This is a genomic window from Stenotrophomonas sp. GW821-FHT01H02A (assembly GCF_059422145.1).
This window is the reverse complement of the sequence record NZ_JBWKWI010000014.1, coordinates 1-56,173: the sequence shown is the minus strand read 5'-3', so window position 1 is coordinate 56,173 and position 56,173 is coordinate 1. Positions and strand designations below refer to the sequence as shown.

The 56,173-nt window shown below is 67.9% G+C and carries 52 protein-coding genes and 2 pseudogenes (1 of these 54 cut by a window edge); 24 read left to right on the top strand and 30 right to left on the bottom strand.

The window, feature by feature from the left end; translation table 11 throughout:
* From flgJ to AC07WC_RS17035, 10 genes are all read right to left on the bottom strand, one after another.
* Positions 1-1,003, bottom strand: partial view of a flagellar assembly peptidoglycan hydrolase FlgJ gene (flgJ, locus tag AC07WC_RS17080; protein WP_495211061.1) — the 5' portion only. It extends 212 nt beyond the left edge of the window; 1,003 of the gene's 1,215 nt are visible here — the first part of the coding sequence; its start codon is at positions 1,001-1,003; its stop codon lies beyond the left edge, outside the window.
* Between the two features lies 1 nt (position 1,004).
* Positions 1,005-2,156: a flagellar basal body P-ring protein FlgI gene (locus AC07WC_RS17075; protein WP_495211060.1), complete on the bottom strand. Its 1,152-nt coding sequence runs from the start codon at positions 2,154-2,156 to the stop codon at positions 1,005-1,007.
* A gap of 7 nt (positions 2,157-2,163) precedes the next feature.
* On the bottom strand, positions 2,164-2,856 hold the full coding sequence (gene flgH, locus AC07WC_RS17070; RefSeq protein WP_495211059.1) for a flagellar basal body L-ring protein FlgH: 693 nt from the start codon (positions 2,854-2,856) through the stop codon (positions 2,164-2,166).
* Between the two features lie 22 nt (positions 2,857-2,878).
* Entirely contained in the window at positions 2,879-3,664 is a 786-nt protein-coding gene (gene flgG / locus AC07WC_RS17065) for a flagellar basal-body rod protein FlgG (RefSeq protein WP_102788470.1), read from the bottom strand.
* A 105-nt stretch (positions 3,665-3,769) separates the two neighbouring features.
* Positions 3,770-4,525, bottom strand: a complete 756-nt coding sequence (locus AC07WC_RS17060; protein WP_495211058.1) for a flagellar basal body rod protein FlgF — start codon at positions 4,523-4,525, stop codon at positions 3,770-3,772.
* 32 nt (positions 4,526-4,557) lie between these two features.
* Positions 4,558-5,781 (bottom strand): flagellar hook protein FlgE, encoded by a 1,224-nt coding sequence (flgE, locus tag AC07WC_RS17055; RefSeq protein ID WP_495211057.1) that lies wholly within the window; start codon positions 5,779-5,781, stop codon positions 4,558-4,560.
* 31 nt (positions 5,782-5,812) lie between these two features.
* Positions 5,813-6,499 (bottom strand): flagellar hook assembly protein FlgD, encoded by a 687-nt coding sequence (locus AC07WC_RS17050; RefSeq protein ID WP_088435080.1) that lies wholly within the window; start codon positions 6,497-6,499, stop codon positions 5,813-5,815.
* A gap of 26 nt (positions 6,500-6,525) precedes the next feature.
* Positions 6,526-6,933, bottom strand: coding sequence for a flagellar basal body rod protein FlgC (gene flgC, locus AC07WC_RS17045; protein ID WP_088435081.1), 408 nt, complete (start codon positions 6,931-6,933; stop codon positions 6,526-6,528).
* 3 nt (positions 6,934-6,936) lie between these two features.
* The gene (flgB, locus tag AC07WC_RS17040; protein ID WP_495211056.1) at positions 6,937-7,332 is read right to left on the bottom strand and encodes a flagellar basal body rod protein FlgB; all 396 of its coding nucleotides are present in this window, start codon (positions 7,330-7,332) and stop codon (positions 6,937-6,939) included.
* 157 nt (positions 7,333-7,489) lie between these two features.
* Positions 7,490-8,434 carry a chemotaxis protein gene (locus AC07WC_RS17035; RefSeq protein ID WP_176989010.1) on the bottom strand — a complete coding sequence of 315 codons (945 nt, stop codon included), beginning with the start codon at positions 8,432-8,434 and terminating at the stop codon, positions 7,490-7,492.
* 105 nt (positions 8,435-8,539) lie between these two features.
* On the opposite strand from AC07WC_RS17035, the gene flgA reads away from it, so the two are divergent.
* From flgA to AC07WC_RS17015, 4 genes are all read left to right on the top strand, one after another.
* Complete coding sequence (gene flgA, locus AC07WC_RS17030; RefSeq protein ID WP_495211055.1) at positions 8,540-9,187, top strand: flagellar basal body P-ring formation chaperone FlgA; 648 nt, start codon at positions 8,540-8,542, stop codon at positions 9,185-9,187.
* Positions 9,188-9,296: 109 nt separating this feature from the next.
* The gene (flgM, locus tag AC07WC_RS17025) at positions 9,297-9,599 is read left to right on the top strand and encodes a flagellar biosynthesis anti-sigma factor FlgM (RefSeq protein WP_495211054.1); all 303 of its coding nucleotides are present in this window, start codon (positions 9,297-9,299) and stop codon (positions 9,597-9,599) included.
* Positions 9,600-9,601: 2 nt separating this feature from the next.
* Positions 9,602-9,934: a flagellar protein FlgN gene (locus AC07WC_RS17020; protein WP_495211065.1), complete on the top strand. Its 333-nt coding sequence runs from the start codon at positions 9,602-9,604 to the stop codon at positions 9,932-9,934.
* A 79-nt stretch (positions 9,935-10,013) separates the two neighbouring features.
* The gene (locus AC07WC_RS17015; protein WP_495211053.1) at positions 10,014-11,243 is read left to right on the top strand and encodes an ATP-binding protein; all 1,230 of its coding nucleotides are present in this window, start codon (positions 10,014-10,016) and stop codon (positions 11,241-11,243) included.
* Positions 11,244-11,282: 39 nt separating this feature from the next.
* Here the strand turns inward: AC07WC_RS17015 and AC07WC_RS17010 are convergent, their stop codons facing one another.
* Both AC07WC_RS17010 and AC07WC_RS17005 read right to left on the bottom strand, forming a co-directional pair.
* Positions 11,283-13,040: an EAL domain-containing protein gene (locus AC07WC_RS17010; RefSeq protein WP_495211052.1), complete on the bottom strand. Its 1,758-nt coding sequence runs from the start codon at positions 13,038-13,040 to the stop codon at positions 11,283-11,285.
* Between the two features lie 4 nt (positions 13,041-13,044).
* Entirely contained in the window at positions 13,045-15,150 is a 2,106-nt protein-coding gene (locus AC07WC_RS17005; protein WP_495211051.1) for a sensor histidine kinase, read from the bottom strand.
* A 150-nt stretch (positions 15,151-15,300) separates the two neighbouring features.
* Here AC07WC_RS17005 and AC07WC_RS17000 point away from each other — a divergent pair, with 150 nt between their 5' ends.
* A complete protein-coding gene (locus AC07WC_RS17000; protein WP_495211050.1) occupies positions 15,301-18,090 on the top strand; it encodes an EAL domain-containing protein in 2,790 nt (929 codons plus the stop codon).
* A gap of 17 nt (positions 18,091-18,107) precedes the next feature.
* On the opposite strand, the gene AC07WC_RS16995 is transcribed toward AC07WC_RS17000, so the two are convergent.
* The 7 genes from AC07WC_RS16995 to AC07WC_RS16965 all read right to left on the bottom strand — a co-directional run bounded on the left by AC07WC_RS16995 (position 18,108) and on the right by AC07WC_RS16965 (position 22,765).
* Entirely contained in the window at positions 18,108-18,320 is a 213-nt protein-coding gene (locus AC07WC_RS16995) for a hypothetical protein (RefSeq protein WP_495211049.1), read from the bottom strand.
* Entirely contained in the window at positions 18,320-18,646 is a 327-nt protein-coding gene (locus AC07WC_RS16990; protein WP_495211048.1) for a hypothetical protein, read from the bottom strand. The genes AC07WC_RS16995 and AC07WC_RS16990 overlap by 1 nt, the downstream gene beginning before the upstream one ends.
* A 98-nt stretch (positions 18,647-18,744) precedes the next feature.
* The gene (locus AC07WC_RS16985; protein ID WP_495211047.1) at positions 18,745-19,935 is read right to left on the bottom strand and encodes a methyl-accepting chemotaxis protein; all 1,191 of its coding nucleotides are present in this window, start codon (positions 19,933-19,935) and stop codon (positions 18,745-18,747) included.
* Positions 19,936-20,090: 155 nt separating this feature from the next.
* Entirely contained in the window at positions 20,091-20,705 is a 615-nt protein-coding gene (hflD, locus tag AC07WC_RS16980) for a high frequency lysogenization protein HflD (RefSeq protein WP_495211046.1), read from the bottom strand.
* Complete coding sequence (gene mnmA / locus AC07WC_RS16975) at positions 20,702-21,841, bottom strand: tRNA 2-thiouridine(34) synthase MnmA (RefSeq protein ID WP_495211045.1); 1,140 nt, start codon at positions 21,839-21,841, stop codon at positions 20,702-20,704. Before mnmA ends, hflD begins: the two co-directional genes overlap by 4 nt.
* The gene (locus AC07WC_RS16970; protein ID WP_495211044.1) at positions 21,838-22,299 is read right to left on the bottom strand and encodes an NUDIX hydrolase; all 462 of its coding nucleotides are present in this window, start codon (positions 22,297-22,299) and stop codon (positions 21,838-21,840) included. The genes mnmA and AC07WC_RS16970 overlap by 4 nt, the downstream gene beginning before the upstream one ends.
* A gap of 1 nt (position 22,300) precedes the next feature.
* On the bottom strand, positions 22,301-22,765 hold the full coding sequence (locus AC07WC_RS16965) for a hypothetical protein (protein WP_495211043.1): 465 nt from the start codon (positions 22,763-22,765) through the stop codon (positions 22,301-22,303).
* A 94-nt stretch (positions 22,766-22,859) separates the two neighbouring features.
* Here AC07WC_RS16965 and clpS point away from each other — a divergent pair, with 94 nt between their 5' ends.
* Positions 22,860-23,192, top strand: coding sequence for an ATP-dependent Clp protease adapter ClpS (clpS, locus tag AC07WC_RS16960; RefSeq protein ID WP_019184760.1), 333 nt, complete (start codon positions 22,860-22,862; stop codon positions 23,190-23,192).
* 372 nt (positions 23,193-23,564) lie between these two features.
* Positions 23,565-25,844, top strand: a complete 2,280-nt coding sequence (gene clpA / locus AC07WC_RS16955; RefSeq protein ID WP_070471583.1) for an ATP-dependent Clp protease ATP-binding subunit ClpA — start codon at positions 23,565-23,567, stop codon at positions 25,842-25,844.
* Positions 25,845-25,924: 80 nt separating this feature from the next.
* Here clpA and AC07WC_RS16950 read toward each other — a convergent pair whose 3' ends face one another.
* From AC07WC_RS16950 to trxB, 5 genes and pseudogenes are all read right to left on the bottom strand, one after another.
* Positions 25,925-26,293 carry a hypothetical protein gene (locus AC07WC_RS16950; protein WP_495211042.1) on the bottom strand — a complete coding sequence of 123 codons (369 nt, stop codon included), beginning with the start codon at positions 26,291-26,293 and terminating at the stop codon, positions 25,925-25,927.
* Between the two features lie 214 nt (positions 26,294-26,507).
* Positions 26,508-26,726 (bottom strand): translation initiation factor IF-1, encoded by a 219-nt coding sequence (infA, locus tag AC07WC_RS16945; RefSeq protein ID WP_005409596.1) that lies wholly within the window; start codon positions 26,724-26,726, stop codon positions 26,508-26,510.
* A gap of 86 nt (positions 26,727-26,812) precedes the next feature.
* Positions 26,813-27,562 (bottom strand): annotated as a pseudogene (aat, locus tag AC07WC_RS16940) (leucyl/phenylalanyl-tRNA--protein transferase).
* Positions 27,559-28,686 (bottom strand): GNAT family N-acetyltransferase, encoded by a 1,128-nt coding sequence (locus AC07WC_RS16935; RefSeq protein WP_495211041.1) that lies wholly within the window; start codon positions 28,684-28,686, stop codon positions 27,559-27,561. The pseudogene aat and the gene AC07WC_RS16935 overlap by 4 nt, the downstream one beginning before the upstream one ends.
* Before the next feature lie 114 nt (positions 28,687-28,800).
* Positions 28,801-29,763 carry a thioredoxin-disulfide reductase gene (gene trxB, locus AC07WC_RS16930; RefSeq protein WP_495211040.1) on the bottom strand — a complete coding sequence of 321 codons (963 nt, stop codon included), beginning with the start codon at positions 29,761-29,763 and terminating at the stop codon, positions 28,801-28,803.
* Positions 29,764-30,019: 256 nt separating this feature from the next.
* Here trxB and AC07WC_RS16925 point away from each other — a divergent pair, with 256 nt between their 5' ends.
* From AC07WC_RS16925 to AC07WC_RS16905, 5 genes are all read left to right on the top strand, one after another.
* Positions 30,020-32,377, top strand: a complete 2,358-nt coding sequence (locus AC07WC_RS16925) for a DNA translocase FtsK (RefSeq protein WP_495211039.1) — start codon at positions 30,020-30,022, stop codon at positions 32,375-32,377.
* Positions 32,378-32,464: 87 nt separating this feature from the next.
* Complete coding sequence (lolA, locus tag AC07WC_RS16920; protein ID WP_495211038.1) at positions 32,465-33,103, top strand: outer membrane lipoprotein periplasmic chaperone LolA; 639 nt, start codon at positions 32,465-32,467, stop codon at positions 33,101-33,103.
* 121 nt (positions 33,104-33,224) lie between these two features.
* Complete coding sequence (locus AC07WC_RS16915) at positions 33,225-34,526, top strand: replication-associated recombination protein A (RefSeq protein ID WP_495211037.1); 1,302 nt, start codon at positions 33,225-33,227, stop codon at positions 34,524-34,526.
* Positions 34,526-34,924 carry a fluoride efflux transporter CrcB gene (gene crcB / locus AC07WC_RS16910; protein WP_495211036.1) on the top strand — a complete coding sequence of 133 codons (399 nt, stop codon included), beginning with the start codon at positions 34,526-34,528 and terminating at the stop codon, positions 34,922-34,924. Before AC07WC_RS16915 ends, crcB begins: the two co-directional genes overlap by 1 nt.
* A gap of 95 nt (positions 34,925-35,019) precedes the next feature.
* The gene (locus tag AC07WC_RS16905) at positions 35,020-35,292 is read left to right on the top strand and encodes a hypothetical protein (RefSeq protein ID WP_019184750.1); all 273 of its coding nucleotides are present in this window, start codon (positions 35,020-35,022) and stop codon (positions 35,290-35,292) included.
* On the opposite strand, the gene AC07WC_RS16900 is transcribed toward AC07WC_RS16905, so the two are convergent.
* The 3 genes from AC07WC_RS16900 to AC07WC_RS16890 form a co-directional block, all read right to left on the bottom strand.
* On the bottom strand, positions 35,285-35,740 hold the full coding sequence (locus tag AC07WC_RS16900) for a nucleoside deaminase (RefSeq protein ID WP_495211035.1): 456 nt from the start codon (positions 35,738-35,740) through the stop codon (positions 35,285-35,287). The two genes, AC07WC_RS16905 and AC07WC_RS16900, sit on opposite strands and share 8 nt — an antisense overlap.
* Positions 35,741-35,839: 99 nt before the next feature.
* Positions 35,840-36,742: a LysR substrate-binding domain-containing protein gene (locus AC07WC_RS16895; protein WP_495211034.1), complete on the bottom strand. Its 903-nt coding sequence runs from the start codon at positions 36,740-36,742 to the stop codon at positions 35,840-35,842.
* 51 nt (positions 36,743-36,793) lie between these two features.
* A complete protein-coding gene (locus tag AC07WC_RS16890) occupies positions 36,794-37,801 on the bottom strand; it encodes a helix-turn-helix transcriptional regulator (protein ID WP_495211033.1) in 1,008 nt (335 codons plus the stop codon).
* Between the two features lie 112 nt (positions 37,802-37,913).
* On the opposite strand from AC07WC_RS16890, the gene AC07WC_RS16885 reads away from it, so the two are divergent.
* Both AC07WC_RS16885 and AC07WC_RS16880 read left to right on the top strand, forming a co-directional pair.
* A complete protein-coding gene (locus AC07WC_RS16885; protein ID WP_495211032.1) occupies positions 37,914-38,519 on the top strand; it encodes a glutathione S-transferase family protein in 606 nt (201 codons plus the stop codon).
* Between the two features lie 113 nt (positions 38,520-38,632).
* On the top strand, positions 38,633-40,078 hold the full coding sequence (locus tag AC07WC_RS16880) for an amidohydrolase family protein (RefSeq protein WP_495211031.1): 1,446 nt from the start codon (positions 38,633-38,635) through the stop codon (positions 40,076-40,078).
* Positions 40,079-40,152: 74 nt separating this feature from the next.
* Here the strand turns inward: AC07WC_RS16880 and AC07WC_RS16875 are convergent, their stop codons facing one another.
* Positions 40,153-42,051: a glycoside hydrolase gene (locus AC07WC_RS16875; protein ID WP_495211030.1), complete on the bottom strand. Its 1,899-nt coding sequence runs from the start codon at positions 42,049-42,051 to the stop codon at positions 40,153-40,155.
* 147 nt (positions 42,052-42,198) lie between these two features.
* The gene (locus AC07WC_RS16870; protein WP_495211029.1) at positions 42,199-42,789 is read right to left on the bottom strand and encodes an NAD(P)H-dependent oxidoreductase; all 591 of its coding nucleotides are present in this window, start codon (positions 42,787-42,789) and stop codon (positions 42,199-42,201) included.
* 75 nt (positions 42,790-42,864) lie between these two features.
* Here AC07WC_RS16870 and AC07WC_RS16865 point away from each other — a divergent pair, with 75 nt between their 5' ends.
* The 7 genes from AC07WC_RS16865 (at position 42,865) to AC07WC_RS16835 (ending at position 49,822) form a co-directional block, all read left to right on the top strand.
* Positions 42,865-43,473, top strand: coding sequence for a TetR/AcrR family transcriptional regulator (locus tag AC07WC_RS16865; protein WP_495211028.1), 609 nt, complete (start codon positions 42,865-42,867; stop codon positions 43,471-43,473).
* Between the two features lie 80 nt (positions 43,474-43,553).
* Positions 43,554-44,306, top strand: a complete 753-nt coding sequence (locus tag AC07WC_RS16860; RefSeq protein ID WP_495211027.1) for a hypothetical protein — start codon at positions 43,554-43,556, stop codon at positions 44,304-44,306.
* 82 nt (positions 44,307-44,388) lie between these two features.
* Positions 44,389-45,396 carry an alpha/beta hydrolase gene (locus AC07WC_RS16855; RefSeq protein ID WP_495211026.1) on the top strand — a complete coding sequence of 336 codons (1,008 nt, stop codon included), beginning with the start codon at positions 44,389-44,391 and terminating at the stop codon, positions 45,394-45,396.
* Between the two features lie 120 nt (positions 45,397-45,516).
* A complete protein-coding gene (locus AC07WC_RS16850) occupies positions 45,517-46,899 on the top strand; it encodes a YncE family protein (protein WP_495211025.1) in 1,383 nt (460 codons plus the stop codon).
* Positions 46,900-46,968: 69 nt separating this feature from the next.
* Positions 46,969-48,003 (top strand): heme/hemin ABC transporter substrate-binding protein, encoded by a 1,035-nt coding sequence (locus AC07WC_RS16845; protein ID WP_495211024.1) that lies wholly within the window; start codon positions 46,969-46,971, stop codon positions 48,001-48,003.
* Positions 48,004-48,014: 11 nt separating this feature from the next.
* Positions 48,015-49,058 (top strand): FecCD family ABC transporter permease, encoded by a 1,044-nt coding sequence (locus tag AC07WC_RS16840; RefSeq protein WP_495211023.1) that lies wholly within the window; start codon positions 48,015-48,017, stop codon positions 49,056-49,058.
* Positions 49,055-49,822 carry a heme ABC transporter ATP-binding protein gene (locus tag AC07WC_RS16835; protein ID WP_495211022.1) on the top strand — a complete coding sequence of 256 codons (768 nt, stop codon included), beginning with the start codon at positions 49,055-49,057 and terminating at the stop codon, positions 49,820-49,822. The genes AC07WC_RS16840 and AC07WC_RS16835 overlap by 4 nt, the downstream gene beginning before the upstream one ends.
* 9 nt (positions 49,823-49,831) lie before the next feature.
* On the opposite strand, the gene AC07WC_RS16830 is transcribed toward AC07WC_RS16835, so the two are convergent.
* Positions 49,832-52,030 carry a TonB-dependent siderophore receptor gene (locus tag AC07WC_RS16830; RefSeq protein WP_495211021.1) on the bottom strand — a complete coding sequence of 733 codons (2,199 nt, stop codon included), beginning with the start codon at positions 52,028-52,030 and terminating at the stop codon, positions 49,832-49,834.
* Positions 52,031-52,602: 572 nt separating this feature from the next.
* Here AC07WC_RS16830 and fusA point away from each other — a divergent pair.
* The 3 genes and pseudogenes from fusA to AC07WC_RS16815 all read left to right on the top strand — a co-directional run.
* Positions 52,603-54,651: an elongation factor G gene (gene fusA / locus AC07WC_RS16825; protein WP_495211020.1), complete on the top strand. Its 2,049-nt coding sequence runs from the start codon at positions 52,603-52,605 to the stop codon at positions 54,649-54,651.
* Between the two features lie 165 nt (positions 54,652-54,816).
* Positions 54,817-55,761 (top strand): M14 family metallopeptidase, encoded by a 945-nt coding sequence (locus tag AC07WC_RS16820; RefSeq protein ID WP_495211019.1) that lies wholly within the window; start codon positions 54,817-54,819, stop codon positions 55,759-55,761.
* 121 nt (positions 55,762-55,882) lie between these two features.
* A pseudogene (locus tag AC07WC_RS16815) lies at positions 55,883-56,173 on the top strand (IS5/IS1182 family transposase); the annotation flags it as partial.

Genomic DNA, 56,173 nt, shown 5'->3' with positions numbered 1-56,173 from the left:
GGGCGTTCTGGTAGCGCGGGCTGGTTTTCAGCAGGCGCACGTAGTCGGCGAAGCTCTCGCCGACCGAGTTGTAGGCGCGGAAGCTCGCTGTTTCGTTACGGCGCACGCCATTGACGTATTCATGGGTGCCGCTGGTGGCGCGTTCGCCTTGCCAGCCGTTGGCCTTGATCCCGAACAGGTTGTGCGAGCTGTCACCGCCACTGCGGCGGACCAGCTTGCGGCCCCAGCCGGTTTCCAGCGCGGCCTGGGCGACCAGCGCCTTGGCATCCACGCCCAGCTCGCGGGCCGCCTGTTGGGCATGGTCCCAGATGCTGGCGACGAAGCCGGCCGGCGTATGCGGGCCGAGTTCGGCCGCGGCGGTGGATGCCGCCAGGTTATCGACCGCGCTGGGGCTGGTGGATGCGGTGCGGTTGACGCCGCTCCAGCGGTCATCGGCCATGGCCCAGTTGGCGCTGGCCGGATCGGCCTCGGCCACGGCCGCATACGGATCGCTGCGGCCGATCGCCTCATGCATCTGGCTGCTTTCACGGCCGGCGATCAGGTCCAGGGCGCGCTCCATCGGCTGCAGCACGGCCGACGGCTCACCGCCGTTCAACTGCTGCAGCAGGTCGACCTCGCGCGGCGCGGACGGCGCGGCGCTGGCCGACAGCGGCATGGCGGCCGCCGGTGCATTGAGCCGGTAGGCGCGCAGCGCGGCGGCCGGATTCAGCGTGGTATCGACCGGCTTGGCCGCCTCGCCTTCGGCGCCACCCAACTGGCGCGCGATCATGCTCGACAGTCCCAGGCCGCGGCCGCGGGTCATCGCGTCGGCGATCTTCTGGTCGTACATCTCGCGGAACATGGTGTTTTCGCCGGGGAACAGCGAATCGCCAAAGCTCGCCTCGCGCATGCTCTTGATCAGCATCTGCGCGAACTGGCCTTCCAGCTGGCGGGCGACCTTGTCGACCTTGGCCGGGCTGTTGGGCTGGGCGGGATTGAGTTCCAGGGCCGGTTGGATGCGCATGTCAGATCACCTCGAGTTCGGCACTGAGCGCGCCGGCCTGCTTGAGGGCTTCCAGGATGGCGATCAGGTCGCCCGGGGCGGCGCCGACGGCGTTCACTGCGTGCACGATTTCATCCAGGGTGGTGCCGCCGTTGAACTTGAACATGCGGCTGCCATCGTTGGTCGCGGTGATGGTCGACTGCGGGGTCACCACGGTCTGGCCGCCACTGAACGCGCCCGGCTGGCTGACGTTGGCGTTCTCGTTGATGGTCACCGTCAGCGAGCCATGCGAGATCGCCGCCGCGCCGACGCGCACCTGCGCGCCGATCACCACGGTGCCGGTCCGCGAATTGACCACCACGTTGGCCGGCGCGCTGCCTGGGGTGAGTTCCAGGTTTTCGATACGCGCCAGCAGGCCGATGCGCGCGCCCGGATCGGACGGTGCATTGACCGCGACGGTGACGCCATCGATCGCGCGGGCGGCGCCGTCACCGAACGCATTGTTCAATGCCGAGACCATCCGCGAGACGGTGGTGAAGTCGTTCTTGTGCAGGTTCAAGGTGATGTCGCCACCGCCGCTGAACACATCCGGCAGCGCCCGCTCGACGGTCGCGCCATTGGGAATGCGGCCGACGCTGGGCACGTTGACCGACACCCGCGAACCATCCTTGCCCTGGGCACCGAAGCCACCGACGATCAGGTTGCCCTGGGCGATCGCATAGACCTGCCCATCGGCACCACGCAGCGGCGCCATCAACAGCGAACCGCCGCGCAGCGAGACGGCGTTGCCCACCGAGGAAACGGTGATGTCGATCGGCTGGCCCGGCTTGGCGAACGGCGGCAGCTCGGCGTGGATGGCCACGGCGGCCACGTTCTTCAACTGCGGATTGACGTTGGCCGGCACGTTGACGCCGAGTTCGCCGAGCAGGTTCTTCAGGCTCTGCACGGTGAAGGGGGCCTGGCTGGTACGGTCGCCGCTGCCATCCAGGCCGACGACCAGGCCGTAGCCGACCAGCGCGTTGCCACGCACGCCGCCGACCTGGGCCAGGTCCTTGATGCGCTCGGCGGAGGCGGGCGCGACCAGCGCGAACACGGCCAGCAGCGCCAGCACGGCACGCGTGGTGTGGATCGACGCCGCGCGTCGCTGCCGGAACGGGGAGGGGAAGAAGGTCATGTCAGGCTCAGTACGGCGCCAGCGCCGAGTTGAAGAAGCGGCTCAGCCAGCCCATCGCGTTGGACTGGGCGATCGCGCCGCGGCCGCCGTAGACGATGCGGGCATCGGCGACGCGGCTGGAGGGAATGGTGTTGTCCGGGAAGATGTCCGCGGCGCGCACGATGCCCTGTACCTGCACCAGCTCATCGCCACGGTTCAGGCGCAGGTTCTTCGCGCCCTGCACGACCAGGTTGCCGTTGGGCAGGCGCTGGATCACCGTGACGGTCACGCTGCCCTGCAGGCGGTTGCTCTGCGCGCTGGTGCCCTTGCCGGTGAAGTCGCGCGAGCCCGCTGCACTGGCACTGAGGATGTCCTTGCCACCCAGCGTGACCGGCGCGCCGAAGATCGTCGGCGTGCCGATGCTCAGCTCCGACTCTTTCGAGGTGGAGGTGTTGGCGGTGGTCTGCGCGGTGGTGTTCTCGGTCAGGGTGATCGTGAGCAGGTCACCGACATCGCGCGCGCGACGGTCCGAGTACAGCTGCAGGCCGGGACCGGCGGCGTAGATCGCACCGGCCGTGGCCTGGGCCGACGGCGGCATGATCGGTTCGACCGGGGCCATGGCCGGGTAGGGGCGGACATCGCCGGCGATCACGCAGCCGCCCAGGGGGACGACGAGGGCGGCGGCGGCGAGCAGGCGGAGGGTAGGGGCAAGACGCGACATGGCAGATTCCCGGGGCGAGCGATCAGACGTTCTGGTTGAGATAGCCGAGCATCGCGTCGGTGGTGGAGATGGCCTTGGCGTTCATTTCGTAGGCGCGCTGGGTTTCGATCATCGAGACCAGCTCTTCCACCACGTTGACGTTGCTGCCTTCCAGCGCACCCTGCACCACGGTGCCCAGGCCGTTGAGGCCGGGATTGCCGTTCTGCGCGGGGCCGGAGGCGGTGGTCTCCAGGAACAGGTTCTCGCCGCGGGCCTGCAGGCCGGCCGGATTGACGAAGTCGGTCAGGGTCAGCGCGCCGATCTCCACCGAGGCGGCGTCGTCGGCCATCTTCACGCTGATGGTGCCGTCGGTACCGATGGTCAGCGACTGCGCGCCTTCCGGAATCTGGATGCCCGGCTGCACCGGGTAGCCGCTGTTGGTGACCAGTTCGCCGTCCTGGTTGCGCTGGAACGAGCCATCGCGGGTGTAGGCCGAGGAACCGTCCGGCATCTGCACTTCAAAGAAGCCGCGGCCGTTGACCATCACGTCCAGTGCGCGGCCGGTCTGCTGCTGGCTGCCCTGTTCGAAGTTCTTGGAGGTGGCGACCACGCGCACACCGGTGCCCAGCTGCAGGCCCGAGGGCAGCTGCGTCTGTGCCGACGAAGCGCCACCCGGCTGACGGACCTGCTGGTACAGCAGGTCTTCGAAGCTGGCACGGTCCTGCTTGAAACCGGTGGTGTTGGTGTTGGCGAGGTTGTTGGAAACCACCGACATGCGCGTCTGCTGCGCATCCAGTCCGGTCTTGGCGATCCACAATGCCTGGTTCATGGCGTCATTCCTGTGTTGTAGCGGATGGCCGCGTGCTGCGGCCCTTGCGAAGGGCAATGCATGGCGCGTGCCAGAACAGCGCCGGGATTACGTCACCGGCAGCGGTCAGCTGCCCAGGCGCAGCAGGCTGTTGGCGCTGCGGGCGTTGTCGTCGCCGTGCTTGATCACCTTCACCTGCATTTCGTACTGGCGCTGCAGCTGGATCATCTGCACCAGCGCGCCGGCGGCGTCGACGTTGCTGCCTTCCAGCTGGCCGCTTTCCAGCGATTTGCCCTGGGCCTGCACGAACGGCTGCTGCGGGTCGTTGTTGCGCATCAGCCCGTCCAAGCCGCGCTCCAGCCTGGCGTCGTCGGCCTGCACCACGCGGATGCGGCCGATGTTGGCCATCGTCTGCGGGCCTTCGCCCAGCGGGATGATCGAGATCGTGCCGTCGTTGCCGATGTCCATCGCCTGGTGCGGTGGAATCGCGATCGGGTTGCTGTTCTCATCCAGCACCGGATGGCCGCCGGCGGTCACCAGCTGGCCATTGGGCGTGATCGACAGCGCCGCGCCGCGGGTATACGCCTCGCCGCCATTCGCGCCTGGCGCCTGCACGGCCAGCCAGTTGCCGGCCTGCAGGGACAGATCCAGCGGGTTGCCGGTGATCTGCTGGGCGCCCATGCGCCGGTTGAAGCCGGCGTCCACGTGCAGGGCATCCACGCGCGAGGCGTAGCCGGTCCCCTTGATCGGGAAGGCCTCGGTATTGGCGAGCGCCTCCTTGAAGCCGGGGGTGTCGGTGTTGGCCAGGTTGTGCGACAGCGTGCCCTGCGCCTGCAGGGACGCGCGTGCACCGGTCATCGCGACGTAGAGTGCCTTGTCCATCGGTGTGTTCCCGTGTTGCGGTCAGTGGCTCATCAACGCAGGTTGATGATGGTCTGGGTGATCTGGTCCTGGGTGGAGACCATCTGCGAGTTGGCCTGGAAGTTGCGCTGGGCGGTGATCATGTTGACCAGCTGCTCGGTCAGGTCGACCGTGGAGGCTTCCAGCGAACCGGCCTGGATCTTGCCCAGGTTGGAGCTGTCCGGCGAACCGGTACGCGGGGTGCCCGAGGCGAAGCTCTCCACCCACAGGTTGTTGCCCTTGGCTTCCAGGCCCTGCGCGTTGTTGAAGGTGGTCAGCGCGACCTGGCCCAGCGGCTTGTCGTCGCCGTTGGAGTAGCGTGCGTAGACGATGCCTTCTTCGGAGACGGTGATCTCGTTGAGCTTGCCGGCCGCGTAGCCGTCCTGCTGGGTGTTGCGCAGCGCGAACTTCTCGCCGTACTGGGTCGAACCGCTGAGGTTCAGCGACATCGACAGCACGCCGGCACCGGTGGTCGGGGTGAACGGATCCATCACGATCTGGCCATTGGCCGGTTCAGTCAGCGCGCCGCTGTCGGAGAACTTCAGAAGCGTCGGCGTACCGGCGGCCTTGCCGTCAACATAGTTGTGGACTTCCCACTCGTTCGGGTTCTCGGTCTTCACGAAGTACGAGGTCTGGGTGTGGCTCACGCCCAGCGAGTCGTACACGGTGATGCCACCGGTGGAGTGGTTGTAGCTGTTGGAGTCGGTCGGGTCGAAGGCGGCGACCGTCGGTTCCTTGGCGTTGGCCGGTAGGGTGAAGCTGACGTCGACCTTGCCGGTCTGCCTGGGGGGGCTGTCGGTGGTCAGCAGCTGCAGATCGGTCAGGCGGCCGGCATCGAAGTTGGTGCCGTCGGCATTCGGGGCGAACACCTGCAGGCGCGCGCCCTGCGGGTTGGTCACGTAGCCGGCCTGGTCGGTCTGGAAGTTGCCGGCGCGCGAGTACACGCGGGCACCGTTCATGGTCAGGGTGAAGAAGCCCTCGCCGGAGATGGCCATGTCCAGGCTGCGCCCGGTCTGTTCATTGTTGCCCTGCGAGAACTGCTGGGCGACGTTGGTCAGGCGCACGCCGGAACCGACCGCGTTCTTGGACAGGCCGTAGCTGGTGGCCGAGAACAGGTCGGCGAACTCGGCGCGCGACTGCTTGAAGCCGGTGGTGTTGACGTTGGCGATGTTGTTCGCGGTGACGTTCAGATCGGCATTGGCTGCGTTGATGCCGGACAACGAGACGTTGAAGCCCATGGGATGCTCCTGTGGATGCGGGTAAGGCGGCTCAGCTGATGCGGAGCACGTAGTCGATCGGGGCCGTGCCCAGACCCTTGAGGTTGAGGTACAGGCCGTCCGTGCCGACCGTGACGCTCTCCACCGGGGCCTGCACGTAGGTGTTGAGCTTGGTCTTGGTGCCGGCGGTATCGGTGTGCGAGGCGGCGATGGTGTAGGTGCCTTCGGCCATGCGGTTGCCGTTGGCGTCCTTGCCGTCCCAGTCGAAGGTGACTTCGCCGGAGGCCTTGGCTTCCACGCTGATCTGGTTGACCTTGACGCCGTTGGCGTCGGTGATGTCCACCGTCACGAAGCCGGCGCCGGGCGCGGCGACCATGCCGGTCACATCGCCTTCTTTCTCCAGGGCGAGCTTTTCCGACGGCACCAGCACCTCGTGGCCGACCAAGGCCGCGCCGCGCAGGATCTGGTCGCTGGACATCGAATCCTGGAAGCCCTTGACCGTGTTGTTGAGGTCGGTGATGCCCTGCACCTGCGACAGCTGCGCCATCTGCGCGACCATCTGGGTGTTGTCCATCGGCTTGAGCGGATCCTGGTGACGCAGCTGCTCGGTCATCAGGCGCATGAAATCGGCCTGGTCCAGGGTGCTCTTCTTCTTGCTGGTATCGCTGTTGGGCGCGTTCAGGCCCAGCGCACTGTAGATGTCGCTGTTGTTCTGGCCAACGCCGTTGGTGCTGCTCATGGGAGGGGATTCCTGCAGTAAGAGGGTCAGCGACCCATGGTCAGCGTGGCCAGCGCCAGTTCCTTGGCGGTGGTCAGCATTTCCACGCCGGCCTGGTAATTGCGCGAGGTCGAGATCAGGTTGACCATCTGCGCGACCGGGTCCACGTCGGGCTGGTAGATGTAGCCATCGGCATCGGCCAGCGGGTGGCCCGGCTCGTAGCGCTGGATCGGCGCGGCGTTGCTCTGGCTGATTTCCTTGACCTGCACCGTGGTGATGTTCGGGTCGGTGCGGCTGGTCACCGACTGGAAGATCGGCTCCAGCGGCTTGTAGACCGCATCGGCCGAGCCGGCCACGGTATCGGCGTTGGAGAGGTTGGAGGCGATGGTGCTCATGCGCACGGACTGCGCCTGCAGCGCGGAACCGGCGATATCGAAGATGGGCAGATTGCTCATGGCTTATTGCCCCGTGATCGCGGTGAGCATGGAGCGCACCTTGGATTCGACGAAGCTCAGCGAGGCGCGGTATTCCAGCGCGGCGCGGCCGTAGGCGGCGCGTTCTGCATCCGGGTCGACGGTATTGCCGTCGATGCTCGGCTGCACGCCTTCCTTGGCGATCTGGAACGGATTCAATCCGTTGCCGATCTCATAATGCTTTTCGTTGGTGGTCTTCATCAGACCATTGGCATCCAGCCCCTGGGCATTGCGCAGGGCGGCATCGAAATCCAGGTCCTGGGCCTTGTACCCGGGGGTGTCGGCATTGCTCAGGTTGCTGGCGATCAGCTTCATCCGCTGCTCGCGCAACGGCATGGCCTGGGCATGGACACCCAGATAGTTCGAAATCAGATTGGGCATGACGCACTCCCACGGGACGATGCCTGGGGCAGTGCAAGCGGCGTGCCAGCGTGGGCGGCGGGCCGGTTCCCGGCGGCGCGTTCACGCCGGGTCGATCCACGCCCTGCGTGGATCTACGTCCGGCCGGGGGGCATCCGTGCCGGGGAGGGGCGGCGTGTCAGGCCGCCATCGCGACCTTGCGCAGGCGGTCCAGCAGGAAGTCCGCCAGCTCGTGCGGGGAGTACTTGGCCACGAAGGCGTTCGCGCCGACGCGTTCCACCATCGCGTTGTTGAACACGCCCGACAGGGAGGTGTGCAGCAGCACGTACAGGCCGGCCAGGCCCGGGTGACGCCGGATTTCCGTCGTCAGCGTGTAGCCGTCCATGGCCGGCATCTCGATGTCGGAGATCACCATGGCGTAGCGCTCGGCCGGGTTCTCGCCCGAGGCATGGATCTGCAGCAGGTGGTCCAGCGCCTGCTTGCCGTCCGAGAGCAGGGTCGCCCCGACCCCCAGCTGGTCCAGCACGCTGCGGATCTGCTGGCGGGCCACGCGCGAGTCGTCCACCACCAGCACCTGCATCGGCGGGGCATCGGCGGGCAGCGCCATGGAGGGGTCCAGCACCGCTTCGCCCCGGATCTCGGCGATGTCGGCCAGCACGCTTTCCACGTCGATCACCTGGATCAGCTCGCCCTGGAAGCGGGTCACCGCCGTCAGGTAGCTCGACTCGGCGCCAAGTTCCGGCGGCGGGTGGATGTCTTCCACGGCGATGTTGACGATGCGTTCCACGCCGCTGACCAGGAAGCCCTGGATGGAGCGGTTGAACTCGGTCACCACCAGGTAGCCCGGCGCCTTGTCGGCATCCGGTTCACGCTCGGGGTGGCCGATCGCCAGGCCCAGGTCCAGCACCGGTACCGAGCGGCCACGGACATCGGCCACGCCGGCGAACTGGCTGGGCAGCCCGGGCACCTGGAACAGGCCCGGGCGCCGCAGGACTTCCTGCACCTTGAAGACATTCACGCCAAAAAGCTGACGTCCACCCAGCCGGAACAGCAGCAGGGCCAGACGATTGTGGCCGGCCAGTCGCGTACGCTGGTCGATGCGGTTGAGCAGGTCATGGGACATGGGCTTGGTATCGGCGGCATCGGCGATGACTTGAGCGCCAGCCATGCACGGCTTCGGCATGGGGCTTGCATCGTGCTGCGCATGTTCCTTGCCGATGGAGTGCCCATGCGTTCTCTTGTCTTTGCCGCGCTGCTGCTGGCGGCGCCCGCGTGGGCCGCCGGTGGCTGGCAGCCCGTGGACAGCATCCGCCAGGCGGCGCTCGGCACCTTGCCGGCCGGCAGCGAAGGCGACACCACCCTGGATTCGGCATTGCGCCTGCCGACCTGTGGCCAGCCGCTGGCCGCCCAGCCGACCGGCACCAGCACCGTGGAGGTCAGCTGCCCCGACGCGGGCGGCTGGCGCCTGTTCGTCCCGGTCAAAGTGCGTCGCAACCAGACCGTGCTCATCCTCAATCGTGGCGTGGCGGCTGGAGAAACCCTCGCCGCGGCCGATATCACCACCGGCCAGCGTGATGCGGCACGGATCGCCGGCGCTGCGCTGGCCGACCCGGCCGCCGCCGTCGGCCGGGTCGCGCGCCGGACCCTCAGCGCGGGCAGCCTGCTCTCGGCCAATGACCTGGTCGCGCAGCGGCTGGTACGCCGGGGCGACAGTGTGGCGCTGGTGTCACGGCGTGGCGGGGTGGAGGTCCGGGTTGCCGGCCGCGCCATGGCCGATGCCGGCGAGAACGAGCGGGTCTCGGTCGAGAACCTCTCCTCGCGCAAGATCGTGCAGGGCACCGTCGCGGCCAGCGGTGACGTTTTAGTGACGCGCTGAACACGTATGTGAATACGGGCAACTTTTCCCGTGAAACCTGCAATATTCCCCTAAAGATGGCGCCCGACCGGCCGTTATCCCTTGTGAACCGCATTCCCAGGACAACTCCATGAGCCAGAAAATCGACGGCAACCTCCAGGCCACCGCCCATCTGCGCAGCGTCGCCCCCGGCAACAAGCCGAGCGTCAGCACGGATGCACCGGCCCGCCCGGTGGACGCCGCTGACAGCCTGCGCCTGACCGGCGAAGCCACCAGCCTGCAGGCAATGCAGCGTGAACTGTCCACGGCGCCGGCGATCGACGCAGGTCGTGTCCAGGCCGTGCGCGACGCGCTGCAGAACGGCAGCTACAAGATCAACCCCGACGCGATCGCCTCGCGCATGCTTGAGCTGGACCAGCAGCTGCAGGGATGAAGCTGGCGATGAGCGAGCCGCTGCAGCGCCTCAGCGATGCCTTGGACGTCGAACGCCAGGCATTGGTCGAGCATGACGTGCAGGCCCTGATCCGCGCGACCGGCGCCAAGCTGGACGCGTTGCGGGCACTCGAAGCCGCGCTGCCGCTCGGCCAGGCCGAGCGCGTGCAGGAGCTGGCCGAGCGCAACCGCGCCAACGGCGTGCTGCTCTCGCGCCGCCGCCGCGAGGTCAACTGGGCGCTGCGCCAACTGGGCCGCAGCGAAGATGCCGCGGCCTACGATGCCAAGGGCCAGTCGCACACGCTCAACACCCGGCGGCCGCTCGCGGTCGCCTGATCACCCCCGTCTGGCGGCCCCGGGCTGCCGATGTGAACGTCACCGCGTATATTGAGCGCCTGTTTCCAGCCGCCTCGATGTGACCGTGACCGTAACTTCCGCCCTTGTCACCGCCCCGTTGCCCCCGCATCCGGTCCTGCTTGCCCTGTTTGAACGGATCAAGGAGGGCGTGCTGCTGTTCCGTGAGGACGGCAGCGTGGCCCTGGCCAATGCCGCGGTCAGTGAGATCCTCGGCCAGGCCGAGCGCGATGCCGGGCTGACCCCGGCGCAATGGCTGCGCCAGCTGCTGCCGCCGGACGCGCTGGAACAGGCGCGCCTCAACGGACATTGGAACGGCAGCCTGCCGGTCGGCGAGCGCATGGTCATCGCCCATGTCTACCATCATGACGATGGCGGCCAGCGCCACTACCTGGCGCTGTTCCGCCGCATCGAAGGCCAGGAAGACTACGAGCGCGAACTGCAGCAGCGCCATGCCGAACTGCGCCAGGCCTACCTGCGTCTCAACGGCACGCAGGAAAAACTGCTGCAATCGGAAAAGATGGCCTCCATCGGCCAGCTCGCCGCCGGTGTCGCGCACGAGATCAACAACCCGATCGGCTACGTGCACTCCAATCTGGGCAGCCTGCAGGAATACCTGCGCAGCCTGTTCACCGTGATCGAAGCCTACGAGCGCGCCCTGCGTGCGCCGGACCCGAAGGCGCTGATCCCGGAGATCGATGACATCCGCCAACGCTTCGACATCGACTTCATCAGCCGCGATCTGCCGCAGCTGATGGCCGAGTCGCGCGAGGGCATCGAGCGGGTGACCCGGATCGTGCGCGACCTGAAGGACTTCTCGTATTCCGGCCGCGATGAATCGTGGAAGCTGGTCGACCTGCATGCCGGCCTGGAATCCACGATCAACATCATCTGGAACGAGCTCAAGTACAAGGTGACCCTGCACCGTGAGTTCGGCCAGCTGCCGCTGGTGGAGTGCCTGCCGTCGGAGTTGAACCAGGTCTACATGAACCTGCTGCTCAACGCCGGCCATGCCATCGCCGACCGCGGCACGATCCACGTGCGCACCGGCGTGGACGGCGAGACGGTCTGGGTGGAATTCGAGGACACCGGCGGTGGCATCTCGCCGGACCTGCGCCAGCGCATCTTCGATCCGTTCTTCACCACCAAGCCGGTCGGCAGCGGCACCGGCCTGGGCCTGTCGATTTCCTACAGCATCATCAACAAGCACCACGGCCGCATCGACCTGGAGAGCACCCCGGGCGTGGGCTCGAAGTTCCGCGTGGTACTGCCGATCAAGCAGCCGCGCTGATCCGCTACCGGTCGTGCCGGCCGCTGGCCGGCAGCAGGCTCAGTCCTCGTCCGCGGTCGGCAGCGCCGGTGCCGGCACGGTGTTGGCGCGACGCTGTTCCTCGTGCGTGCGGAACGCCTGGTGGATGTGCTTGCGCAGCTCGTCATCGTTCCAGGGCTTGGTCAGGAACCGGTAGATCGCGCCGCGGTTGATCGCGTCGGTCACCGTGTTGAGGTCGGTATAGCCGGAGAGCACCAGGCGGATCGTGTCCGGGTACAGCATCTTGACCCGGCCGAGGAACTCGGTGCCGCTCATGTCGCTCATGCGCTGGTCGGACAGGATCACCTGCACATCGTTGATGGCGAGCAGATCGAACGCATCGCGCACATTGCCCGCGGCCAGGATCCGATAGCCATCGCGGCGGAACAGGCGCACCAGCGAGCGCAGCACGTTCTCTTCGTCGTCCAGCAGCAACAGGGTGCGGTCCGGGCGGGTCTCGGCGAAAGCCTCCGGGCGCAGGTAGCGGCGGCGCAGGGTCATGCCGGCGGCGTCGGCCGACATCGGCTCACCGAACAGATACCCCTGGAACACATCGCAGTCGTTGCGGCGCAGGAAGCCGAGCTGCGCCTGCGATTCCACCCCGTTGGCGATCACCGTCATACCCAGCTGGTGGCCCATGGCGATGATCGCGCGGGCGATCGCGGCCTCGCGGTTGCCGGCCGGCGCGCTCTTGATGAAGCTGCGGTCGATCTTCAGCTTGTCCACCGGGTAGCGGACCAGCGCGCTGAGGCTGGAATCACCGGTGCCGAAGTTGTCCAGGCTCAGGCTGATGCCTTCGTTGCGCAGGTTGACCAGGGTTTCGTGGACGAAGTTGACGTTGTTGGTCAGCGCGCTTTCGTTGATCTCCAGCGTCAGCATCTGTGCCGGGACGCCGGCTGCCTGCATCAGCGACATCACCTCGGCGAAGAAGTTCGGGCGCAGCAGCTGCAGGGTGGAGACGTTCACCGCGATGGTGAAGTCATCGAAGCCCTGGTCGCGCCACAGCTTGGCCTGCTTGAGCGCGCCCTCCAGCACCCAGGTGCCGATCTGCACGATGATGCCCAGCCGTTCGGCGGTGCGCATGAAGCGCTCCGGCACCAGCATGCCCAGCGTGGGCGACTGCCAGCGCAGCAGCGCCTCCATGCCGACCACGTGGCCATCGCGCGCGCTCACCAGCGGCTGGTAACGCAGCTTGAGCTCGCCGTTGGGGATCGCATCGACGATCTGGCGCGCGATGATGCTCTCGCTGTGCGCGCTGGAGGGCGTGTCCACCGCGTGGATGCGCACCGCATTGCCACCTTCGCGGGCGGCCTGGTACAGCGCATCCTCGGCGTGGTCGAGCAGGCGCGAGACGCCGGTGGCGTGCTCCGGGCACAGGCTGACGCCCAGCTTGCCGGTCATGAACAGGGTGTACGGCAGCACCGACAGCGGCAGCTCCAGTTGCTGGCGGATCTCTTCGGCCAGGTCCTCGGGCAGCGGCATGTCGGCCGTGCGCGGCACCGCCAGCAGGAACTCATCGCTGCCGTGGCGCCACAGCTTGCCGCGGCCGCGCAGGTGGTGCTGCAGGCGCTGCGCGACCAACACCAGGGCCTGGTCGCCGACCTCGGCGCTCATGTTCTCGTTGACCGAGGCGAAGTGGTCGATGTCCACGTGCATCAGCATCAGCGGCGTGCCGCCGGACGCGGCTTCGGTGACCATCGCCTGCAGCTCGGGGTTGCCGGCTCCCAGGCGGGGCGGGGCATCCTCGATGCTGACCAGGGGCAGGGAAGGGTTCCACATGGGCTCAGTGTTCCAGTGCGTCGTGGGCCGTCGCGCCGGTGGCGCGGTACGGCAGGTAAAGGTCGATCAGGGTACCGGCGCCGTGCGCCGATTCGATGCGTAATGTGCCACCCACGCTCTGCGCGCGCTCGCGCATCACGATCAGGCCCAGCCCGCGCGGGCCGTCCGGGTCGAAGCCCTCGCCATCATCGCGGACCTGCAGGTGCAGGCCGTGGTCGTCGACATCGCGCAGGTGCAGGTTGACCTGGCTGGCGCGGGCATGGCGGAGCACGTTGGTCAGGCTTTCCTGCGCGATGCGGAAGCAGGCCTGCTCGATGTCGCCGGCCGGGCGCCGGGGCAGGGACTGGATATCCGGCAGCAGTTCGATCGCCGCCGAGCGGAACAGCACGCCGGCCTGCCAGCGCAGCGCGGCCTCCAGGCCGAGCGCATCCAGCTGCGGCGGCCGCAGCAGGGTGGAGATGTCGCGCAGCTTGCCGACGGTGGCGTCGGCCAGCTGGATGATCTGGGCCAGGTCCTCGTCGCGGCGGGCAGCGTCCTGTTCGTCCTGGGCCGCGTAGGCAGACAGCTTCATCGCGGTGATCGCCTGGCCGATGTCGTCATGCAGGTCGCGCGAAATGGCGCGGCGTTCGTCCTCCTGCAGCGAGAACAGCCGCCCGGCCATCGCCTGCAGCTCGCGGTTGCTGGTTTCCAGTGCTTCGCGGATGCGCTCGGGCTCGCTGAGGTCGCGCACGATCAACAGCTTGCAGTTGCGCCCGCCATAGCGCACATCGCCGATCGCCAGGCCGGCCTGGAAAGCCTGGCCATTGAAGCGTCGCATGCCGATCACTTCGCCGGCCCCGGCACTCTGCAGCGGCAGCTGGGCGAACAGCTGGGCGCGCACGCGGGGCAGGTCGTCGGCGGTGACCAGCGCGGCCAGCGGCTCGCCGAGCAGGGTGTTCTGCCCGTAGCCGAACTGGGTGACCGCGCAGGCATTGGCGTACAGCACGTGCTCCTCGGAGAGGATGACCACGCCATCGGGCAGCACCCGCACCAGCTCGCGGAACTGCTCTTCGCGTTCGCGCAGCAGACGCCGCGACTGCTCGCGTTCGGTGACGTCCTGCAGGGTGCCGAGCACGCGCGGGCGCCCGGCATCGTCCTGGCCGCTCTCCGCCCGCAGGTGCACCATCAGCGCGCGACCGTCCATCGCCAGCAGTGGCAGCAGCACATCGATCTGCACCGGCTCGCCGGAGCCCATCTCGTGCAGCAGCTGTTCGCTGAGCGCGGCGGTGGCCGGATCGGCGGGCACCAGCAATTCCTCGAAGCGATGCCAGCGCCGGGCCTCGGGCGGACGGCGGCCCAGCAGGCGATAGACCTGGTTGGCGTAGCGGCCCAGGCCGGTGGCCGGGTCGATTTCCCAGGCGCCGATGCGCGCCATCTCATGCGCTTCCTCCACCCGTGCCAATGCCTGGTCGCGACGCAGCAGGGCCTGGTCTTCGCGGGTGCGGTCGATCGCGATCAGCAGGCGCGCACGGCGGCCACCGTAATCGATGAAGTTGCTGCGCATCTCCATCCGCCGCGTGCTGCCGTCACTCAGGCGCAGGTCGGCGGTGATCACGCACAGTTGTTCGGGGTTGGCCCGGATGTGATCCAGCTTGGCCTCCAGCATCGCCTCGTGCCCGGGCGGCCACAGCGCGGTGATCGGCATCGCGGTGAACGCCTCGCGGCTGAAGCCGAAGAAGCTTGCCGCGGCCGGATTGACGTCCAGGATCGCCAGCGATTCCAGGTCATAGACCAGGATCGGGCCGGGATTGCCTTCGAACATCTGCCGATGGCGCGTTTCCGAGTTCTCCAGCCGCGCATGGGTGTGCAGCACGTGCTGGGCCAGTGGGCGCAGCAGCAGATAGATCAGCGCCGCGCTGGCGACCACGAAGAACGTGCCCTTGATGGTCTGCCACTGCGCGGCCGTCTGCAGATCGCCGGCGACCACCTTCACCGCCGCATCGCTGCACAGGATCCACACCAGGGCCAGCACCAGGTAGGCCACGACCACCCGCCAGCGGTCACGGCGCAGATCGCGGGCCAGGGGCGTTTCGGCAGCGGGTTCGGCAGGGCCTGGCAGGGGGTTCGGCATGGGGCAGGGCGGGGCCAGTCGGACAAGGCGAACGTCATCTTACCTGCCCCGGGTGAGGATGCAGGTCGCCAGGGAACTCAATAATCCGCAATCTCCGCCGTTAACGATTGCGTTCCCCGGTTGTCGGGTGCGTTATCGGAGTTACAGGGCGTGGACCAAGGGATTATCGCGAGTCTGCTGCAGCACCCATTGGCCTCGGCGCTGGTGATCCTCGACCGTGCCGGTCGTCCGATCGCCGCCAACCCGGCCGCGCGTGAGCACGGCCTGCCGGCCACGCTTGCGGCGTACGGCGAGGTACTGGAAGACCTGCGCCTGCTGGCCGCGGATGGCGGCCTGGTGCCCTGCCAGCTTCCCGGCGGCCCTGGGGGGCGCTTCGATGGCTGGATGCGCGCCGTGCATGACCCGGACGGCCACCTGCTGGCTTTCACCCTGAGCGTGCCCGAGCCGGTCGCCACCTATGCCGGCAGCCGCTGGGAAGTAGCGCTGGACCACGCCGGGCACGGCCTGTGGGACTGGGACCTGCCCAGCGACAGCGTGCGCCGCTCGCGGCGCTGGGATGGCCAGCCGGTCGAAGACTCGCACGTGCGCGCCGAGGGCGTCAGCGCCCTGCTGGAGAACGTCCATCCCGACGACCAGCTTGCAGTGCGCGCGGCGATGGATGCACACCTGCGCGGCGAGAGCGACGCGTACACGGCGCAGTTCCGCGCGCGCGTGCCGGATGGCGAGTGGCGCTGGGTGCTGGACCGCGGCCGCGTGGTCACCCGCACCGCCGATGGCCAGCCACTGCGGATGGTCGGCACCCATACCGACATCCAGGCGCAAAAACAGATGGAAGCCCAGCTGCGCGAGCAGCAGGTGCACCTGCGTGAAGCGCAGCGCATCGCCAGCATGGGCAGTTGGTCCTGGGACCCGGAGGCGCGCCAGTTCTGGTGGTCGCCCGAGTTCCGGGCGCTGCTGGAGACCGGCGATGCACCGCTGCATGGCCGTCGCCACTGGCTGCGCCAGCTGGAGCCGCAGTCGCGTGGCCGGCTGCGTGGTGCCTGGCGGCGGATGTGGCGCGACGGTGCGGCGACCACGCTGGAGCTTGAATTGATCCGTGACAACGGGGGTGCGCTGCACGTGCGCGTGTGGATGCAGCCGCTGATCGGCCCGGACGGACGCATCCAGCGCCTGCTCGGCCAGGTCCAGAACATCACCGAACAGCACCAGACCGATGCGCTGATCCGCTGGCGCACCGAACTGCTCAACCGCGTCTCGGCCCTGGGCCGCATCGGCGGCTGCGAGATCGAAGTGGGCACCCGCCACATGCAGTGGACCGAGGAGTGCTACCGCATCCACGGCCTGCGCAAGGAGCCGATCAGCCTGGACCAGGCCCTGAGCCTGTACACCCAGGACTCGCGCGATGCCTTCGAGGCAGCGCTGGTCCGGATCGCCGAGGGCGGGCTGCCCGAACAGCTGGACCTGTGTTTCTACCGGCAGTCCGGCCTGCGCATCTGGGTGCAGGTGCTGATCGAGCTGGACCGCCGCGACGGCCTGCCCACGCGCTTCGTGGTGCTGTTCCGTGACATCACCCGCGAACGCGAAGCCAACGAGCGCATCGAGCTGCTGGCCCATTACGATCTGCTCACCGGGCTGCCCAACCGCATGCTGCTGCGCGAGCAGACCGCCGATGCCATTGAAGTGGCGCGTGACCGCGGCACGCCACTGGCGATGCTGTTCATCGATCTGGATGGCTTCAAGACCATCAACGACACCTTCGGCCACGCCACCGGCGATGCGCTGCTCAAGGCGGCGGCCTCACGGTTGCACCAGAGCCTGCGCAACAACGACCTGTTCGGCCGCTTCAGCGGCGACGAGTTCATCGTCGTGCTGCGCGACCTGGCGGCGCCGGAAGACGCCGGCCACGTGGCGCGCAAACTGATCGCCTCGCTGGCCGAGCCGCTGCACCGCGGCGAGAGCACGCTGAAGGTCGGCGCCAGCGTCGGCATCGCGATGCTCGACGACAGCCGCCAGGATTTCGAATCGCTGCTGCGCGCTGCCGATGCCGCGATGTACGCGGCCAAGGAAGCCGGGCGCAACACCTACCAGTATTACAGCCAGGATGCGCTGGCCAGGATCCAGCGCAAGCTGGAGATCGAGCACGCGCTGCTCGGTGCGATCGAGCGCGAAGAATTCACGCTGGCCTACCAGCCGCTGCTGCATGCCGAGAATGGCCAGCCGCCGGCGATCGAGGCGCTGCTGCGCTGGCATCGCCCCGGCATCGGCTACTGCAGCCCGGCCGAGTTCATCCCGATCGCCGAGAAATGCGGTGAGATAGTGCGTATCGGCGACTGGGTGCTGGCCGAAGCCTGCCGCCAGGCGGCCGCCTGGGATGCCGCCGGCCTGCAGTTCGACCGCGTGGCGGTGAACGTCTCGGCCGTGCAGCTGCGTGACCGCGGCTTCGCCGAGCGCGTGATCGACATCTGCCACGCCCATGGCTGGCCACCGCAGCGCCTGGAGCTGGAACTGACCGAGTCCGCGCTGATCCGCGACACCGATGTGCTGCGCCACTGCTTCGATGTGCTGGAGCGTCACGGCGTGCCGCTGGCCGTGGATGACTTCGGCACCGGCTTCTCGAACCTGCACTACCTCAACCGCTTCCCGGTCGGCCGCCTCAAGATCGACCGCAGCTTCGTCCAAGGCATGCTGCACGACGCCGGGACCGCGGAAGTCACCCAGGCGATCGTGCACCTGGGCCATGCGCTGGGCATGAAGGTCGTGGCCGAAGGCGTGGAAACCGAGCAGGAAGAAGCCATGCTGCGCCGCCAGGGCTGCGATGAGATCCAGGGCTACCTGTACTCGCGCCCGCTCGCGCCGCGTGACCTGGCGCAGTGGTTGAGGGCCGACGCCGCCCGGATCGAGCCATGCGAGGCCGTGGCCGCACCGATCCACGCGGTCTGATTGCGCAGGTGAGGGTGTCAGCCCGGCAGGTGGGGGATCTCCGCGACCGTCTCGCCTTCGCAGGTCTGGACGGCCATGCGGTAGATGTCGGTCCAGCCATCATCGGGCCCAGGTCCCAGCCGGTGCCTGGCGCCGAAGACGTAGCGCGTTTCACCCAGTGACATATGTGCTGACAGGTGTTGCGCGATCCCCCGCTGCCGCGTATCGATCTGCACGCAGCCCAGGCGCATCAGCCTGGATGGGGTGGCGGCATCCTGGGGTCGATGGGCTCCGCGAGCGCGTCCAGCAAGGCATCGCCACTCATCCCCAGGTCCCACGCCATTCCGAGCAGTGCCGGGTCGGCCGTGGCGTACAACGAGAGCCCATCCCCTGCCGCCAGCCGCGCCAGCTCCCACTGCGCCAGCTGCTCCAGCTGGGCCAGCAACGCGCGTCCGCGCATCGGCCCGGTGGTGCGGCTGGGCGCAGCCGGGTCCATGCGCTCCTCTGGCGCAGCCGCGGTATCGGGCAAGGGCGCGGAGGAGGGAGAGGTGGCGTTGGGGGCGTTCGTCAACAGCATGGGTCGATCATCTGCAGCCAGGACGGGTAGTGCAAGCACAACGGCCCCGGGAACGCCGGGGCCGTTGTGGGTGCCGTTACCGGCACGCGACATCTGGATCAGAACAGTTCGACCGCGCCTGCGGCCATGCTCTGCTGGGCGACCGCCTTGTGCGGCGGGCGCTCCCACTCGGTGCGCATGTCGCGCAGGCGGGTGCCGGTGCGCTGCAGGGCGGTCACCACCTCTTCGTCGAACACGCCGCCACTGCGGTGCAGCAGTTCCTGCAGCGCGACCGCTTCGCGGTTGATCGCGGTCAGGCGGTCCAGGTGGGTGTGCACGCCGCCCAGGGCCTGGGTGGCGATGTCTTCGAACTGCAGGGCACGCACGGCTTCGGCGACGCTGCTGTCGATGGCACGACCGCACTCGGAGATCTCGCGCATGCCATCACCCAGCGAGGCGTTGATCTGGGCCACGTTGTCCAGCATCTGCGCCGCTTCGTGGCGCGCTTCGCGGGAACGGTCCATATCGCGCGAGGCCATGTGCGAGACCGTCTCGCGGACCTTGGCGATGGCGTCCTTGGAGCTGTGCGCCAGCTTGCGGATCTGCTCGTTGAAGGTGGTCGAGCGCTCGGACAGGTTGCGGACCTCGTCGGCGACCACGGCGAAACCACGACCGGCCTCACCGGCACGCGCTGCCTCGATGGCCGCGTTCAGGGCCAGCAGGTTGGTCTGGTCGGCGATCGACTTGACGTCCTCCAGCAGCGCGAAGATGCCATCCAGGTGCTGCGCCATCTGGTCGATGTGCTGCACGGTGTTGCTGCTCTGGCCGCTGACCTGCTCCAGCGCCTCCACCAGCTGCTCCATCCGCTGGCTGGCGTGCTGGGCGAAACGGGCCACGTCGACGCCGGCACCGCCTTCTTCACCGGCGCGGTCGACGATGCGGGCCAGGGCCTGGCTCTGCTGGCGCGATTTGCGGTTCATCGCATCGAAGCTGCTGCCCAGGCCACCGACGGCGTGGCGGATCAGGTCGCGGGCACGTTCGACTTCGCCACGCGAGCCGTCGATTTCGTTGCCGACGAACGAGCGCAGCTCGGTCAGCAGCTGGTCCTGCTCGCGCAGGATGCGGGCCTGCTCAGGCGAACGCTGGGTCTGGGCGCGGGCGCTCCACCAGGCAAACCCGAGCCAGCTGAGCGTCATCGTGGTCAGGATCGCCCAGCGCAGGGCGGCTGGCCACTCGAAGCCGATGGCAAAGGGAAGCAGAAGGGTCAGGACCAGGGGGGCGGCCAGGCGGATGAAGAGGCGTGAGTACATGGACGTTCTCGGGGAGGTGCACGGATGCTGTATCGGCCGTACCCCGGTTTGCTTTAGCCGTCCGCGTGATTTTCATCCCATGGAGAGGCACCTGCCTCGATCCAATCGGGTTCGGCAGGGGACCGCCGATCCGTCGGCGGCCCCGGTACCACGCCTCAGCGCAGCTGGCGCGCGACCGCTTCGAGCATGGTCTTGCGGGAGAACAGAAAGTCCCAGTACTGCCCGCCGGTCTGGCGCCACAGCACCGCCGAGCGGACCGCGGCCAGCAGCAGGGCGCGGATCTCGGCGACCACGCCGGCCTGGCCGAGGTAGTGCGGGTTGCCCTGCACCATCACCCGCGGCTTGAGGTTGCTGATGGTGTCCGCGTACAGGCCGCCCAGCGCGGCCAGCACGTCCGGGTGGGCACTGTCGCCCAGCTCGCCGGCCTGGGCCTGGGCGCGCTCGATACCGGTGCTGACCTTGGCCACGATCTCGTGTTCACGGACGAAGCGGCGCTCCAGCTGCAGCACAGACAACGCCAGGCGCGGCAGGTGCTCGTCCTGGCCCTGGCTGCTCAGGTAGTTGTGCAGCAGGCGCAGCCCCGGGGCAACGTTGCCGGCGCTGCCGTAGATCTCCTGCGGGCTGGCCGCATCGATGCGGAACACGCTGTCCACCGCGGTGCGGACCACGGCGGCTTCGGAATGGCCGGTTTCGGCGATGCGGCGTACCTGCTGCAGGGCCTGGGCGATGCCGGCCAGAGCAAGAACGCGGTCGTCGACGGAAAAACTCATGCAGCAGATACCTCGAAAGGAGAAGGGGTGGCGCGAAGGCGTTGTTCCAGTGGCGCATCGGTGGCGGCGATGACGGCGCCGCCGAGGCAGACCTCATCGTCATACAACACCAGCGATTGACCGGGGGTGACGGCACGCTGCGCGCGGGCGAAGCGCACCTCCAGGGTGCCATCGTCGCGCACCGTGACGGTGCACGGCTCGTCGGGCTGACGGTAGCGGGTCTGCGCGGTGCACTCGAACCGGCGCGCGGGCGGGGCACCGGCGATCCAGTGGGCGGGCTCGGAGTGCAGCCGGGTGGACTGCAGCCACGGGCTCTCGCGCTCCTGGTCCACGTACAGCACGTTGCTGGCGACATCCTTGCCGACCACATACCACGGCGCGGCCGGCCGGCCACGCACGCCGCCGATGTTCAGGCCCTCGCGCTGGCCGAGCGTGAAATAGAACACGCCGGGATGTTCGGCGATCAGGGCGCCATCAGGATCGCGGATCTCGCCGGTCTTCGCCGGCAGGTAGCGGCCGAGGAACTCGCGGAAATCGCGTTCGCCGATGAAGCAGATCCCGGTGGAATCCTTCTTGGCGTGGGTGGGCAGGCGCGCGTCGCGGGCGATCCGGCGCAGGTCGTTCTTCTGCAGGTCGCCGATCGGGAACAGGGTCGCGGCCAGCTGCTCCTGGCCCAGCTGGTGCAGGAAGTAGCTCTGGTCCTTGCTGCGGTCGGCGCCGCGCAGCAGCGCCCAGCGTCCCCCGACCTGGGCGATCCGGGCGTAATGCCCGGTCGCGATGCGTTCGGCACCGAGCTCGCGCGCGGCGTCGAGGAAATGCTTGAACTTCACTTCGCGGTTGCACAGCACGTCCGGGTTGGGCGTGCGCCCGGCGGCGTACTCGGCCAGGAAATGCTCGAACACCCCCTGCCAGTACTCGCTGGAGAAATCGCGGAAGTGGAACGGGATGCCGAGCAGGCCACAGACCGCCACTGCGTCGCGGCGGTCATCCTCGGCGCGGCAGTCGCCGCTGCCGTCATCGGCCCAGTTCTGCATGAACAGCCCGGCCACCGGCTCGCCCTGCTGGACCAGCCGCCAGGCCGCGACCGAGGAATCCACGCCGCCGGAGACGCCGACCATGATCCGTGGGGTGCTCATGCAGCCTCCTTGACGATGGACAGCGGGTGGCGCTGGCCGGCGAGATAGTCGGCCACCACCTGCCAGACCAGCGGGCTGCGCAGGCGGCCGGGGTCGGCCTTCAGCTCGGCCGGGGTGAGCCAGATCGCGCGCAGGATCCCGTCGTCCAGGGGGCGGCCGGGATCGTGCGAGACAGGCTCGGCGGCGTAGGCGAAGCGCAGGAACGGCGTGCCGTCCGGGGCGGTCCACTGGTAGGTGCCGATGAAGGCGCTCAGGCGCACCGTCCAGGCGGTTTCTTCCAGGGTTTCACGGACCGCGGCGGCGGCCAGGCTCTCATCCGGCTCCAGGTGCCCAGCGGGCTGGTTCAGCACCTGGCGGCCGTTGATCGCCTCCTCGACCAGCAACAGACGCCCGTCACGCACCACCACGGTGGCGACGGTGACATGGGGCGTCCAGCGCGGTTCCTGCACGGCATTCACGTCAGTATTCGTCCTGCTCGGTCAGCTCGAGCTCCATCGCATCGGCGGTGCGCACGGCAGCGTCGATCGCGTCGCTCAGGGCCTCGGGGGCGGCGTTGGCATCGACCTTGACCACGAACATCGCCAGCTGGTCCTGCTTCACCCAGGCGCCCATCTTGGCATCCTGCGAGTCTTCCAGCAGGCGATTGGCGATGGCAGCGGGAAACTGCTTGCCCGGCGAGGTGTAGGCCGGCGACCAGATCTCGCGGATCCTGTGCTTGCCGAACTCCTCGACGCTGGAGCGCACGAAGGCCAGCTGGGTGCGGCCGTCATCCATGTCGAAGACCATCTTGTAGTCGCCGTCCTCGTCCACCTCGTAGGTGTACTTCAGCGTGTCCAGCGCGCGCCCGACGGCCTTGTCCGGTTCGGCCGCATGGGCGCCGGTGGCAGTCACGGCCAGCAGCAGTGCGGCGGCAATCCTTTTCATGAAATCCCTGTGAACTCTGGTTGGAAAGTGCAGATTGTGAAGGCCCGCAGGGGGCAACGTCCAATCTGGCGGGGCGGGGCCCTATAATGTGGGGATGCCCCGCGAGACTTCCCACGAAACTCATCACGACCACGGCGTGCTGCTTGAGCCTGCACGTCCCGAGGTCGCGCCGCCGCCGCTGTACCAGGTGATGCTGTTGAACGACGACTACACCCCGATGGATTTCGTGGTGACCGTCCTGCAGCACTTCTTCTCGATGGACCTGGACCAGGCCACCCAGGTGATGCTCCACGTGCATACCCGCGGCCGCGGTGTGTGCGGGGTGTTCACCCGCGAGGTCGCCGAGTCCAAGGTGGCCCAGGTCAATGAATTCTCGCGCATGAACCAGCATCCGCTGCTGTGCACGATGGAGAAGGCCAGCGGCTGAGCCGCCGTCGGCCCCGCTGCAGCTGCGCCAGCGATTCGCACTGTTCCAGCCGTGGCGACAGCGCCACGGCCGACCTCCGCCGCTCCCGGAACCCATCGGGTTCTCCGGCATCCGTGACCACCTTGAGCATCCCCCGGCCGCCGCCCGGCGGCCGCACCGGCCAGTGCTGGCCGGTGCGTGGCGTCACGATGACATCCCCATCACGTTGAAACTGCCATTTCGTGGCCGGAAGTTCGTGCATGATGGAGGCTCGTCGAATGGATCGGCGCGGTCGGCGGAGTGCTAACGCCGTCTGAACGCACTGATCCGCTAGGGTGATGGAAATCGTGAAGGTTGGCCGCATATTGTTCCTAACTGCCGCCGGAGTTAATCATGTTCAGTAAAGACCTCGAACACACCATCGGACAGTGCTACAAGCGCGCCCGTGAGGCCCGGCATGAATTCATGACGGTGGAACACCTGCTGCTGGCACTGCTCGACAACCCGTCCGCCCAGGCCGTCCTCAAGGCCTGCGGTGCGGACGCCGAGCGCCTGCGCCAGGAACTGGAGCAGGCCATCGAGGCATCCGTCTCGCGCCTGGCCGAAGATGATGGGCGCGATACCCAGCCGACCCTGGGCTTCCAGCGCGTGCTGCAGCGCGCGGTCTACCACGTGCAGTCCTCGGGCAAGAAGGAGGTCACCGGCGCCAACGTGCTGGTCGCGATCTTCGGCGAGAAGGACTCGCACGCCGTTTACTACCTCAACCAGCAGGACGTGACCCGGCTGGATATCGTCAACTACCTCTCCCATGGCATCGCCAAGCTGGGCGAGGAGGGCGAAGTGCCGCCCGCCGCCGATGGCGAGGGCCGCGCCGAGGGTGCCGAAGGCGAAGGCAAGGGCGATGCCCTGGCCGAATTCGCCAGCAACCTCAACGACCAGGCCCGCAACGGCAAGATCGACCCGCTGGTCGGCCGTGCCGACGAGATCGAGCGCACCATCCAGGTCCTGTGCCGCCGCCGCAAGAACAACCCGCTCTACGTGGGCGAGGCCGGCGTGGGCAAGACCGCCATCGCCGAAGGCCTGGCCAAGCGCATCGTGGAAGGCTCGGTGCCGGACGTGCTCGCCGATGCGGTGATCTACTCGCTGGACCTGGGCGCCCTGGTGGCCGGGACCAAGTACCGCGGCGATTTCGAAAAGCGCCTGAAGGGCGTGCTGACCGCGATGAAGAAGCTGCCCAACGCAGTGCTGTTCATCGACGAGATCCACACCATCATCGGCGCCGGCTCGGCCTCGGGCGGCACCATGGACGCCTCCAACCTGATCAAGCCGGCCCTGGCCTCGGGCGAGCTGCGCTGCATCGGCTCGACCACCTTCCAGGAATACCGCGGCATCTTCGAGAAGGACCGGGCACTGGCCCGCCGCTTCCAGAAGATCGACATCGTCGAGCCGACCGTGGGCGAAACCTACGAGATCCTGCAGGGCCTCAAGCCCAAGTACGAAGCGCACCACGGCGTCACCTACGCCGATGACGCGCTGCAGGCGGCCGTGGACCTGTCGGTCAAGCACATCAACGACCGCCTGCTGCCGGACAAGGCGATCGACGTGATCGACGAGGCCGGTGCCCGCCAGCGCCTGCTGCCGGACGGCGAGCGCAAGGAGCTGATCGACATCGAGGAGATCGAGACCATCGTCGCCAAGATGGCGCGGATCCCGGCCAAGCAGGTCAGCGCCACCGACAAGGACGTGCTCCAGCATCTGGAGCGCAACCTGAAGATGGTGATCTTCGGCCAGGATCCGGCAATCGAGACGCTGTCTTCGGCGATCAAGCTGGCCCGCTCGGGCCTGGCCAATCCGGAAAAGCCGATCGGCAACTTCCTGTTCTCCGGCCCGACCGGCGTGGGCAAGACCGAGGTGACCAAGCAGCTCGCGCTGCAGCTGGGCATCGAGCTGGTGCGGTTCGACATGAGCGAGTATATGGAGTCGCATTCGATCAGCCGCCTGATCGGTGCGCCTCCGGGCTATGTCGGCTTCGACCAGGGCGGTCTGCTGACCGAGAAGATCGTCAAGACCCCGCACTGCGTGCTGCTGCTGGACGAGGTGGAGAAAGCCCACCCGGACATCTTCAACATCCTGCTGCAGGTCATGGACCGCGGTGTGCTGACCGACACCAACGGTCGCGAGGCGAATTTCAAGAACGTGGTGCTGGTGATGACCACCAACGCCGGTGCGGCCCAGGCCTCGCGGCGCTCGATCGGCTTCACCCGCCAGGACCATGCCACCGACGCGATGGAAGTGATCCGCAAGAGCTTCACGCCGGAGTTCCGCAACCGTCTGGATGCGATCGTGCAGTTCCAGGCGCTGGGCTTCGAACACATCCTGCGGGTGGTGGACAAGTTCCTGATCGAGCTGGAAATGCTGCTGCAGGAAAAGCACGTCAGCCTGTCGGCCACGCCGACCGCGCGCGATTGGCTGGCCCACCACGGCTTCGATCCGCTGATGGGTGCCCGCCCGATGGCCCGCGTGATCCAGGACAAGATCAAGCGTCCGCTCGCCGACGAGCTGCTGTTCGGCAAGCTGGTCAACGGCGGCAAGGTCAGCATCGACGTGCGCGACGACCAGTTGTTCGTGGAGACCGAAGCCGAGCCGGAGCGTCTGTTGCCGGCCACCGTCTGACCGTGTCCAGCGGCTGAGTGGTCAAGAAGAAGCCCCCGCAAGGGGGCTTTTTCATGCGTTGGCGTTGGCCACGGCCTCCATCAACGGCGGGCACGCGCCTTGCGGTTGAACTCTTCGGCGGTGAGCGGCTCCACCGCTGCCACGGCGCAGCTCTGGCTGTTGGTGTGCAGCTTGCTGACGCCTGCGCCGCACAGCTGGCCGTCCTGTCCGGGCGTCACGAAGTCGAGCTTGGGCGACATGGACGCGCTGGTGCAGGAGCGTTCAAAGCGCACGAGGTAATGCTGGTCGCCGTTGCGCAGCAGCACATCACGGTCGGCGCGGTTGCGCACCACCTGTTTGTCGGAGGCGAGCGCGATGCAGTCGCCGGCGGTGGCCGGTTCGGCCGCCTGGACCGATGCGGCGGTGGCGAGGCAGGTGGCAAGCAGGAGCAGGGAGGGCAGGCGCTTCATGGCGGGGGCCATCGGTCAGGATCCGGATTGGATCGAGGACCACAGTGGGCGCTTTCGCGCCAGGGCGAATCTGCATCAAGGCATCCTGACCGACGTCAGGGTGCACAGGGTCAGGGTGCCGCTTGGCAGGGTCAGCCTGCTGCAGGCTGAACGGCGCCCACGCGAAAAGGCCAGCACCTGGCTGGCCTTCTGGCGGGAACAACCCCCGGACCGCTTATTTCATGCGGTAGGTGATGCGACCCTTGGTCAGGTCGTACGGGGTCATTTCGACCTTGACGCGGTCGCCCGTCAGGATGCGGATGTAGTTCTTGCGCATGCGGCCGGAGATGTGGGCGATGATTTCATGCCCATTTTCCAGTCGTACGCGGAAAGTGGTGTTCGGCAGCGTCTCGCTGACGGTGCCTTCGAACTCGATGGAGTCGTCTTTCGACATGTAGTCCTGTGCAGTTCTGTAACCGGCCGAGCTGGCCTGAAGAGCGGGCATTTTACGCGCGTCGGGCGTTGGATGCAAAGTTTTGGTTAAGGCACCGCCGGGATGGCCAGTTCGGCCGCCGCCATCGTGCCGAACAACCCAGACCAATCGCCTGCGGTAATTGGCTGTTGCACCTGTTCACGGACCAGTGCCAGGAAGCGTGCACGTGGCCAGTGCTCGGCGCCCATGCGCAGCAGGTGGTCATTTTCGACCTGCGCGTCGATCAAGGGCCAGCCCCAGCCGGCCAAGCGATGGGCCAAGCCGGCCAGGGCGACCTTGGAGCCGCCGGTGGCCGCACTGAACATGCTCTCGCCGAAAAACATGCGGCCGATCGCCACGCCGTAGATGCCGCCCACCAGTCGGTCGCCATCGAACACCTCCACCGAATGCGCGAAGCCGAGCCGGTGCAGCGCGATGTAGGCGTCGCGCATGTCGTCCGTAATCCAGGTGCCGTCCTGGCCCGGGCGCGGGCTGGCCGCACAGGCATCGATCACCTGCGCGAAGCAGCTGTCGGCGCGCAGGGTCCAGCGGCTCTGCCGCAGCGAACGACGGAAGCGGCTGGACAGGTGCACGCCGTCGGTGCGGAACACCATGCGCGGGTCCGGCGATCACCACAGCAGTGGCTGACCCTCGGAGAACCACGGGAAGATACCGCCGGCATAGGCATTGAGCAGCCGCACGGGTGACAGGTCGCCGCCCACCGCGAGCAGGCCATCGGGATCCCGTAGCGCGGTCTCGGCAGGCGGAAACGGCGCGTCGGGCGCATCGTCCAGCCGCCACGGCAGGCGACGGCTCATGCCGGGTCGGCCTTGAACGGACTGTGTGCGGCCAGCACCCGCGCATAGCGGGCCACTTCGGCGCGTTCCTGTGCGCACCAGGCGACCAGCGCCTCGGCAAACGCCGGCTCGGCGATCCAGTGCCGGCTGCGCACCGTGTGCGGCAGGAAGCCGCGTGCCAGTTTGTGTTCGCCCTGGGCGCCGGGTTCGAAGCGGGCCAATCCTTCGCGCAGGCAGTACGCGATGCCCTGGTAGTAACAGGTCTCGAAATGCAGGCCGGGCAGGGTGGCGCCGCCCCAGTAGCGGCCGTACAGGGTGTCCGCGCCGCGCAGGCACAGCGCACCGGCGACCGGCTCACCGTCGAGCAGGGCGAGGAAGATCACCAGCGCGCGCGGCATCGTCCGCGCCAGGTGCTGCAGGAACGGCAGCGTCAACGCCGGTGAGTTGCCGTACTCGGCGAAGGTCTGCAGATAGAAGCCGTGCATGGCGCGCAGGTCGGCTTCGGTGGCGTCGTCGCCATGCACGATGCGATACGTGACGCCGCTGCGGGCGAGTTTGGCGCGCTCCTGGCGGATGTTCTTGCGATGCTTGTGGTCCATCGCGCCGAGGAAATCGTCGAAGGTCTGCCAGCCGCCGGGGTTGTGCCACTGGAACTGGATGTCCTCGCGCAGCAGCCAGTCCGGGCGGAAGGCAGGGTCTTCGTCGGCAGGATGGAAGTTGATGTGCGCCGAGGACCAGCCCAGGCGCGCGACCTCCGCCGCCAGCCGCGCGAGCAGGGCGCCACGATCTTCGGGCGTGCGTGCCAGCACGCGCGGTCCGGTCACCGGGGAATACGGCACCGCCCCCAGCCATTTCGGGAAGTAGTCCAGCCCGTGCTGGGCGTAGGCATGCGCCCAGGCATGGTCGAACACGAACTCGCCGTGCGAGTTGTCCTTGAGGTAGCCCGGGATCGCGGCGACCAGCCGGTCGCCCTCCCACAGGGTGAAGTGGCGGGGCCGCCAGCCCCATTCCGGGCGCAGGCAACCGTGTTCTTCCAGGCCAGCCAGGAACGCATGCGACAGGAACGGGTTGCGACCGTCGTGCAGGGCATCCCAATCGGCGGCGGGGACATCGGACAGGCGGTGCAGGAAACGTGGATCGGGCATGGGCAGAGGATAGAGCAGGTGAGACAGGTGCAGTGCGCACAGGCAGTGCCGGCCAGCAAAAAGGCCGGTGAATGATTCACCGGCCTTCGTGGGCTGCGCGTTGCGGGTGGCGGATCAGCTCGCCTGGCCCTTCGCATCCAGGTAGCGCTCGGCATCCAGTGCGGCCATGCAGCCGAAGCCGGCCGAGGTGATCGCCTGGCGGTAGTGCTGGTCGGCCACGTCGCCGGCAGCGAACACGCCTTCCACCGAGGTCTGGGTGGCGTTGCCGCCCAGGCCCGAGCGGATGTCCAGGTAGCCGTTGTTCATGGTCAGCTGGCCGTCGAACAGGCTGGTGTTGGGGTGGTGGCCGATCGCCACGAAGAAGCCGTGCGCCTCGATGTCGCGGGTGCTGCCGTCGAGGGTGGACTTGACGCGCACGCCGGTCACGCCGGCATCGTTGCCCAGCACTTCGTCGACCTGGTGGTGCCAGGCGGTCTCGATCTTGCCGGCCGCGACCTTGGCGAACAGTTTGTCCTGCATGATCTTTTCCGCCTTGAGGGTGTCGCGGCGGTGGACCAGGTAGACCTTGCGGGCGATGTTGGACAGGTACAGGGCTTCTTCCACGGCGGTGTTGCCGCCGCCGACCACGACCACGTCCTGGTCCCGGTAGAAGAAGCCGTCGCAGGTGGCGCAGGCGGACACGCCGCGGCCCTTGAAGGCCTCTTCGCTGGGGATGCCCAGGTACTTGGCGGTCGCACCGGTGGCGATGATCAGGGCGTCGCAGGTGTACTCGGCGCTGTCACCGATCAGCTTGAACGGGCGCTGGGAGACATCGGCGGTATGGATGTGGTCGAAGATGACCTCGGTCTCGAAGCGCTCGGCATGCGCCTGCATGCGGCTCATCAGGTCCGGGCCCATCAGGCCGTGCGCATCTCCAGGCCAGTTGTCCACCTCGGTGGTGGTCATCAGCTGGCCGCCCTGCTGCAGGCCGGTGATCACGACGGGCTTGAGGTTGGCGCGCGCGGCGTAGACGGCGGCGGTCCAGCCGGCCGGGCCGGAACCAAGGATCAACAGGCGGGAGTGCTTGGAGTTGCTCATGTAAGCTCGCAATAGAAGGTAGGGCGGGGTGCCGGCGCAGTGATTGCGCGGCATCCGAGCGAAGTCATAGAGTGGCGGCAGGGGCGGGGTGATTCAAGGCGCGCAGTGGAACGCGGCGACCCATCGGAGATCGAGACAGCCGCGCCGCCGGGTTTTTGACGGCGATGGCGGGGCCCGGTGTGCGAAGGGACTGAAAAGCGCGGCCCAGTCGTTTATTATCAAGCACTAACAGTGCATTCCCAAGGTGTGGTCTAAGGTGGCGAAACAGGTCCCGGAACGATCCAAGGCGTCCGACAGCAAGGCAGCGCCGCGCAAACCGGCCAGCGTGGACAATCCGCGCCGGCAGCGCCTGTGGCGCGACCTGGGTTTGATCGCCGTCGCGCCCGCGCTGCTGTATCTGGTCGCCAGTCTGTTCACCTATTCGGCCACCGATCCGGGCTGGTCGCATACCGGCAGCGTGGTCGCGCCGGTGCACAACATGGGCGGCCGCGCCGGCGCCTGGATCGCCGACGTGCTGCTGCAGCTGTTCGGCTACATGGCGTTCGTGCTGCCGGTCGTGCTGGGCGCACTGGCCTGGATCGCGATGTTCGGTCTCAAGCGCGAGGCCAAGGGTGAGCATGACCTGGATCCGGCCCTGCGCCTGGTCGGCCTGGTCGGTTTCCTGATCGCCGGGACCGGCTTCCTGCATCTGCGCCTGTTCGTCGCCGATGTGGCGCATGCCGGCGGCATCCTCGGCAAGCTGGTGGGCAGTTCGCTCAGCGTCGGTTTCGGCGCCTTGGGCGCGAATCTGTTCGTGCTGGTCCTGCTGCTGGCCTCGATCACCCTGGCCACCGGCATCTCCTGGTTCGTGGTGATGGAGAAGATCGGCAACTGGGTGCTGGCGCTGCCGCCGCTGTTCAACAAGAAGAAAGAGCAGGCCACCGAGTGGCAGCAGACCCGCGCGATGCGCGAGGAGCGCCAGGAAGTGCGCAAGGTCGACGCCGAGGTCCGCGCCAAGCGCGAGCCGGTGAAGATCGAGCCGCGTCCGGAGCCGGTGCTGGAGAAGAGCGACCGGGCCAAGCGCGAGACCCAGATTCCGATGTTCCGCGGCGTCAACGGGGATGGTTCGGACGTGCCGCCGCTGGCGCTGCTGGATGATCCCAAGCCGCAACCCAAGGGCTATGACGAAGGCACGCTGGAAACGCTGTCGCGCCAGATCGAATTCAAGCTCAAGGACTTCCGCATCGATGCGCAGGTGGTCGGCGCCTATCCCGGCCCGGTGATCACCCGTTTCGAGATCGAGCCGGCCCCGGGCATCAAGGTCAGCCAGATCAGCTCGCTGGACAAGGACATCGCGCGCGGGCTGTCGGTGAAGTCGGTGCGCGTGGTCGATGTGATCCCGGGCAAGTCGGTGGTGGGCCTGGAGATCCCCAACGTCACCCGCGAGATGATCTACCTCTCCGAGTTGCTGCGCTCCAAGGAATACGACAAGTCGGCCAGCGTGCTGACCCTGGCGCTGGGCAAGGACATCGCCGGGCGGCCGACCGTGGCCGATCTGGCGCGCATGCCGCACCTGCTGGTGGCCGGCACCACCGGCTCGGGCAAGTCGGTGGCGGTCAACGCGATGGTGCTGAGCCTGCTGTACAAGGCCTCGCCGAAAGACCTGCGGATGCTGATGATCGACCCCAAGATGCTCGAACTGAGCGTCTACCAGGGCATCCCGCATCTGCTGGCGCCGGTGGTCACCGACATGAAGGAGGCCGCCAACGGTCTGCGCTGGTGCGTGGCCGAGATGGAGCGCCGCTACAAGCTGATGAGCGCGGTGGGCGTGCGCAACCTGGCCGGCTTCAACAAGAAGGTCAAGGATGCCCAGGACGCCGGGCAGCCGATGATGGACCCGCTGTTCAAGCCCAACCCGGAGCTCGGCGAGGCCCCGCGCCCGCTGGAGACGCTGCCGTTCATCGTCATCTTCATCGACGAATTCGCCGACATGATGATGATCGTCGGCAAGAAGGTCGAAGAACTGATCGCGCGCCTGGCGCAGAAGGCGCGTGCGGCGGGCATCCACCTGATCCTGGCCACCCAGCGTCCCTCGGTGGACGTGATCACCGGCCTGATCAAGGCCAACATCCCGACCCGCATCGGCTTCCAGGTCAGTTCCAAGATCGATTCGCGCACCATCCTCGACCAGTCCGGCGCGGAAACCCTGCTCGGCCACGGCGACATGCTGTACCTGCCGCCGGGCACGGCGCTGCCGGACCGCGTGCATGGTGCGTTCGTGTCCGATGAGGAAGTGCACCGCGTGGTCGAGCATCTCAAGGCCAGCGGCCCGACCGACTACATCACCGGCGTGCTGGATGAAGTGCAGATGATGGGCGACGGCGTAGTGGTCGGCCCGGGTGGCCTGCCCGAGGCGGGCGGCGGTGGCGGCGATGAGTCCGATCCGCTGTACGACGAGGCCCTGCGCATCGTCACCGAAACGCGCCGCGCCTCGATCTCCGGTGTGCAGCGTCGCCTGAAGATCGGCTACAACCGTGCCGCGCGCCTGATCGAAGCCATGGAAGCGGCCGGCGTGGTCAGTCCGCCGGAGCACAACGGCGACCGCAGCGTGCTGGCACCGCCGCCGCCGAAGTAAGACCGCGCGCGCTGTCGCCCTGATCGCCCATTCAGGATTGAATGGGCACACTGCCTTCCATCCTTCCCATTCGCCTGGATACCTCGCATGCACACCACCTTCCGCCGCTCCCTGCTTGCTGCCACCCTGGTCGTTGCCAGTGTCGGGTCGGCGTCGGCCTGGGCCGGCGCCCGTGATGAGCTCAATCGCTTCACCCAGGGCCTGAAGGGCCTGGATGGGCAGTTCAGCCAGCAGGTGTACGACAGCAAGGGCAAGGTCAAGGAAACCACCAGTGGCCGCGTCGCGCTGTCCGCACCGCGCCTGTTCCGCTGGGAATACATCAAGCCGCACGAGCAGCTGATCGTGGCCGATGGCAAGAAGGTCTGGGTCTACGAGCCCGACCTGGAGCAGGCCAGCGTGCGCCCGCAGGGCCAGGAAGAGCAGAACAGCCCGCTCACCGCACTGATCAATCCGGCCCTGCTGGACAGGCAGTACGACGTCAGTGAAGAGGCCGCCGTGCGCGATGGCCTGCAGTGGCTGGCGCTGAGCCCCAAGCGTGAGACCGACACCGCCTTCCAGTACGCCGCGCTCGGCTTCAATGCCCAGGGCCTGGCCCGCATGGAAGTGGTGGATGCGGTCGGCCAGCGCACGGTGATCAGCTTCACCGGCTGGAAGCGCAATCCGAGCTTCGCCTCGGGCACTTTCAGCTTCACTCCGGCCAAGGGCGTGGACGTCATCGGCGAATGACGGTGTGGTGCCGGCCGCTGGCCGGCATCTCCCCTGCAACCCGGCGCGATACAATAGCGACGTGGCCAGAAACCGAACGACTTTCAATGGGCCCGATCTGCTGACCGTGGATCGGGACAACATGCGTCCGCTCGCCGAGCGGATGCGCCCGCAGACGCTGGATGAGATGGTGGGCCAGAAGCGCCTGCTCGCACCGGGCAGCGCACTGCGCCGCGCGGTCGAGTCCGGCCATGTGCACTCGATGATCCTGTGGGGCCCGCCAGGCTGCGGCAAGACCACGCTGTCGCTGCTGCTGGCGCATTACGCCGACGCCGAGTTCCGCGCCATCTCCGCCGTGCTGTCCGGCCTGCCCGAAGTGCGCCAGGTGCTCGCCGAGGCCGCGCAGCGGTTCGCCGAAGGGCGCCGCACCGTCCTGTTCGTGGACGAGGTGCACCGCTTCAACAAAGCCCAGCAGGATGCATTCCTGCCGCACATCGAGCGCGGCACGATCGTGTTCGTGGGCGCCACCACTGAGAATCCCTCGTTCGAACTGAACTCGGCGCTGCTGTCGCGTTGCCGCGTACACGTGCTGGAGTCGGTGTCGCCAGGTGACATCGTCGAGGCACTGGAGCGTGCGCTGCAGGACACCGAGCGCGGCCTGGGCGCGGAGCATCTGCAGGTCGCGCCGGAAGCATTGCTGGAGATCGCCACCGCCGCCGATGGCGATGTGCGCCGCGGGCTGACCCTGCTGGAGATCGCTGCCGAACTGGCCAGCGGCGATGGCGGGCGGATCAGCCCGGAGATGCTGGTGCAGGTGCTGGCCGACCGCACCCGTCGCTTCGACAAGGGCGGCGAGCAGTTCTACGACCAGATCTCGGCGCTGCACAAGTCCGTGCGCAGTTCCAACCCGGATGCCGCGCTGTACTGGCTGACCCGGATGCTCGACGGCGGCTGCGATCCGTCGTATCTGGCCCGGCGCCTGACCCGGATGGCGATCGAGGACATCGGCCTGGCCGATCCGCGGGCGCAGTCGATGGCGCTGGAGGCGTGGGACATCTATGAGCGCCTGGGCAGTCCGGAAGGTGAGCTGGCCTTCGCGCAGCTGGTCCTGTACCTGGCCAGTACCGCCAAATCGAACGCAGGCTATGCCGCGTTCAACAAGGCCAAGCACGACGTGCGCGAGACCGGCACCCAGGAGGTGCCGCTGCACCTGCGCAACGCCCCGACCAAGCTGATGAAGGAGCTGGGCTACGGCAAGACCTACCAGTACGACCATGATGCTGAGGGCGGAATCGCGCTGGACCAGACCGGTTTCCCCGATGCGATGGGCGAGCGCGTGTATTACGAGCCGGTGCCGCGCGGGCTGGAGATCAAGCTCAAAGAAAAGCTGGACCGCCTGCGCGCCGCGCGCGAACAGGCCCGTGCGCAGAAGGGTGCCGACTGATGGACGGCATCGGCGTCTGGTGGCAGCAGGTGGGCCTGGTGATGGCCGGCGGTGCACTGGGCGCGGCCCTGCGCTTCATGGTCGGCGATGCGATGCTGCGCCAGTTCGGCAACGGCTTTCCGTGGGGCACGCTGACGGTGAACCTGGCCGGTGCGTTCGTTGCCGGTTACGTGATGATCTGGCTGCAGAGCCGCGGCACGGCGGCGCTGTACTGGCGGGCGTTCCTGATCGTCGGGATCGTGGGCGGGTTGACCACGTTCTCCTCGATGATGCTGGAATCGCTGGTGTTCACCCGCACCGATCGCAGCCTGATGGTGCCGCTGTACCTGGGCGTGAGTCTGGTTGGCGGCATGCTGCTGGTGTGGGCCGGCGCACGCGTGGCCGAGGCCTGGCGCTGACGGGTGCGTCGCAGATGCAGAAATCCACGGAAAACGCTGGATTAAAGTGATGTCTCACGATATCGTGCGCGCCCCCGTTTGCATCCTCGTCCGTCATGCGCGATGAACAAGACCCCGGAACACTGGAACTGACGCTGCCGCGCAAGCGCGGCCGTCCGCCCACCTTCGGCTACGCGATGACCGATGCACAGCGTGCGGCCCGCTACCGTGCGCGTCGCGCCGGCCAGGCCGGCCATGCCGATGTGCGCAACTGCAGCGACATGGTGCTGCTGGACAAGATCCGTGCGTCGATCACCAGCAAGGACCCGGAGCTGACCGGCTTCCTGGTCCATGTGCTCTGGCAGCGCTATCCGCTGCAGCTCAAGTAAGCGTGGCCTGCCAGTCGCGGTACAGCGTGACCTCGTCGTCGATCGACTGGTGCGTGATCCGGATCGACTGCGCCTCCAGCGGCAGCGCCATCTGCGCATACACCCCGGCCGTGGACAATCCGAACGGCTCGGCCTGCGCATTGCTGTAGGCGAAGTACACCTCGCGGATGCCCACCAGGTGCATCGCGGCCAGGCACATCGGGCAGGGCTGCCCACTGGCGTAGACGCGTACCCCCTCCAGTCGCGTGCGGCCCAGCGCGAGGCAGGCCGCGCGGATCGCCGAAAGCTCGGCGTGCGCACTCGGGTCGCCCGTGGCCAGGATGCGGTTCACCCCGGTGGCGACGACGGCGTCGTCCAGCACCAGCACCGCGCCGAAGGGCCGGCCGCCGTCGCGGACGTTCTGCTGGGCCAGCATCACGGCCTGCTGTAGATACGAGTGATCGCTCATGATGGGTCCCGCTGGAAGAGATGCCTGAGGGTAGGGGCGCACCGCCTGGCATTCCAATGAAATCCACGCATCGGCGTCATGCAGGGCGGCGATGGGTGCTCAGTCCGGCGTGGCGTCCTTGCTGGCGCGCTCGTGGTCGAGGAGCTCACCCAGGCGCATCGCCAGTGCCTTGACCAGCGGGTCGGCGGTGGCGCGGTGGAGCAGGGCGATCTCGAAGGTATCGATCGGCGGCAGCCCCTGTTCGGCGCCGAGCACCGCGTGCTCGCGGCTCAAGGCGCGCGCCGGCAGCAGGCTGATCCCCATGCCGTCGGCCACCGCGCCCTGGATCCCGCTCAGGCTGGAACTGGTGAAGCTGATCCGCCAGCGGCGGCCAAGCGCTTCGATCGCGTCGATGATGTCGTCGCGATACAACCCGCGCGGCGGAAAGGTGACCAGTGGCACCGGGTCCAGGCCGATGCAGCCGTTGCGGGCACTGTCGATCCAGACCATGGTCTCGGGCCAGCAGGCCACGGCGGCGCGGCTGTTGCGGCGTTGCTTGACCAGGATCAGATCGAGTTCGCCGTGATCGTAGCCGTGGGCGAGGTCGCGGCTGAGGCCGCTGGTGACTTCCAGCTTCACCTGGGGATGTTCGCGATTGAAGGCGCCGAGCAGCTGGGTGGTCGCGGCAGTGACGAAATCCTCCGGCACGCCCAGCCGCACGGTGACGGCAACCGTGGTGCCGGCCAGGGCTTCGAGCAGCTGGTCGTTGAGCGCCAGCAGCTGGCGTGCGTGACCGAGCACCAGCTCGCCGGCATCGGTGGGATGTACGTCGCGGTTGCCACGGACCAGCAGCGGGTGCCCGGCCATCTCCTCCAGCCGGCGGATCTTCTGGCTGATCGTGGACTGGGTGGAGTGCAGGCGTGCCGCGGCGGTGGTGAAGCTGGCACAGTCGGCCACCATCACCATGGCGCGCAGCAGGTCCAGGTCGAACAGGGGGCGATTCGGTTTTTCACTGACAGTCATGCTGCCATTGTGAAGCGCAATGGCGAGGGCTGCCATGACCCTGCCGGGCGGCTACCTGTCCGTCGGCATTTCCATTGGCATCGGCGCGGGATCGGCAGCGCGCTGGACCAGGCTGCGGGCCACCCGCTCGCCGGTCTCGCGAAGGCGCTCGATCAGCGCGGGTGGGCCGAGCACCTCGAACTCCAGGTCCATGGCCAGCAGCCAGTAGATCACCGAGCCCATCGGGTTGGCGCCACACCGCAGCAGGCAGCGCGTCCCGTCGATGACGTCCAGCACACCGGCCGAGGCGGGAATGCGCTGGCGCAGGGCGGCCAGCGGCGCGTGCAGGATGATCCGCGCTTCATCGGGGTACGGCCCGAGCGACAGCGAGCGGGCGACCCACTGGCGAAGATCGCCATCGCCGGGTCCGGCGCGCGGCGCGAAATGCGCGCCCACCGCCGGGGCGCTGGTGATGCGGTCGATGCGGAAGGTGCGCCAGTCTTCGCGGGCGAGGTCCCATGCGACCAGATACCAGCGCCGATCCGTGTGCACCACGCCGTGTGGCTCCACCTGGCGCGAACTCGGCTGGCCGTCGCGATCGATGTACGCGAAGGCCAGTTGCAGCTGATCGCGGCAGGCCGCGGCCAGGGTGGTCAGCCGGCCGGCATCGACCAGCGGGCCGGTCTGGTCGGTGGGCAGGATCGCCGAACGCAGTGCCTCCAGCCGGGGACGCAGGCGCGGCGGCATGGCCTGCTCGATCTTGACCAGCGCGGTGATCGCGGTCTGCTCGATCCCGCTGACGGTGCCGGTCACGGCCGTGCGCAACGCGATCGCGGCGGCCAGCGCCTCTTCGTCGTCCAGCAGCAGCGGGGGCAGGGCGCGGCCCGCGCGGAAGGCGTACCCGCCGGCGACACCGGTACTGGCGTGGATGGGATAGCCGAGTTGGCGCAGCCGGTCGATGTCGCGGCGCAGGGTGCGTGGATGGATGTCCATGCGCTCGGCCAGCGCGCCGCCATTCCAGTGCGGGCGCGACTGCAGCAGGGACAGCAGGCTCAGCAGGCGGGCGGAGGCGGTCAGCATGGGCAAAGCGTAGCAGCCATTGCGGGCGGGTTCTGTCCGCAAGGGTGGCTAGCCTTGAGGCCACGGTGCAGGACCACTCCGGTCGCACCGCTTACCCCTCAAGGAGTCCCAGATGTCCCTCGTCTTCTATTGGCACCCGATGTCCAGCGCCACCCCGGTCGCCTGCGCCCTGGCCGAGCTGGCGGTCCCGCACGAGCGGGTCCGGATCGATATCCGTTCCGGCGAGCAGCGCACTCCGGAGTACCTGGCGATCAATCCCAACGGCAAGGTGCCGTGCCTGGTGGTGGACGGCACCCCGTTGTTCGAAGGACTGGCGATCCACCTGTGGCTGGGCGAGCACTACGGCGTGGCCAAGGGACTGTGGCCGCAGGACGGCACGCCGGCGCGGCTGGAGGCGATGTCATGGTGCACCTGGTCATACGTCACCTATGGCGCCGTGATCGGACGCGTGTGGCTGGCCACTACGGACGAGGCGCTGCGCAATGCCGAGCATGCCGCAGCCGGTCTGCGCGCTGCCGACGAACTGCTGGGCCTGCTGGAGGCGCGCCTGTCGCAGCAGCCCTGGATGCTGGGGGAGGCGTACTCGCTGGTGGATCTGGTGGTGGCCCAGGTGGTCGGCTATGGCACTTTCGTGGGGGCAGCGGTGGATGCGCATCCGGCGGTGGCGGCCTGGCTGCAGCAGGTGCAGGCGCGCCCGGCGATGCAGGGCGAGATCTGAGGCGTGGCGCGCCATCTGGAATGTGCATGACGCGCATTCCAAAATTTAACTGGTGAATGGACCGGGCCCGACCGTAAGGTGGCCCGGTTCTTCCTTTTTCCGGTGCACTGCCCATGTCCCTGCGTCTTGCCCTTCCCGTGCTGTTTGCACTGGCCCCTTCCGCGTTCGCGGCCGAGCAGGCCGACCTGATGATCCGGCACGCGACCGTGGTCGATGTCGAGCACGCCGCCACCGTGCCGGACCAGACCGTCGTGGTGCGTGGCCAGGACATCGTCGCGGTGGGCAGCGATCGCGAGATGCGCAAGGCGTGGAAGGCCCGCGAGCAGGTCAACGGCAAGGGGCGCTATCTGATCCCGGGCCTGTGGGACATGCACGTGCATTTCGGTGGCGGCCCGGCGCTCATCGAAGAGAACAAGGCGCTGCTGCCGCTGTACATCGCCCATGGCATCACCACCATCCGTGACGCCTCCGGCGACCTGCCCGAGCAGGTCCTGCAGTGGCGCGGCGAGATCGCCAGCGGCCAGTTGGCCGGCCCGCAGCTGTTCACCTCGGGTGCCAAGATCGAAGGCATCAAGCCGGTCTGGAAGGGCACCATCGAAGTGGGCTCGCAGGCGGACCTGGATGCCGCCTTCGTGCGCCTGAAGCGCGACCGCGTCGACTTCGTCAAGATCACCGACAGCACCCTGACCCCGGAGCTGTTCCTGGCGGCGGTGCGTGGTGCGCGCGCCAATGGCCTGCGTGCCTCCGGGCATATCCCGATGGCGTTGACCGTGCAGCAGGCGGTGGATGCGGGCATCAGTTCGATCGAGCACCTCGACTATGCCTACAAGGCAGGGGTCAAGGATGAGGCAGCGATCGCCGCGGACTTCGGCGCCAAGCGGATCGACCGCGCACAGGCCAATGCCCGCCTGGATGCCGGCTTCGACCGTGACACCGCGATGGCCGCCTACCGCGGCTTCGCGGCCAAGGGCGTGTTCGTGACCCCGACCCTCAACGGCGGGCGCATCCTCGACTTCCTGGACCAGGACGACCATCGCGACGATCCGTACCTGGCCTACATCGGCCCGAAGCTGCAGGCCACCTACAGCTGGCGGGTGGAGCGCGCGGCGAAGGCGACCCCGGCGCAGATCGACGCCCGCCATCGCGAGTACCACCAGGTCGCCGCGGTGCTGCCGATGCTGCAGCAGGCCGGCGTGACGATCATGGCCGGTACCGACGCGGGCTTCCTCAACTCGTTCAACTATCCCGGCATCGGCCTGCACGACGAACTGTCGCTGTTCGTCAAGGAAGGGCTGACCCCGGCGCAGGCCTTGTCCGCGGCGACGCGCGCAGGCCCGGCCTGGTTCGGCACCCTGGACCGCTACGGCGCGGTGGCACCGGGCAAAGCGGCCGACCTGGTGCTGCTGGAGCGCAATCCGCTGGAAGACATCGAGGCGACGCGCGGCATCCAGTACGTGGTGCTGCGCGGCCATGGCTATGACCGCAAGGCGCTGGATGCGCTGCTGACGCAGACCAGGGAGAAGGTCGCGGCGTGGAAGGCTGAAGCGGCGAAGAAGTGACGCCTCGGCGCGCGCTCACCGGGGCGGTGGGCGCGCACAGGTCGTGGGGTACGCCGGTCGGGTGGCGTGCCGGTCTACGGCCACGCCGGTGACGTGAAGTCCACGGTGCGGCCGTCGGCCAGACGGGCGGTCGCGCTGCGCGCCGGCAGCGTGCGTCCATCCACCTGCTGGGGTCGATCCGAGAAATTCGCCACGATCACGCTGCCATCGGCGAAGGTGGTCTGCTGCACTTGGCCGACGGCATCGCGCCAGCGGAAGTCGACCAGGGCCTGGTCGAACAGCTGCTCATGCACGGGCCGGAAGAACGCATCGAGCTGGCGCAGGTAGGCGATCCGCGGCGCGGCAGTTGCCACGCTGAGGTTGAGCAGCGGCGGCACGTTGTAGAGCTGCTGCAGCAGTTCGGTGGTGCTGCGGCTCTCGCGGAACTTGAGGCTGTCCAGGGTCCAGTGGTGGGTGCTGACCACGCTGTCGTGGAAGGCGGCCTGCAGCAGGGGCAGGCGCCGGGCCGGATTGAAATACAACTGCTGGTAGCGTGGCTTGAGCTGGCTCTGCTTGAAGAAGAAGGCGGGCTGGTCCTCCGGCGCCCACGCGCCCAGGTAGTACGGCGAACTGCGTTCCCGGCGCATCTGTGGATCGGTCCAGCCGAAGCCGGCGGTCTGCGCGCCGTGCGCGAACACGATATGCCGGTTGACCACGGCCGCGCCCACTTCGGAGCCGACCACCAGCTTTTCGGTGTCGGCCAGCCAGGCCAGTGCGGCGTTTCGATTGGCCGCGTCCTGTGCCTGCGAGGTCGGCTTGGCCGGGTCCAGGTCATCGAACAGCATCCCGGTGGCCGCGACATCGAGGAACCAGCTGTTGTACGGCGTGTGGGCGCGCAGATCGCGCACCCGACGCTCCATCAACGGGCGGATGCACGCTGCGTTGGTGTACACCCCGTTGCCCTGGAAGCCTTTGACGCGCTGGCCGTCGGGTTTCATGACCCCGCAGCGCTCGAAGGCATCCTGCCCCAGCTGCGCCGACAGCCAGGACGGGTTGTCATTACCGTCGGGCAAGGCGGTGTCATAGGAATCGTAGGGGGCCACCAGGTAACCAGCCTGTACGGCCGCTTCCAGCGCTTCCGGATTCGCCCCGCCGGCGGTCCAGTCGGGCAGTCCCAGCCAGAGGCGCGGCAGACGGGCCGCCTGCAGGGCCTGGATGACACGCGGCGGTGCGCTGTCGCCCCATACATACAGATGGCTGGCGCCGATCAGCTTGTCGCCGTCCGGCAGCCGCGCGAGTTTGTCCTTCAGTGGCACGAAGCCGTCTTGTGCCTGCAGCCACTGCCGGTAGCGTTTGGCCGGTGCCAACCAGTCGGGCGCGTCCAGGCTGACGATGACGGTGTACGGATCCGTCTGGTTGAGGGTGTTGAACGTGTGCGTGGCGGCGACCGCAACCCCCGCGCCCTCGGCACTGAAGCGCACGCGGTTGTTGAACGGGGTCGCGAACAGGATCGACAGCACGCGGTCCGGCCAGGCCAGGCCGACCACCGGCAGGGTCAGGTCTTCGGTGGTGTTGATGTCGTCGTAGGCGTTGAGCAGCTCGTCGCGCCAGACGGTGTCGTCGGCGGGAAGGTAATAGCCCTCGTGCAGTGGCAGCAGCAGCGCATGCGGGCCGGCCGGCAGTCGCGGCCATTGCACGCTGCCCTCGGTGGTCCGGGTGAAGTGCATCTGCAGCGTATCGCCGACCAGTTCAGCGCGCACGCCCGTCGCCTCGCCCCATTGCCACCGGCCGGTATCGGTGGTCTGCACCAGGGCCGACACCGCGGCGACCTCGCCGGGGGAGGAGATGCGGGTCGTCGTGCCGTCGGCAGTGCGGGTGGAGACCGCCAGCGTGGCGGGGTCGATATCAACCCGCCAGTGCGCGTTGCTCAAGGTCAGCGCGTGGCTCCGCGCGGCGGGGATCAGGAGCAGGAGGAGCAGCAGGACATGTTTCATGCGGAGGTTCCGGCGGAGGCGACGGGCGATGCAGGCCGACCACCGCAGCGTAAAGCGGTGGCCGGACACTGCGTCTGCCGCACGTCACAGTTGGGCCGGCGCCGCCGCTGCGATACGCAAAGCGTGCGCCCGGCCCGGTTTTCCGTTTCAGCCGCCGGCGGTTGCGATGCGCTGACCCAGTGCATGCGCGGTGTCGAGATGGACCTGGGCATCGCCGGTGTCGGTTTCCAGCATCAGCGTGGACGACAGCACCGGCGCGCCGCAGTAATCGAAGATGCCGGTGTCGATCTGGGTTTTCATCGCTTCGGCATAGCCACGCTTCTGCCAGGTGCGCTCATCGGCACCGCCGAGTCCGACCAGATGGACGGGCAGGTGGCCCAGTTTCTTGAGCACGCCGTGGCCGCTGCTGTCGTCGTAGGCCCAGCCACCGGTAAAGACCCGGTCGATCCAGCCTTTCATCAGTGCCGGCATGCTCCACCAGTAGACCGGGAACACCAGCACGAGCGCATCGGCGCGGTCCAGGCGGGCCTGTTCGGCCAGCACGTCGGCAGGGAACGGCGCCAGGCGGTGGTGGGCGTCCAGGTCGTGCGCGGTATAGCGGGGGTCGAAACCCTCGGCATGCAGGTCGGCCAGTTCAACTGTGCTGCCGGCGGCGGCAATGCCATCGGCGATACGGCGGGCGACGGCATGGGTGAGTGCGTCAGGGTTGGGGTGGGAGGTGACGATCAGGGTGTGCATGGGATTCCAGCGGTCAGGGAGGGGCTGTATACTTCCGGTAAGTTACGATTCGTAAGTTACTATTGGTATATAGCCATGTCAAGCGTGTCCGATGCTTCCGCGCCTGCGGCTCCGCGCCGCCGCATGACCCGCGACGATCGCCTGCGCCAGTTGCTGGAGCAGGCCTGGCGGCTGGTCCGTGAGGAAGGCACCGACGCGCTGACGCTGGGGCGGCTGGCCGAGCAGGCCGGGGTGACCAAGCCGGTGGTGTATGACCACTTCGGTACGCGGGCAGGTCTGCTGGCGGCGCTGTACCAGGATTTCGATGCACGCCAGGGCGTGGTGATGGAAGCGCGCCTGGCGGGCAGTGGCCCGACGCTCGCCGAGAAGGCGCAGGTCATTGCCGATGCCTACGTTGCCTGTGTCATGAAACAGGGGCGCGAAATTCCGGGCGTGGTGGCGGCCCTGGCGGGCTCGCCCGAACTGGCGCGGGTCAAACGCGAGTACGACGTGGTGTTTCTCGAGCAGTGCCGCGCGCTGCTGTCACCGTTCGCGCCGGCCGGCGTGCTGGGCCAGGCGGGGCTGTGGGGAATGCTTGGCGCGGCCGAAGGACTTTCCTCCGCGGCCACCACGGCGGACATCACACCGGAGCAGGCCGTGCAGGAACTGGCCGCCACGATCACGGCGATGGTGATGCGCGGCTGAGCGCAGTGCACGGCGGTGCCATGCGTGCGGCGGCGGGTGGGCGCACGCGTATGATGTCCCGCCCTTCTGGACTGGATGCCATGCGCGCTTTGCAAACCGTTGTCGTACTTGCTGCCGCGATCGGCGCGGCGTTGCCTGCCACCGCTGCGACGATCTCGTTGAACGAGCGTCTCGAAGCCGCCTCGCTCGTCGAAGTGAACCAGGTCCCGCCGAGCGGTCCGTCATTGCTGGGCCGCGTGCAGCAGTTCCGCAACGGCGACAGCCTGATCCGCCTCGGCGAGGGCGAGGGCGCGCCGGTGGTGCTGAGGTTGTGCAACGGCAAGGCGCATTTCAATCTCGAGGCGGACTGGCCGGGTGCACCGGTGGCGAAGACGCAGGAACAGAAACAAATGCGCGCCTACGGCATGTACATGGCGGTGATGGGTGGCATGGCGATGGTGCAGGCGGCCGCAGGCAATGCACTCGAGCTGCCCGCTGCGGGCCAGACCGCCACCGTGCAGCATGAAACGCCGTGGGCTTACGGCAAGGAGCAGTACGCGGTGGCGGTGACCAGTGCGGCCAGTGGCGAACTGCGGGTCAAGGCCACCAAGACCGGAAACACCTCGAAGCCGCCGTCCGGGCCGGATGGCGTTGTCAGCACCGACGACGACAAGGCCGCCCGGCTGGCCGAACTGGAGCCGGTCGGCACCTGGCGTGAGCTGGTGATCTCCCCGGTACCGATGGCGGAGACGCTGCCGGACGGGATGTCGTTGAAGGGCTGGATGTCGGCCAGTGGCGACGGCGGCGCGACCGTGGGTGCGGCGCGGAACGCAGCGGGCGACTGCGCGCGCTGAACGGCATGTCGCAACGTCAGTGATACCCATTCTCATTTGCGTTACACTGGCGCGATAGCACTGTCTCTCGCGTCGGGTTGTCATGATCGTTTCTTCGTCCCTGATCTCTTCCATTTCGCCGTGGCTGCGCACGCTGGGCGTGGCGACCGCCATCGGCATGGCCGCGTTGTCGCCGGCCGTGGCGCAGCAGCGCAATCCGGAGCAGAAAGTCGGTGAGACGGTCCTGGATCAGCCGGCGCAGAGCTATCGCTTTGAACACTTCGTGCTGGACAGCCCCGACAAGGCCCGCCGCTGGCGGGTCAACATCGGCGTGCCGACCAAGGCCGCCGCCACCCCAGCCCCGGTGCTGTACATGCTCGATGGCAATGCCGCGGCGATGGTGCTCGACCAGGCCATGCTCGCCGATCTGGCCGCGCATGCCGCGCCGGTGCTGGTGTTCATCGGGTACGACAACGACCTGCGCGTGGATTCGCCGGCGCGCACCCGGGATTACACCGCGTGGATCGATACCGCCGACGATGAGAACGGCGCAGCGCAGTCCAGCGGTGGCGGTGCCTATGCCTTCCTGGAACTGATCGAGCGCCGGATCAAGCCGGAAGTGCAGCGCCGCGCCAGCATCGACCTGCAGCAGCAGTCGCTGTGGGGCCACTCGCTGGGCGGCCTGTTCGTGGTCAGCACGCTGTATACCCGCCCGGCCGCCTTCCAGCATTACGTGTCGGCCAGCCCGTCGCTGTGGTGGAGCCAGGGTGCGCCGCTGGGTGACATGGAGCGCCAGTTCATCGCCAACAACCAGAGCCAGCCGGCCCAGCTGACGGTGATGCTGGGCGGTGATGAGCGCACCGGCAACCGCGGCGTGCGCGACATGAGCAACCCGCGCGTGGTCGCGCATCTGCGCCGTATCGGTGGTGCCACCCCGGATGCCGCGCAGCAGCTCGCCGTGCGCCTGGCCAAGGTGCCGGGCCTGACCGTGCAGTACCGCGAATTCCCCGGCCTTGGCCATGGGCCGATGCTGCCGGCCTCGCTCAAGGCGACCCTGAGCCAGCTGTATGGCATCGCCGACCGCAGCGGCACGCCCGCGCCGGCCCCCTGATTTTCGTTACCCAGGCAGTTCCGTGGCCCTGTGCCACCGCCGCAACGGACCGCGGCCACGCCAAGGCAAGCACTGTGACAACGCGCCAACCGGCGCGCCCCCAACAGAAGGAGTCTACTGATGTACACCCTGAAATCCCTCCCGCGCGTCGCCACCCTGGCCCTCGCGCTGTCGCTGGCCAGCCCGACGCTGTTCGCCCAGCCGGTGTTCGATGCCCCGGCCAACGGCTTCCGTGGTGAAGTGATCAGCCGCGGCCAGAACGTGGTCCCGGGCAGCGACGCCGAGGTGATCGGCCGCCAGTTCGTGCCCGGCCAGCAGGTCACCCTGCTGCGCGGCGAGACGGTGCTCAATGCCACGCCGTACGTGGTCGATGCCGATGGCAACTTCAAGGGCAACATCGCGATTCCGGCCGATGCGGTGCCGGGCCAGCAGCCGGTGATCGTGCGCGCCAGCCAGCCGTCCGCGGCGGCGGTGCTGTCGCTGCGCGTCTCGCCGAACCTGCCGCTGAGCGGCCAGCAGAACTTCAGCCAGACCTCCGCCAAACTGGTGCAGGGCCTGTATCAGTCGGCCTACGGCGCGGCCAGCAACGCGGTGTTCGTCACCGCGGCGGTCGGTCGTCCGCCGGTGACCCAGTCGCAGCTGCTCAAGCTGGATCCGAAGACGCTGAAGGTCACCGCGAAGATCACCCCGGCGCAGGTGCCCGGCAGCAAGGACGGCGCCGTGTTCGCGGTGTACGGCGTCGGCACCGACGATGCCAACGGCAACGTGTGGGTCACCAACACCCGCCAGGACACCGTGGCGGTCTACCGCCAGAAGGACCTGTCGCTGGTGCGCCAGTTCGATGTCGGCACCGTGCCGCATGCGCGCGACGTCGTGGTCGATGGGCGCAGTGGCAAGGTGTTCGCCTCGGCGACCGGCGAAGACCATCTGTCGGTGTTCGATGCGCGCACGCTGCAGCCGCTGGCGCCGATCACGCTGGAATCCGGCGTGGACGACAAGAAGTTCACCCCGATGAGCCTGGTGCTGGATGAGGCTGCCGGCAAGCTGTTCACGGTCAGCATCGCCACCCCCGAAGCGGCCGTGATCGACACCGCCACCGGCAAGGTCGAGAAGGTCATCGATCTGGGCAACGCGATCAGCGCCTCCGGCGTTGCCTACGATGCCGCCGCGGGCCGCCTGTACGTGGCCGCGCAGGGCACCGACAACCTGCTGATCGTCGATGTCGCCAGCGGCAAGGTGCTGCACGACGTGCCGGTCGGCGCGGGGGCGCTGAACGTGGCCTTCGAGCCGGTCTCCAAGCTGGCCTACGTGACCAATCGCGGCGCCGGCACGGTGACCGTGGTCGATGGCACCGGCAAGGTGGTCGGCAACCTGGAGGGCGGCACCTTCCCCAACCACGTGCGCGAAGATGGCAAGGGCAACGTGTTCGCCGTCAACAAGTCGCGTGATGCCCAGGATCCGAAGGGCGACCGCATCACCCGCATCAGCACCCGCACGAACTGAGTTCAGCGCACTGCGTTGCTTTGGCGGCGGGGCGAACAGCCCCGCCGTTCTGATTGAAGAGGAACTGCCATGAAGTCGAATGATGTCCGCCGCAGCCTGCTGGCGCTGTCCCTGGTCGCGGTGATCGCCGGTTGCTCGAAAGAGCCTGCCGCACCGGCCGCCGACACCGTCGCGGCAGCTGCCGCGCAGAGCGCCGAAACACTGCCGGAGGGCTGGCAGCGCGTGGTCGGCGTGGACGTGCCGGATATCGAGGGCGCCACCCAGCAGCTGCCGGCGCAGGTCACCTCCGATGACGGCGTGGCCACCACGGTGACCGATACCTCGAAGATCATCGCCGGTGGGGATGACATCATCGCCGTGCTCGAAGCCCTCGGCCTGGACGATCAGGTGTATGCCGCGCCGCTGCGTTCGGCCACCGCATCCGGGCGCAAGGCCCCCAAACAATTCCTGTTCAACCGCACCACCGGCGTGGAAGGCGTGCTGAGCCTGCAGGGCACGCTGTTCCTGGGCAACAGCCTGCGCCGTCACTCCGATCTGGCCGCCAAGCTGCGCGGCGCGGGCGAGGCAGCGGTGATCGTTGACGATCTGCAGCCGGCCGCCGACAAGGTGCGCAAGGTCGCCGCCGCGGTCGGCATGGCCGAGCAGGGCGAAGCGCTGGCCACGCAGGTGCAGTCGCAGCTGGATGCGGCCAAGGCCAGCGGGGCCGCGCTGGCCTGGCATCCGCGCGTGATCCATGTCTCCGCGACCGGTGCCGGTGGCGCGCCGACGGTGGCCGGTTCGGACAGCGCCTCGGGCAAGCTGATCACGCTGGCCGGTGGCATCAACATCGGCGACGAAGCCGGGGTGGCCAACTATTCCGCGTTGAGCAACGAAGGCGTGGTGGCTGCTGCGCCGGACGTCATCCTGGTGACCGAGAACGATCTGGCCCTGTTCGGTGGCCAGGCCGGCCTGTGGCGCGCCTATCCGACCCTGCGGCAGACGCCGGCGGGTGCGGCCAACCGCGTGTGGGTGATGCCGGACGTGGAGCTCAAGTCGGCCAGCGTCGCCTCGGGCAGTGGTGCGGTGGCGTTGGCCGCGGCATTCGCGACGGTTCCGCGCCCGTGAGGGCGTGAGGCATGGCGGTGTCGAGTCCTGCGCGTCGCCGTGGCGCGACCGTGTTGATCTGGGCCGCGGTGGGCTTGCTGATCGCGGTGATCGCATCCTTCGCGGTGGGCCCGTTGCGGCTGCCGCCGATGGAGGTGCTGCAGGCGATCGGGGTGAAGCTGGGGTTGGCCGATCCGGCCAGCGTCAGCACCCGTGACCTGGCCGTAGTCTGGCAGCTGCGGATTCCGCGCGCCCTGCTGGGCGCCATGGTCGGCGCCGCACTGGCGATGGCCGGTGCGAGCCTGCAGGGCCTGTTCGGCAATCCGCTGGCAGACCCCGGCATCGTCGGTGTGACCCAGGGTGCCGCGCTGGGTGCGGTCTCGGCGATCGTGCTGGGCGCGGGTGCCTTCGGTGCATGGACGTTGCCGCTGGCCGCCTTCGCCGGTGCCGGCGGTGCGATCACCCTGACCTACCTGCTGGCACGGCCGGGGCAGGGCAGTGGCACCGCGACCCTGTTGCTGGTCGGCATCGCGATCGCCGCGTTCTGCTCGGCGGTGATCGGCTTCCTGACCTACATCGCCAGCGAAAGCGAACTGCAGTCGCTGGTGTTCTGGCAGATGGGCTCGCTGGCCCAGGCCGACTGGACGGATGTGATGGCGGTGGCGCCGGTGTTCGTGCTCGGCACGATCGCACTGCTGCGGCTGGCCACGCCGCTGGACATGCTCGCGCTCGGTGAGCGCCAGGCCCAGCACCTGGGCCTGGATGTGAAGCGCACCCGGCTCAAGCTGATCGCCTTCAGCGCATTGCTGGTCGGTGCCGCGGTCGCGTTCGCCGGCTCGATCGGTTTCGTCGGCCTGGTCGTGCCACACGTGGTGCGCCTGCTGGTGGGCCCCGGGCATCGCTGGTTGCTGCCGGTCTCGGCCGTCGCCGGCGCGCTGCTGATCGTGGTTGCCGATACCGCCGCGCGCACGCTGGACCCGCCCTCGGAGATTCCGCTGGGCCTGTTCTCGGCCGCGCTGGGCGCACCGTTCTTCCTGTGGCTGGTGATGCGTCAGCGGCACCGGAGCGGCGCATGAGCGCGCTGCTGCAGCTGCGGTCGGTGCGGCTCAGCCGAGGTGCGCGGCGCATCCTGGATGACATCACCCTGGACTTCGTGCCCGGCTCGGTGACGGCGCTGGTCGGGCCCAACGGTGCGGGCAAATCGACGCTGCTGGCGGTGGCCGCCGGCGATCTGGTCGCGGAACAGGGTGAGGTCGTGCTGCACGGGCAACCGTTGGCCGCCTGGAAAGCCAAGGCGCTGGCCCGCGAGCGCGCGGTGATGCCGCAGGAGCACGCGGTGCGGTTTGCCTTCCGCGTGCACGAGGTGGTGGCCATGGGCCGCCTGCCGCATCCGCCGGACCCGATGAAGGACGCGGCCTGCATCGCCGATGCGCTGGCGCGCGCGGACCTGCACGCCTTGATCGAACGGGAAGTGGAGCATCTGTCCGGTGGCGAAGCGGCGCGGACGACGTTCGCGCGCGTGCTGACCCAGGACACCCCGTTGTTGCTGCTGGACGAACCCACTGCCGCGCTGGATCTGCGCCATCAGGAGCGCACACTGCGTGCGGTCCGTGAACTCGCCGATGCCGGTGCCTGCGTGATCGTGGTGCTGCATGACCTGAATCTGGCCGCGGCCTATGCCGACCGCATCGTGCTGCTGGAGCAGGGCCGGGTGGCCGCGGACGGTACGCCGACCGAGGTGCTGACCCGTGCGCATATCGAACGGGTCTACCAGCAACCGGTGCTGGTGCTGCGGCACCCGCAGCGCGATGTGCCGCTGGTGGTGGTGACGGATCCCTAGCGCCGGGAGTTACCAGCCGAAGCGCGCGGTCGCCATCACGGTGCGGCCGCTGCCGTAATAGCAGGACGACACGCCGGTGCAGGTCGACACGAAGCGCTTGTCGGCCAGGTTGCTGGCGTTCAAGGCCAGCTGCACGCGGGTATTGCCGAACTGGCCCAGGTCGTAACGGATCGCGGCATCGAACAGCGTGTACGACGGAATCAGATACAGGTTGGCGCTGTCGCCGTAACTCTTGCCGTTGTAGCGTGCACCGGCCGCCAGGCTCAGGCCCTGCAGGGCACCGCCCTGGAAGGTGTAGTCCGCCCAGAACGAGGCGCTGTAGTCGGGCACCATGACCAGCTCCTTGCCCTGGTACTGATCACTGCGGGTCATCTCCGAGTCCATCCAGGTCGCCGCACCGATCAGGCTGAAGCCCTGCATCGGAGTGACACGGCCTTCCAGTTCGACACCACGGATGCGGCCTTCGCCGTCCTGGATCGAGCACAGCGCATTGCCGCTGTTGCCGCAGGTCCTGTGGCTCGGATCCGGATCCTGGGTCACCAGATTCTCCTGGCGCAGGTCGTACACGGCCAGCGTGATCAGGCCGTCGATGCTGGTCGGCTGGTATTTGACGCCGGCCTCCCACTGCTTGCCGTACACCGGATCGAACGCGCGCCGCTCGAAGCTCTGCAGTGCACTCGCGGTGGAGGGCTGGAAGGATTCGGCGTAGCTGACATACGGGGTGAACCCGCTGTCGAACACGTACAGCAGCCCGGCATTGCCGGAGAACGCCTCGCTCTTGATCACGCTGCGCGGCTGCAGCACCGTTGCGCCGGTGACCAGGTTGCGGGTGGTGCTGGAGGAGTCATCCTTGGTCCAGTCGTAGCGGCCGCCGAGGGTCAGGCGCCACTGGCCCAGCGCCAGCTGGTCCTGCAGGTACACGCCGCGCTGCCGGTTGATGCCTTCGGTGGGGCTCAGCGAGGTCACCCGCGGCGTGTAACCGCTGTAGACCGGGTTGAAGATGTCGATCGGGGCGGGGTTGTTCATCGCGCCGCGCACGCCTTCCCAGTCCGCCTTCTGCCAATCCCAGCCCAGCAGCAGGGTGTGGTCCACCGCACCGGTGGCGAAGCGTGCCTGCAGGCGCGTATCCAGCGTATCGCCATCGGAATCGCCGGTGCCGTAGGTGGCGCGACGCTTCTGGGTGCGGCCGTCGGGATTGAGCGCGCCATCGGTGACCACGCCGCGGTACAGCGAATCGACATGGGTGCGGCGTGCGCTCTGGCTCAGCGTCAGGTGGTCGTTGAACTGGTGTTCGAACAGCCAGCCCGCCGTCCACATCGTGCGATCGAAGGTGTTCCAGCCCGGCTCGCCGATGAAGGTGGTGTTCTTCATGTGGCCATAGGGCGTGGCGTTGAGCGTGCCGGCCATCGGCAGGAACTGGTAGGTCGAACCGCCGTCGTCCTTCTGGTACAGGCCGAGCAGGGTGATGCGGGTGCGCTCGGCGATCTGCCAGGTGTAACTGGGCGCCAGGAACCAGTGCTGCTGCGCGGTGTGCTTGATCTGGGTGTCGCCGTCGCGGTACAGGCCGACCAGACGGAACAGATGCGCGTCGTCGGCCGTGCCGGCGCCGACGTCGAACGCCGCGTTGTACTGGCCGTTGGCATCCACGCCCACGCGCAGCTGCTGCTCCTGGTGCGGTGTCGGCGTCTTGCTGACCTGGTTGACCATGCCGCCCGGCGCGACCTGGCCGTACATCACCGCGGAAGGCCCTTTGAGCACTTCCACGCGCTCCAGGTTCCAGCTGTCGAACATGCTGCGGTTCCACTGCGTGCCCTGCGGCGCGCGCATGCCATCCAGGGTCACGTTGTTGGCCCAGCTGCCGGCGTCGAAGCCGCGGATGCGGAAATCATCGACGCGGTTGTCGATGCCCGAGCTTTCCAGGCTGACACCGGCGACGTAGCGCATCGCATCATTGAGCGACTGCACGCCGCGCGCATCCAGTTCCGCGCGCTCGATCACTGACACCGACTGCGTGGTCTCGGCCAGCGCGGTGTTGGTCTTGGTGGCACCGCTGACGCTGTTGGCGGCGCGGTAGGCATTGACGCGCACGGCATCCAGATCGGTGGCGGTCTGCGCGTGGGCGGCGGGAACGATCGCGGCGGCGAGGCAGGCCAGGGCCAGCAGGTTGGGGCGCAACCGGCGCGGGGTCAGGGGCAGGGAGCAGGGCATGGGCAACAACTCGGGAACGCGGAGGAAGGGAGCGGCGCGGCGCGGGTGCCTCCCGACGGGAATTGGCCCGCTGTGCGGGCGTCGCCGGTGGCGACGCAGACGGCCCCATTTTAAGGATTCTTCGCACATGCGCAATTGCGACACATTCGCATCCATGGCGGGTGGCGCGCTCCAGCGTGCCAGACATGCGCCAACTCCGTCGGATCGATGCTCACTGTTCCACAGATGGTTTCAATAAGGGCTTGTGACCGGCCGTGGGAGGGCTACAATGCCGGCTACACCCCAGGTGACCCCCTCATGACTTCGATGCCGCTTCTGACGTTTTTTACCCTGACCCGCGATTACGCGGCACGGGCGCGTCTGCCAATCGGAGTGCGAGGCAGCTGACCGGAACACCGGTCACCCTGGACCCCAAGCAGAGCGCCCACCGGGCGCTCTTTTCGTTTCCACGCTGCAGAAATCGATGAAGGAGAACGTGCCATGCACCAGATCGCCGAGCCCCAAACCTGGCCGCACGCCCGTTAGCCAACGGCGGCGTGCGGCTCCCCGATGTTGGCAGCGAGACCCATTCCATGAACACCTCTACCCAGAACCAGACCCTGTCCCTCCGGCGCAACCTCGGCATCATTGCCCACATCGACGCCGGCAAGACCACGCTCACCGAGCGGCTGCTGTGGAAAACCGGCGAGATCCACCGCGTCGGTGAAGTCCACGACGGCGCCGCGACTACCGATTTCTCGGCGATCGAGCGCGAGCGCGGCATCACCATCGGCGCGGCCGCGGTGCAGGCGCATTGGGCGCCCCGCGATGAGCCGATCCATCACCTGACCCTGATCGACACCCCGGGCCATATCGATTTCGCGATCGAAGTGGAATGCTCCCTGCGCGTGCTGGATGGCGCGGTGGCGGTGTTCTCCGCCGTCGATGGCGTGCAGCCGCAGTCCGAATCGGTCTGGCGCCAGGCGCGCCGCCATGGGGTGCCGTTGATCGCCTTCGTCAACAAGATGGACCGCACCGGCGCGTCGTTCGAACGCGTGCTCACCCAGCTGCGCGAGAAACTGCGGGCCACCCCGTGGGCGCTCGGCGTGCCGGTCGGTGCCGAGAGCCAGTTCAGCGGCTGGGTGGACCTGGTCGATCGCAGCACCGTGCATTGGGATGACAAGGGCAATGCGTTGCGTCATGCGTGGACGCCGGAGGAGTCGGCGCAGTGGCTCCCGCAGCGTGAGGCGCTGATCGAAGCCGTGGCCGATGCCGACGACGCGCTGGCGCAGGCCTGGCTGGAAGGCACGGCGATCGATAACGCACAGCTGCGTGCGGCGATCCGGCGTGGCGCCCTGGCCGGCGCCGGTGTTCCGGTGCTGGCCGGCTCGGCGTTCAAGAGCAAGGGCGTGGAGACGCTGCTGGATGCGGTGGTCGACTATCTGCCTTCGCCACTGGACCGCCCGGCCGTGGTCGCCACCGAAAACGGCAATGAGGTGCTGCTGCCGCCCGACCCCGACGGCCCGCTCGCGGCACTGCTGTTCAAGATCACGCACCAGAACCACGGTGCGCTGAGCTTCGTGCGGGTGTACTCGGGCACGCTGAAGATCGGTGATGCACTGGCCAGCTCGCAGCACGCACAGGGCCGGCGGGTCAGCCGGCTGGTGCGGGTGCAGGCGGACCAGACCCACGACATCAAGCAGGCCGTGGCCGGTGACATCGTGGCGGTGCTGGGCTGGAAGGATGCGGTCAGCGGTGAAACGCTGAGTGCGCTTTCACGCCCGCTGCTGCTGGATGCGATCCAGGCACAGCACGCGGTGCTGGCGTGGCGGTTGACCGCGGAGAAGGCTTCCGACCTGATCCGCATCAGCCGGGGGCTCGCCAGCCTGGCGCAGGAGGATCCGTCGTTCCGTGTCGAGACCGATGCGGACAGTGGTGAGACCCTGATCTGGGGCATGGGCGAGCTGCATCTGGACGTGATGGTGGAGCGCCTGCGCACGGAGTGGGGCGTCAACGTCCGCACCGGCGAGCCACGGGTGGCCTACCAGGAAACCCCGAAGCGCGCGGTGCAGCGGGTGGAAGGCAAGGTGGCCAAGCAGACCGGCGGCCAGGGCCAGTTCGCCCAGGTGCTGATCGATGTGGCGCCGCGCGAGGATGGCGAGGTGCGCTTCGTCGACAGGACGGTGGGCGGTGCGATTCCGCGCGGGTTCGTCAATGCGGTGGAGAAGGGCGTGCGTGCCGCACTGGGCGAGGGCCCGCTGGGGCATCCGGTGGTCGGCGTCGAGGTGACGCTGGTCGATGGCCAGACCCACGTCAAGGACTCCTCCGACATGGCCTTCCATCGCGCCGGCAGTGAGGCGGTGAAAGCGGCGCTGGCGCAGGCGGGCACGCAGCTGCTGGAGCCGGTGATGGAGATCGCCATCCACGCGCCGTCGGGCAACGTCGGCGATGTGGTCGGCGACCTCAACCGGCGCAGCGGGCGCGTGGCCTCGATCGAAGACCAGGACGGTCAGGCCGAGGTGCTGGGGTACGCCCCGCTGGCGCGGCTGGGTGGCTACACCACCTCGCTGCGCTCGCTCACCCAGGGCCGCGCGTCCAGCAACATGCGCTTGAACGGGTATGAGGCGGCGCAGACCGCCTGAGCGTTGATGTGGAAAGGACGGGGGAGCCGGGCAACCGGCTCCCCTTTTCATGCCAGCGGTGGGAGTCCGCACAGCGTGGCGCATCGCCCGCCGCTAGAATGTCCGCCGCACTGGCGTGCGCCACCCAGTGGGTGCAGCGACCCGAATTCTTCCTGGAGTACCGCAATGAGCAACACGCATTTCTATCCGATCGGCACGCCCGGCCAGCCCTGGGGCGACGCCGAGCGCGCCCAGTGGCGGGCCAGCCAGCAGCGCCAGCGCAGCTACCAGGACGATGTGGTGGCCGCGCTTGAGCGCCTGGGCGAGCGGTTCGATGTGGTGCAGTACGGCCAGCTTGACTATGCGCCGGTCCATTACCCCCTGTTCGCCGTGGTCAGCCACGACTGGAATCCGGCCCTGCCGACCGCACTGGTGACCGGTGGCGTGCATGGCTACGAAACCAGTGGCGTGCATGGCGCCCTGGAATTCCTCGATCAACACGCCGAAGCCTATGCCGGCCGGATCAACCTGATCGTCGCGCCCTGCGTCAGCCCGTGGGGCTATGAGCGCATCCAGCGCTGGAATCCGGAGGCGATCGACCCGAACCGCAGCTTCCGGGGCGAAGGCCTGATCGAAGAAGCCGCTGCGCTGATGCGCTGGATCGCGGCGCGCGGCGACACCTTGCTGGTGCACATGGACCTGCATGAAACCACCGACAGCGATCTGCATGAGTTCGATCCGGCGCGCTGCGCCCGCGATGGCATCGCCCTGGTGCCGGACATCATCCCGGACGGGTTCTATGTGATCGGCAACAGCGAGGATCCGCAGCCGGCCTTCCAGCAGGCGCTGATCGCGGCGGTGGAGAAGGTCACGCACATCGCCCCGGCCGATGCCAATGGCGAGCTGATCGGCATGCCGCTGCAGTCACCCGGTGTGGTCTGGGGTGAGTCACGCTCGATCGGCGCATGTGCGGGCTTCACCGACGCGCGGTATGCGACCACCACCGAGGTGTATCCGGACAGCCCGCGCACCTCGCCGGAGGCGTGCAATGCGGCCCAGATCGCGGCGGTGTGTGCCGGGTTGGATTTCGCGTTGGCGCATCCGGGCTGTGAACCATCAGTTCAGCTGTAAGTGCTGGTCTCTTCCCGACAAGATCTGGAACAAGAGTGCCCCTGTTGAGGGTCGACCATACAGCTGACGTTTGGTGATGCCGAGGGCCTTGGCAGGCGCAAGCAGATCCGGTCCTCAATTCGGGGCGGATGAAATTTCCGGGCTGGTGAATCACGTAAAATGCACTGTTGGCAATGTGGGGGGGGGTAACGGTCACTCATGAACTTCTGCACGGCAAGGAAGAATGCGTGCTGGGCGGCAGCGGCTACACTGGTGCGGACAAGCGTGCGGAACTGGAGGGCTGCAAGGCGACTTTTTCATTGCCCAGAAGCGCTCGAAGGTGCGGGCGATAAAGAACAAGCACCATCGCCTCCAATACGAGCGCGGTGAGAGCTGCAAAGCCAGCATGCGCCCCTGCCGGTGGCAATGCATG

Bases quoted from the DNA above. Each gene is read 5' to 3' on its own strand.
- AC07WC_RS16935 (WP_495211041.1), bottom strand. From the start codon at position 28,686: ATGCCCGATCCACGTTTCCTGCACCGCCTGTCCGATGTCCCCGCCGCC.
- AC07WC_RS16855 (WP_495211026.1), top strand. From the start codon at position 44,389: ATGATCGTTTCTTCGTCCCTGATCTCTTCCATTTCGCCGTGGCTGCGC.
- crcB (WP_495211036.1), top strand. From the start codon at position 34,526: ATGGACGGCATCGGCGTCTGGTGGCAGCAGGTGGGCCTGGTGATGGCC.
- trxB (WP_495211040.1), bottom strand. From the start codon at position 29,763: ATGAGCAACTCCAAGCACTCCCGCCTGTTGATCCTTGGTTCCGGCCCG.
- AC07WC_RS17075 (WP_495211060.1), bottom strand. From the start codon at position 2,156: ATGACCTTCTTCCCCTCCCCGTTCCGGCAGCGACGCGCGGCGTCGATC.
- AC07WC_RS16905 (WP_019184750.1), top strand. From the start codon at position 35,020: ATGCGCGATGAACAAGACCCCGGAACACTGGAACTGACGCTGCCGCGC.
- flgC (WP_088435081.1), bottom strand. From the start codon at position 6,933: ATGAGCAATCTGCCCATCTTCGATATCGCCGGTTCCGCGCTGCAGGCG.
- AC07WC_RS16885 (WP_495211032.1), top strand. From the start codon at position 37,914: ATGTCCCTCGTCTTCTATTGGCACCCGATGTCCAGCGCCACCCCGGTC.
- hflD (WP_495211046.1), bottom strand. From the start codon at position 20,705: ATGAGTTTTTCCGTCGACGACCGCGTTCTTGCTCTGGCCGGCATCGCC.
- AC07WC_RS16845 (WP_495211024.1), top strand. From the start codon at position 46,969: ATGAAGTCGAATGATGTCCGCCGCAGCCTGCTGGCGCTGTCCCTGGTC.
- AC07WC_RS16865 (WP_495211028.1), top strand. From the start codon at position 42,865: ATGTCAAGCGTGTCCGATGCTTCCGCGCCTGCGGCTCCGCGCCGCCGC.
- AC07WC_RS16985 (WP_495211047.1), bottom strand. From the start codon at position 19,935: ATGTACTCACGCCTCTTCATCCGCCTGGCCGCCCCCCTGGTCCTGACC.
- AC07WC_RS16830 (WP_495211021.1), bottom strand. From the start codon at position 52,030: ATGCCCTGCTCCCTGCCCCTGACCCCGCGCCGGTTGCGCCCCAACCTG.
- AC07WC_RS16880 (WP_495211031.1), top strand. From the start codon at position 38,633: ATGTCCCTGCGTCTTGCCCTTCCCGTGCTGTTTGCACTGGCCCCTTCC.
- AC07WC_RS16850 (WP_495211025.1), top strand. From the start codon at position 45,517: ATGTACACCCTGAAATCCCTCCCGCGCGTCGCCACCCTGGCCCTCGCG.
- AC07WC_RS16820 (WP_495211019.1), top strand. From the start codon at position 54,817: ATGAGCAACACGCATTTCTATCCGATCGGCACGCCCGGCCAGCCCTGG.
- AC07WC_RS17060 (WP_495211058.1), bottom strand. From the start codon at position 4,525: ATGGACAAGGCACTCTACGTCGCGATGACCGGTGCACGCGCGTCCCTG.
- clpS (WP_019184760.1), top strand. From the start codon at position 22,860: ATGCCCCGCGAGACTTCCCACGAAACTCATCACGACCACGGCGTGCTG.
- AC07WC_RS16890 (WP_495211033.1), bottom strand. From the start codon at position 37,801: ATGCTGACCGCCTCCGCCCGCCTGCTGAGCCTGCTGTCCCTGCTGCAG.
- AC07WC_RS16870 (WP_495211029.1), bottom strand. From the start codon at position 42,789: ATGCACACCCTGATCGTCACCTCCCACCCCAACCCTGACGCACTCACC.
- flgE (WP_495211057.1), bottom strand. From the start codon at position 5,781: ATGGGCTTCAACGTCTCGTTGTCCGGCATCAACGCAGCCAATGCCGAT.
- lolA (WP_495211038.1), top strand. From the start codon at position 32,465: ATGCACACCACCTTCCGCCGCTCCCTGCTTGCTGCCACCCTGGTCGTT.
- flgG (WP_102788470.1), bottom strand. From the start codon at position 3,664: ATGAACCAGGCATTGTGGATCGCCAAGACCGGACTGGATGCGCAGCAG.
- AC07WC_RS16895 (WP_495211034.1), bottom strand. From the start codon at position 36,742: ATGACTGTCAGTGAAAAACCGAATCGCCCCCTGTTCGACCTGGACCTG.
- infA (WP_005409596.1), bottom strand. From the start codon at position 26,726: ATGTCGAAAGACGACTCCATCGAGTTCGAAGGCACCGTCAGCGAGACG.
- flgM (WP_495211054.1), top strand. From the start codon at position 9,297: ATGAGCCAGAAAATCGACGGCAACCTCCAGGCCACCGCCCATCTGCGC.
- clpA (WP_070471583.1), top strand. From the start codon at position 23,565: ATGTTCAGTAAAGACCTCGAACACACCATCGGACAGTGCTACAAGCGC.
- AC07WC_RS16860 (WP_495211027.1), top strand. From the start codon at position 43,554: ATGCGCGCTTTGCAAACCGTTGTCGTACTTGCTGCCGCGATCGGCGCG.
- AC07WC_RS17005 (WP_495211051.1), bottom strand. From the start codon at position 15,150: ATGCCGAACCCCCTGCCAGGCCCTGCCGAACCCGCTGCCGAAACGCCC.
- AC07WC_RS17010 (WP_495211052.1), bottom strand. From the start codon at position 13,040: ATGTGGAACCCTTCCCTGCCCCTGGTCAGCATCGAGGATGCCCCGCCC.
- AC07WC_RS16965 (WP_495211043.1), bottom strand. From the start codon at position 22,765: ATGAAAAGGATTGCCGCCGCACTGCTGCTGGCCGTGACTGCCACCGGC.
- AC07WC_RS16900 (WP_495211035.1), bottom strand. From the start codon at position 35,740: ATGAGCGATCACTCGTATCTACAGCAGGCCGTGATGCTGGCCCAGCAG.
- AC07WC_RS16835 (WP_495211022.1), top strand. From the start codon at position 49,055: ATGAGCGCGCTGCTGCAGCTGCGGTCGGTGCGGCTCAGCCGAGGTGCG.
- flgH (WP_495211059.1), bottom strand. From the start codon at position 2,856: ATGTCGCGTCTTGCCCCTACCCTCCGCCTGCTCGCCGCCGCCGCCCTC.
- AC07WC_RS16840 (WP_495211023.1), top strand. From the start codon at position 48,015: ATGGCGGTGTCGAGTCCTGCGCGTCGCCGTGGCGCGACCGTGTTGATC.
- AC07WC_RS16875 (WP_495211030.1), bottom strand. From the start codon at position 42,051: ATGAAACATGTCCTGCTGCTCCTCCTGCTCCTGATCCCCGCCGCGCGG.
- flgA (WP_495211055.1), top strand. From the start codon at position 8,540: ATGCGTTCTCTTGTCTTTGCCGCGCTGCTGCTGGCGGCGCCCGCGTGG.
- mnmA (WP_495211045.1), bottom strand. From the start codon at position 21,841: ATGAGCACCCCACGGATCATGGTCGGCGTCTCCGGCGGCGTGGATTCC.
- AC07WC_RS16990 (WP_495211048.1), bottom strand. From the start codon at position 18,646: ATGCTGTTGACGAACGCCCCCAACGCCACCTCTCCCTCCTCCGCGCCC.
- AC07WC_RS16995 (WP_495211049.1), bottom strand. From the start codon at position 18,320: ATGCGCCTGGGCTGCGTGCAGATCGATACGCGGCAGCGGGGGATCGCG.
- flgB (WP_495211056.1), bottom strand. From the start codon at position 7,332: ATGCCCAATCTGATTTCGAACTATCTGGGTGTCCATGCCCAGGCCATG.
- AC07WC_RS16915 (WP_495211037.1), top strand. From the start codon at position 33,225: ATGCGTCCGCTCGCCGAGCGGATGCGCCCGCAGACGCTGGATGAGATG.
- AC07WC_RS17050 (WP_088435080.1), bottom strand. From the start codon at position 6,499: ATGAGCAGCACCAACGGCGTTGGCCAGAACAACAGCGACATCTACAGT.
- AC07WC_RS16950 (WP_495211042.1), bottom strand. From the start codon at position 26,293: ATGAAGCGCCTGCCCTCCCTGCTCCTGCTTGCCACCTGCCTCGCCACC.
- fusA (WP_495211020.1), top strand. From the start codon at position 52,603: ATGAACACCTCTACCCAGAACCAGACCCTGTCCCTCCGGCGCAACCTC.
- AC07WC_RS17035 (WP_176989010.1), bottom strand. From the start codon at position 8,434: ATGTCCCATGACCTGCTCAACCGCATCGACCAGCGTACGCGACTGGCC.